Annotated in this window: 49 protein-coding genes (1 of these 49 running past the window's edge); 15 read left to right on the plus strand and 34 right to left on the minus strand. The window is 63.9% G+C overall.

All coding sequences use genetic code 11. The features are described 5' to 3' along the window. Nucleotides 1-666, plus strand: a 666-nt coding sequence (locus PO78_RS23385; RefSeq protein ID WP_231570681.1) for a hypothetical protein, incomplete at its 5' end; no start/stop codon positions are given. A 243-nt stretch (nucleotides 667-909) separates the two neighbouring features. On the opposite strand, the gene PO78_RS10460 is transcribed toward PO78_RS23385, so the two are convergent. Genes PO78_RS10460 through PO78_RS10470 form a run of 3 tightly spaced genes read right to left on the minus strand, consistent with a single transcriptional unit; the run spans nucleotide 910 to nucleotide 5108 of the window. Next, the gene (locus PO78_RS10460; RefSeq protein ID WP_043743597.1) at nucleotides 910-2106 is read right to left on the minus strand and encodes an RtcB family protein; all 1197 of its coding nucleotides are present in this window, start codon (nucleotides 2104-2106) and stop codon (nucleotides 910-912) included. A gap of 48 nt (nucleotides 2107-2154) precedes the next feature. Beyond that, nucleotides 2155-4635: a VIT and vWA domain-containing protein gene (locus tag PO78_RS10465; RefSeq protein WP_043743601.1), complete on the minus strand. Its 2481-nt coding sequence runs from the start codon at nucleotides 4633-4635 to the stop codon at nucleotides 2155-2157. Continuing rightward, nucleotides 4632-5108 (minus strand): helix-turn-helix domain-containing protein, encoded by a 477-nt coding sequence (locus tag PO78_RS10470; protein ID WP_043743603.1) that lies wholly within the window; start codon nucleotides 5106-5108, stop codon nucleotides 4632-4634. The genes PO78_RS10465 and PO78_RS10470 overlap by 4 nt, the downstream gene beginning before the upstream one ends. Before the next feature lie 193 nt (nucleotides 5109-5301). On the opposite strand from PO78_RS10470, the gene PO78_RS10475 reads away from it, so the two are divergent. The 3 genes from PO78_RS10475 to PO78_RS23630 all read left to right on the plus strand — a co-directional run bounded on the left by PO78_RS10475 (nucleotide 5302) and on the right by PO78_RS23630 (nucleotide 6775). Further along, nucleotides 5302-5820: a retropepsin-like aspartic protease family protein gene (locus PO78_RS10475; protein WP_043743607.1), complete on the plus strand. Its 519-nt coding sequence runs from the start codon at nucleotides 5302-5304 to the stop codon at nucleotides 5818-5820. 405 nt (nucleotides 5821-6225) lie between these two features. Further along, the gene (locus PO78_RS23175) at nucleotides 6226-6393 is read left to right on the plus strand and encodes a hypothetical protein (RefSeq protein ID WP_197068762.1); all 168 of its coding nucleotides are present in this window, start codon (nucleotides 6226-6228) and stop codon (nucleotides 6391-6393) included. 169 nt (nucleotides 6394-6562) lie between these two features. After that, on the plus strand, nucleotides 6563-6775 hold the full coding sequence (locus tag PO78_RS23630; protein WP_197068763.1) for a tyrosine-type recombinase/integrase: 213 nt from the start codon (nucleotides 6563-6565) through the stop codon (nucleotides 6773-6775). Between the two features lie 83 nt (nucleotides 6776-6858). Here PO78_RS23630 and PO78_RS22265 read toward each other — a convergent pair whose 3' ends face one another. After that, nucleotides 6859-7113: a helix-turn-helix domain-containing protein gene (locus PO78_RS22265; RefSeq protein ID WP_082047735.1), complete on the minus strand. Its 255-nt coding sequence runs from the start codon at nucleotides 7111-7113 to the stop codon at nucleotides 6859-6861. Nucleotides 7114-7245: 132 nt separating this feature from the next. Between PO78_RS22265 and PO78_RS21890 the strand changes: the two genes are divergently transcribed. Beyond that, complete coding sequence (locus PO78_RS21890) at nucleotides 7246-8172, plus strand: DUF2726 domain-containing protein (protein WP_052484399.1); 927 nt, start codon at nucleotides 7246-7248, stop codon at nucleotides 8170-8172. A 16-nt stretch (nucleotides 8173-8188) separates the two neighbouring features. Here PO78_RS21890 and PO78_RS10490 read toward each other — a convergent pair whose 3' ends face one another. Beyond that, nucleotides 8189-9145 carry an IS110 family transposase gene (locus PO78_RS10490; RefSeq protein WP_043743612.1) on the minus strand — a complete coding sequence of 319 codons (957 nt, stop codon included), beginning with the start codon at nucleotides 9143-9145 and terminating at the stop codon, nucleotides 8189-8191. A gap of 337 nt (nucleotides 9146-9482) precedes the next feature. After that, complete coding sequence (locus PO78_RS10495; RefSeq protein WP_156147800.1) at nucleotides 9483-9893, minus strand: plasmid pRiA4b ORF-3 family protein; 411 nt, start codon at nucleotides 9891-9893, stop codon at nucleotides 9483-9485. Nucleotides 9894-9965: 72 nt separating this feature from the next. On the opposite strand from PO78_RS10495, the gene tnpA (PO78_RS10500) reads away from it, so the two are divergent. The 3 genes from tnpA (PO78_RS10500) to tnpC (PO78_RS10510) are packed head-to-tail and all read left to right on the plus strand — an operon-like array spanning nucleotide 9966 to nucleotide 12258. Further along, on the plus strand, nucleotides 9966-10274 hold the full coding sequence (gene tnpA / locus PO78_RS10500) for an IS66 family insertion sequence element accessory protein TnpA (protein ID WP_043743304.1): 309 nt from the start codon (nucleotides 9966-9968) through the stop codon (nucleotides 10272-10274). Continuing rightward, a complete protein-coding gene (tnpB, locus tag PO78_RS10505; RefSeq protein ID WP_043743307.1) occupies nucleotides 10274-10633 on the plus strand; it encodes an IS66 family insertion sequence element accessory protein TnpB in 360 nt (119 codons plus the stop codon). The genes tnpA (PO78_RS10500) and tnpB (PO78_RS10505) overlap by 1 nt, the downstream gene beginning before the upstream one ends. Nucleotides 10634-10662: 29 nt before the next feature. After that, nucleotides 10663-12258, plus strand: a complete 1596-nt coding sequence (gene tnpC, locus PO78_RS10510) for an IS66 family transposase (RefSeq protein WP_043743615.1) — start codon at nucleotides 10663-10665, stop codon at nucleotides 12256-12258. A gap of 23 nt (nucleotides 12259-12281) precedes the next feature. Here the strand turns inward: tnpC (PO78_RS10510) and PO78_RS10515 are convergent, their stop codons facing one another. The 20 genes from PO78_RS10515 to PO78_RS10605 form a co-directional block, all read right to left on the minus strand. Further along, nucleotides 12282-12461, minus strand: a complete 180-nt coding sequence (locus PO78_RS10515; RefSeq protein WP_231570683.1) for a plasmid pRiA4b ORF-3 family protein — start codon at nucleotides 12459-12461, stop codon at nucleotides 12282-12284. Between the two features lie 83 nt (nucleotides 12462-12544). Continuing rightward, the gene (locus PO78_RS10520; protein WP_052484401.1) at nucleotides 12545-13984 is read right to left on the minus strand and encodes a DUF6880 family protein; all 1440 of its coding nucleotides are present in this window, start codon (nucleotides 13982-13984) and stop codon (nucleotides 12545-12547) included. Continuing rightward, on the minus strand, nucleotides 13984-16029 hold the full coding sequence (brxL, locus tag PO78_RS10525) for a protease Lon-related BREX system protein BrxL (protein WP_043743618.1): 2046 nt from the start codon (nucleotides 16027-16029) through the stop codon (nucleotides 13984-13986). The genes PO78_RS10520 and brxL overlap by 1 nt, the downstream gene beginning before the upstream one ends. Before the next feature lie 41 nt (nucleotides 16030-16070). Further along, nucleotides 16071-18380, minus strand: a complete 2310-nt coding sequence (gene pglZ, locus PO78_RS10530; RefSeq protein WP_043743621.1) for a BREX-1 system phosphatase PglZ type B — start codon at nucleotides 18378-18380, stop codon at nucleotides 16071-16073. A gap of 69 nt (nucleotides 18381-18449) precedes the next feature. Further along, nucleotides 18450-20138 carry an AIPR family protein gene (locus tag PO78_RS10535; protein WP_043743624.1) on the minus strand — a complete coding sequence of 563 codons (1689 nt, stop codon included), beginning with the start codon at nucleotides 20136-20138 and terminating at the stop codon, nucleotides 18450-18452. Next, a complete protein-coding gene (locus tag PO78_RS10540) occupies nucleotides 20138-23398 on the minus strand; it encodes an Eco57I restriction-modification methylase domain-containing protein (protein WP_052484402.1) in 3261 nt (1086 codons plus the stop codon). The genes PO78_RS10535 and PO78_RS10540 overlap by 1 nt, the downstream gene beginning before the upstream one ends. 35 nt (nucleotides 23399-23433) lie before the next feature. After that, nucleotides 23434-25266, minus strand: coding sequence for an Hsp70 family protein (locus PO78_RS10545; RefSeq protein WP_043743628.1), 1833 nt, complete (start codon nucleotides 25264-25266; stop codon nucleotides 23434-23436). Nucleotides 25267-25269: 3 nt separating this feature from the next. Then, complete coding sequence (locus PO78_RS10550) at nucleotides 25270-26541, minus strand: hypothetical protein (RefSeq protein ID WP_043743630.1); 1272 nt, start codon at nucleotides 26539-26541, stop codon at nucleotides 25270-25272. Further along, entirely contained in the window at nucleotides 26534-27664 is a 1131-nt protein-coding gene (locus PO78_RS10555; RefSeq protein ID WP_043743632.1) for a hypothetical protein, read from the minus strand. The genes PO78_RS10550 and PO78_RS10555 overlap by 8 nt, the downstream gene beginning before the upstream one ends. A gap of 2 nt (nucleotides 27665-27666) precedes the next feature. Further along, nucleotides 27667-31089 carry a BREX-1 system adenine-specific DNA-methyltransferase PglX gene (locus PO78_RS10560; RefSeq protein ID WP_231570684.1) on the minus strand — a complete coding sequence of 1141 codons (3423 nt, stop codon included), beginning with the start codon at nucleotides 31087-31089 and terminating at the stop codon, nucleotides 27667-27669. Next, the gene (locus PO78_RS22855; protein ID WP_156147801.1) at nucleotides 31041-31736 is read right to left on the minus strand and encodes a hypothetical protein; all 696 of its coding nucleotides are present in this window, start codon (nucleotides 31734-31736) and stop codon (nucleotides 31041-31043) included. Before PO78_RS22855 ends, PO78_RS10560 begins: the two co-directional genes overlap by 49 nt. Next, the gene (brxC, locus tag PO78_RS10565) at nucleotides 31733-35194 is read right to left on the minus strand and encodes a BREX system P-loop protein BrxC (protein ID WP_043743640.1); all 3462 of its coding nucleotides are present in this window, start codon (nucleotides 35192-35194) and stop codon (nucleotides 31733-31735) included. Before brxC ends, PO78_RS22855 begins: the two co-directional genes overlap by 4 nt. Before the next feature lie 43 nt (nucleotides 35195-35237). Next, complete coding sequence (locus PO78_RS10570; protein WP_043743643.1) at nucleotides 35238-35804, minus strand: BREX protein BrxB domain-containing protein; 567 nt, start codon at nucleotides 35802-35804, stop codon at nucleotides 35238-35240. Further along, a complete protein-coding gene (locus tag PO78_RS10575) occupies nucleotides 35797-36576 on the minus strand; it encodes a hypothetical protein (protein WP_043743646.1) in 780 nt (259 codons plus the stop codon). The genes PO78_RS10570 and PO78_RS10575 overlap by 8 nt, the downstream gene beginning before the upstream one ends. Then, nucleotides 36573-36785: a ribbon-helix-helix domain-containing protein gene (locus PO78_RS10580; protein ID WP_043743649.1), complete on the minus strand. Its 213-nt coding sequence runs from the start codon at nucleotides 36783-36785 to the stop codon at nucleotides 36573-36575. Before PO78_RS10580 ends, PO78_RS10575 begins: the two co-directional genes overlap by 4 nt. A 232-nt stretch (nucleotides 36786-37017) precedes the next feature. After that, nucleotides 37018-37698 (minus strand): SOS response-associated peptidase, encoded by a 681-nt coding sequence (locus PO78_RS10585; protein ID WP_043743652.1) that lies wholly within the window; start codon nucleotides 37696-37698, stop codon nucleotides 37018-37020. A gap of 22 nt (nucleotides 37699-37720) precedes the next feature. Further along, nucleotides 37721-38251 (minus strand): hypothetical protein, encoded by a 531-nt coding sequence (locus tag PO78_RS10590; RefSeq protein WP_043743654.1) that lies wholly within the window; start codon nucleotides 38249-38251, stop codon nucleotides 37721-37723. Nucleotides 38252-38270: 19 nt separating this feature from the next. Further along, nucleotides 38271-39350, minus strand: coding sequence for a tetratricopeptide repeat protein (locus PO78_RS10595; protein WP_043743658.1), 1080 nt, complete (start codon nucleotides 39348-39350; stop codon nucleotides 38271-38273). Nucleotides 39351-40338: 988 nt separating this feature from the next. Further along, nucleotides 40339-40971: a response regulator gene (locus tag PO78_RS10600; protein ID WP_043743660.1), complete on the minus strand. Its 633-nt coding sequence runs from the start codon at nucleotides 40969-40971 to the stop codon at nucleotides 40339-40341. Next, a complete protein-coding gene (locus tag PO78_RS10605) occupies nucleotides 40968-42398 on the minus strand; it encodes a HAMP domain-containing sensor histidine kinase (protein ID WP_052484403.1) in 1431 nt (476 codons plus the stop codon). The genes PO78_RS10600 and PO78_RS10605 overlap by 4 nt, the downstream gene beginning before the upstream one ends. A gap of 198 nt (nucleotides 42399-42596) precedes the next feature. On the opposite strand from PO78_RS10605, the gene PO78_RS10610 reads away from it, so the two are divergent. Then, nucleotides 42597-44894: a TonB-dependent receptor gene (locus PO78_RS10610; RefSeq protein ID WP_043743663.1), complete on the plus strand. Its 2298-nt coding sequence runs from the start codon at nucleotides 42597-42599 to the stop codon at nucleotides 44892-44894. Between the two features lie 151 nt (nucleotides 44895-45045). Here PO78_RS10610 and PO78_RS10615 read toward each other — a convergent pair whose 3' ends face one another. The 6 genes from PO78_RS10615 to cadR all read right to left on the minus strand — a co-directional run bounded on the left by PO78_RS10615 (nucleotide 45046) and on the right by cadR (nucleotide 48636). Next, nucleotides 45046-45258: a GDCCVxC domain-containing (seleno)protein gene (locus PO78_RS10615; RefSeq protein ID WP_034928676.1), complete on the minus strand. Its 213-nt coding sequence runs from the start codon at nucleotides 45256-45258 to the stop codon at nucleotides 45046-45048. Continuing rightward, entirely contained in the window at nucleotides 45255-45653 is a 399-nt protein-coding gene (locus tag PO78_RS10620; RefSeq protein WP_043743672.1) for a hypothetical protein, read from the minus strand. The genes PO78_RS10615 and PO78_RS10620 overlap by 4 nt, the downstream gene beginning before the upstream one ends. Before the next feature lie 71 nt (nucleotides 45654-45724). Further along, entirely contained in the window at nucleotides 45725-47344 is a 1620-nt protein-coding gene (gene tnpC / locus PO78_RS10625; RefSeq protein WP_043742004.1) for an IS66 family transposase, read from the minus strand. Nucleotides 47345-47373: 29 nt separating this feature from the next. Continuing rightward, nucleotides 47374-47733, minus strand: a complete 360-nt coding sequence (gene tnpB, locus PO78_RS10630) for an IS66 family insertion sequence element accessory protein TnpB (protein ID WP_043742005.1) — start codon at nucleotides 47731-47733, stop codon at nucleotides 47374-47376. Continuing rightward, nucleotides 47733-48041: an IS66 family insertion sequence element accessory protein TnpA gene (gene tnpA, locus PO78_RS10635; protein WP_043742008.1), complete on the minus strand. Its 309-nt coding sequence runs from the start codon at nucleotides 48039-48041 to the stop codon at nucleotides 47733-47735. The genes tnpB (PO78_RS10630) and tnpA (PO78_RS10635) overlap by 1 nt, the downstream gene beginning before the upstream one ends. Nucleotides 48042-48165: 124 nt before the next feature. Further along, nucleotides 48166-48636 carry a Cd(II)/Pb(II)-responsive transcriptional regulator gene (cadR, locus tag PO78_RS10640; protein ID WP_043743675.1) on the minus strand — a complete coding sequence of 157 codons (471 nt, stop codon included), beginning with the start codon at nucleotides 48634-48636 and terminating at the stop codon, nucleotides 48166-48168. Between the two features lie 118 nt (nucleotides 48637-48754). Here cadR and PO78_RS10645 point away from each other — a divergent pair, with 118 nt between their 5' ends. After that, nucleotides 48755-49267: a hypothetical protein gene (locus PO78_RS10645; RefSeq protein ID WP_034928684.1), complete on the plus strand. Its 513-nt coding sequence runs from the start codon at nucleotides 48755-48757 to the stop codon at nucleotides 49265-49267. 192 nt (nucleotides 49268-49459) lie between these two features. Beyond that, entirely contained in the window at nucleotides 49460-51694 is a 2235-nt protein-coding gene (locus tag PO78_RS10650) for a heavy metal translocating P-type ATPase (RefSeq protein WP_197068765.1), read from the plus strand. Nucleotides 51695-51765: 71 nt separating this feature from the next. On the opposite strand, the gene PO78_RS10655 is transcribed toward PO78_RS10650, so the two are convergent. Together PO78_RS10655 and PO78_RS10660 are read right to left on the minus strand one after the other, a co-directional pair. Continuing rightward, nucleotides 51766-53109 (minus strand): heavy metal sensor histidine kinase, encoded by a 1344-nt coding sequence (locus PO78_RS10655; protein WP_043743678.1) that lies wholly within the window; start codon nucleotides 53107-53109, stop codon nucleotides 51766-51768. Next, the gene (locus tag PO78_RS10660; RefSeq protein WP_034928687.1) at nucleotides 53106-53795 is read right to left on the minus strand and encodes a heavy metal response regulator transcription factor; all 690 of its coding nucleotides are present in this window, start codon (nucleotides 53793-53795) and stop codon (nucleotides 53106-53108) included. Before PO78_RS10660 ends, PO78_RS10655 begins: the two co-directional genes overlap by 4 nt. Nucleotides 53796-53963: 168 nt before the next feature. Between PO78_RS10660 and PO78_RS10665 the strand changes: the two genes are divergently transcribed. The 4 genes from PO78_RS10665 to PO78_RS10680 all read left to right on the plus strand — a co-directional run. Further along, entirely contained in the window at nucleotides 53964-54296 is a 333-nt protein-coding gene (locus PO78_RS10665) for a DUF4148 domain-containing protein (protein ID WP_043743683.1), read from the plus strand. A gap of 69 nt (nucleotides 54297-54365) precedes the next feature. Next, nucleotides 54366-54725, plus strand: a complete 360-nt coding sequence (locus tag PO78_RS10670) for a hypothetical protein (RefSeq protein WP_034928692.1) — start codon at nucleotides 54366-54368, stop codon at nucleotides 54723-54725. Nucleotides 54726-54865: 140 nt separating this feature from the next. Next, nucleotides 54866-56212, plus strand: a complete 1347-nt coding sequence (locus tag PO78_RS10675; protein ID WP_231570685.1) for a TolC family protein — start codon at nucleotides 54866-54868, stop codon at nucleotides 56210-56212. A gap of 1 nt (nucleotide 56213) precedes the next feature. Then, on the plus strand, nucleotides 56214-57671 hold the 5' portion of the coding sequence (locus PO78_RS10680; protein WP_043743686.1) for an efflux RND transporter periplasmic adaptor subunit. 132 nt of this gene lie beyond the right edge of the window; the window shows 1458 of its 1590 coding nt (coding positions 1-1458); the start codon lies at nucleotides 56214-56216; its stop codon lies beyond the right edge, outside the window.

A 57671-nucleotide genomic window follows, 5' to 3' on the forward strand; every position in this document is an offset into this window, starting at 1 on the left:
AGTATGCCCGTGAGACAAGCCAGCGGCATAATTGCGGCCCGTGCGAAACAGCAAGGGCTGCGGAGGGCGTTAACAGGAAAACGGAAGATTCTTTCTGACTTGGTACTCGAGACAGCGCCGAGGGACTGGATCGCTCGCCTTCTCCCGTCCTTTCTCAGCCAGAAAACAAGGCCAGGAGTCTTTGCCGCGTCCCTGGACGGCGTGATGAAGCCTGCGACCATCTGCCGACCCGAGGCCTACGCCGTCGCACTGGCGGCTCTTTACAGTGACGCGGACGAGGCGCTCTCGGACTTGACCAACGCGCAGGAGGCACCAGAGTCGCTGAAAGTTCGCGCAAAGCGCTCGCGTCCCAGTGGGAGCAAACCGGCCGGGGCTCACACGGCCACTGAAGTCGCCGAGGCCTATTTCCGTTCGAATTTCAGTAACGCGGCGATGGCAAAGCTACTGGGGGGCTCGTGCACCTGGATAAGATCACTCTTGGTGCGGCTGAATCTTCCACCGGCGAGCCTCATTGGAAAGGCACGCAACCGAGCGGCTTTAATGTCTTTCAAAGCTGGCGCGAACATCGACTCGGCTTGCACTTCGGCTGGCGCGTCGGTCACAGACCTCGTAGATCTGCTCCGGTTTGACCTTGACCTCCTCGTGCCCTTGATTCGCCGGGGCTAAGCTAACCGTTCGCATATCGCTGCCACTCGAACTTCTGTGGAGTTCTACACCGGACCGCAGGTCGTTCAACAGCATGCAGGCGGCGCTCATCGACCCCTGGCGCCCACGAACCTGCAGGTCACACATCGCCCATGCAGCCATCCAGACGCTGCATTTGATGAGCATTCAGCACGCCGTCTGCCTGCTCAATCAGGGTTGCGCACCTCGCAAAGCGCCGAGCCCACCCGTCCTTGGTCACCACGTCTACCCCTTCACGCACACCACCTGCTTCAAGGTATGCAGGATCTCGGTCAGGTCGCGCTGGTTGGCCATCACTTCATCGATGTCCTTGTACGCCCCGGGAATCTCGTCGACCACGCCCTTGTCCTTGCGGCAGATCACCCCTTTGGTCTGGCGTGCGAGATCGGCTTCGGTGAAGCGCTTGGTCGCGGCCGTGCGGCTCATGCGCCGGCCGGCACCGTGCGCGCTGGAACAGAAACTCTCCGGGTTGCCCTTCCCGCGCACGATGTAGCTGCGCGCGCCCATGCTGCCAGGGACGATGCCGAACTCGCCCTGCCCCGCACGGATCGCGCCCTTGCGCGTCACCCACACGTCGGCGCCGTAGTGGTGCTCGCGGGCGACGTAGTTGTGGTGGCAGTTCACCGCCTCGGTAGTGACCGTAAACGGCGGCAGGTGGCGCGCCAGCCCCAAGAGCACGAGATCGAGCATCGCCTGGCGGTTGGCCATCGCGTATTCCTGCGCCCAATGCACCGCCTCGACGTAATCGGCGAAGTGTGCGCTGCCCTCGGCGAAGTAGGCCAGGTCACGGTCGGGCAGGTGGATCATGTGGCGCGCCATGTCCTTTCTCGCAAGCTCGATGAAGTACGTCGCGATCGCGTTGCCGATGCCCCGGCTGCCCGAGTGCAGCATCACCCAGACGCGCTCGTGCTCGTCCAGGCAGACCTCGATGAAGTGGTTGCCGCCCCCGAGCGTGCCCATCTGGTTCGCCCACTTGGAGAACTTGCCGAAGGCCTTGAGTAGTTGCGGGTGGCGCTCGGTCAGGGCCTTGAGGCCTGGCTCGAAGGGGCGCACTGCGTCGACCAGTACCCGGCCGTCCGCATGCTGGTCGCGGCCGACCGGCACATCGCGGCTGATCTGATCGAACACCTTTTTCAGCCGCCTCTCGTCGATGTCGTTGGCGGTGAGCGACAGCCGCGCGGCGACCATGCCACAGCCGATATCGACACCCACCGCCGCCGGGATGATGGCCTGGTGGGTTGCGATGACCGAGCCGATGGTCGCGCCGATGCCCAGATGCACGTCGGGCATCGCGGCGACATGGTGGTGGATGAACGGCAGGCTCGCGATGTTGGCGAGTTGCGCCTTCGAGCCTTCGTCGATGTCGTCGGTCCAGATCCTGACCGGTACGGCGCTGCCGTCGAGGACGGTCTTCACAGGCATGGGGGCGTTCCTCGCAATTCCTTTTCTACGCGTGACACCTGCAATCGGCTAACCAAGCGCCGTCACCTCGTCCCGAAGGTCAAACACGCAGTTGGGCCAGCGCTCTGCCCGGAGCGTGCATACAAACACCTGCAGGCGAGCGACGATCGGCTCGGCTGCAGGATCGTCCTGCATGACCTTCAGCGTCGCGCCCGGTGCCACGCGTTTCGCCAAGGCCTTGAGCTGACCCAGCGTACCGGTGTCCGACAGCAGCGCTTCGTGCAGATCGCGCTGCGCCATCGCCTGGATGAAGCTCGCGACCACCAAGGCCTCGCCCTCCCCTTCAGCGAGCACGAACTTGAGCCAGTCGAGCACCGCCGGACCGACACCGATTCGGCTCAGCTCAGCATAACTTTGCGGCCATTCGGCCTGCGGGTGACTGTGCAGCCACTGTGTCAGGCCCAGCGGGGTAAGACCTGTGTAATGCGGTTCGGCACGCCAGTAACGCGGATCGTCCCGGGGTGGCTGCCTAGCGTCCTGGTTCGAGCCTCGGCGCAGGAACGCCGGGATGTCATAGTTCCCTGCTTTCTTGAGCGTATCGCGGCGATCCGACCGTCGTCCCGAGCGCAGCACCACGGGCGCATCGAAGGCATCTTCGAAGTCGAAATACGCACCGCTTACCGCAGCCGGTGAGCCATAGTGCTCCGGCGCCTCATTCACGGTGAGCGGCGCCATGCAGGGGTCGACGCAGAAATCGAGGCTGCCGAGCCCGCCAAAGCCGGCAGGCAGCATCGAGGGCACCTTTACGAGATCGGGCATGTCCGCCGGCTTGTCGGCTTCGGCACGCGTCTCGACGAGCAGGAAATGCGTCAGCGGGCTGACCAGCTGATAGGCGACGGCCAGTTCCAGCGCCTGACGCGAGTGGGCGACCTCGGCGGCGAGTAGGGTTTCGATCTGCGCGGCCACGGCCATACGGCTGAGCGCCGAATCATGCTCGGCAGCAGTCAGGCTGGCCTCGCCCAGCGACTCGGGCGCCTCGGCATGCGCGCGCGTGCCGACCAAACGCACCGTCCCATCCGGCACCTGCGCAAAGCGTGCCCATACGGTCACCGCGTCGCCGTCGAACACCGAGCCCGGTAGCGCGCTCATCCAAACGGGCTTCGCACCTGCGGGCCACACCAAGTCCAGGGACGCCATGCGCTGCGAGCGCAGGCGCGCAAACATGCGCAGGACGGCCGGTTCCACGGCCTCTCCCGGTGCGACGAAGTCACAGGCCCCGCCGGTCTCGTCGGCCAGGCGGCGCAGCACACCCTCGGCAGGGGCGCTGCCAATACCGACGACGAAGACCCGGTGACCCAGCGCGCGCGCTTTCGCTACCGTGCGCTCGATCGCGTGGATCTGTCCGTCCGTGATCAGCAGCAAATCGACCGGCGCGGCACCTTCCCCAGCGCCGGGGCTTACCGATGCGTCTCCGGCCAGGGCCAGGGTGGAGTCCAGCGCCTTCTCCATCTCGGTCCCACCCAGATCCGCCTGCAACTGCGCCGCCCAGCGCTGCCCCGCCAGCCGGGTCGCGGGGCTCGTGCGCCACAGCGCGCGCGAGCGATGCTCGACGGTGCTGCCGAAGCGTGACAGCGAGAACCGCTCACCCTCGCGCAGGCCGGCGACGATGGCCTGCAGCGCACGTCGCGCGGCGGCGATGCTGTCGCCCTGCATCGAGCCCGAGCAGTCCACCAGGATCTTTACCGCGAGCGGATGAGCCGACGCCGGCACACGCGGGCAGAAGCTCGCCAGCACGCTGACCGCGCCCGGCTGCACCGTGTCCTGCGCGCACAGGGCGAGCGAATCCTGCACGACCTCATCGAGCACGAGGATGAAGTCGCGATCGAGGCGGCCACCGCGCGCAAGCGACACGACCATCGCCGTCGTCTCGCCCTCGCCTTCGAGCCGCATCGACAGCGGATGGCTCGGCGAGCCGATCCGGGCGCGTGCGAGGGCGCCTTCGACGCGCAGGCTAAGCTCGAACGGATACGACACCATCAGGTCATGCTCGACCACCTGGTGCGGCTTTAAGCCGGCATCGGCCACCGGATCGCCATAACGCGGGGCGATCACGGTGGGCACCACCAGGCGCAGGCCATGCTGCTCGAACTGGACCACCTGGGCGTAGCGTAGCCGCACCACACAGGTCTCCCCAGGTGCGAGGTTGCCCAGGTTCAGGGTGTAGCTGTCATCGAAATTCTGCTCGAGCAGGATGGCGGTGTTGCCTTCGGCAATTGCGTCCTCATAGCCCTGCTCAGCCTGCTTCTTCTCGACCACCGCACCGGACAGGCGGCGATCGCCAATCTGGACCTCGACCCCGAGCAGCACGGCCGCCCAGGGCAGCGGGAAGGTGTAGACGAGCTCGACATGGCGATCGAAGGGGTTCGCAAAGCGCTGCTCGAGGTTCGCCTCGAACAGCGTGCCGCGCAAGCTGCCTTCAAAGCGCACGCCCTTGAGCGTCAGTGCCTCACCCGCGCGCGACTCGAGTCGTGCCGATTGCTGCTGCATCATGGTTCTCTCGCCTGTCGTTCGTTCTTGTTCGTGTTCGCCGGATCCGTCGGCGAAGCACCGTCTTCTTCGCCCTGCGCCGCCTTGAAGGCGGCCATCACGCCCTGGATGAACTGCCGTACCGCCTCGGGACTCAGCCCCGCCCGCTGCGGATCGATCACCACCTCGACGCCCTCGGCCACCGCCAGATGGCTGCACACCGACACGCTGCCTATGGCGCGTTCGCGAGCGGGAACCGGCGGCGGGCCACCGTGCAGCAACTCGCGGATGCGCTCGAGGGACACCCCTGCCGCCGTCCACTTCTTGATCAGCAGCAGTTGCTCGAGGTGCTTGCTCCCGTAGCGGGCCGCCCGGGTCTCGCCCTGCGGGCGGTCGACCAGGCCGATCTGCACGTAGTAGCGGACCGTGCGAGGCGGCAAGTCGACCAGGACGCAGAGATCGGCGAGCGGGTAGCTGGGCGAGGGGTTGTCGGGCATCACTGTGCGAGCCGTATTCATGCAGTCATTTTATACATCTTTGGTGTTTCTATACAACTGCGAGAATGGACCGTGCGAGGACGGACCGACGGTCGCTTGATATCCTGTCGTCCGATTCAAGACGCGGAACATTCCGAGCGTCCCGACGAACGAAGGTGAGTGAACGGCACTCGAGCATCCCTGACGAAAAACGATGAGCAACCCTGATCAAGCCACCCGCAGACTCGGACGGCGCATGGGCTTCCTGGCGACCCTGGCTTTCCTCGGATTCGGCTGGGTGACGTTCGATGGCGCGATCACGAAGCGCGAGGACCCCAACCACGCGCTGACCGTCGCGCCCGGCGTGGACGAATGGGTGCTCCGCCGCAATCGCAGCGGGCATTACTTCTCCCCCGGGCTCATCAATGGTCAGCCTGTGCGCTTCCTGCTCGATACGGGCGCGACGCACACCTCCGTGCCGGCGCACCTGGCCCAACGCCTCGGCCTGCGCCCAGGCGCCCCGTCGACGGTCTCGACGGCCAACGGAGCGGTGACGGTTCGCGCAACCAGAATTGACGCCCTGGATATCGGGCCATTTCGCTTCGCGGGTGCGCCGGCGCATTTGAACCCCGGGATGCGCGATGATGATGTGCTGCTCGGCATGAGCGTCCTCAAGCACCTCGAGTTCACCCAGCGCGGCGATGTGCTCGTGCTCAGAAAACCCGCTGGATAGTCATTCCAGGTGTGTCGATGCCGCCCCTGCTATGTTCATCGGCCCGGGGGCGTGGTTGTACGTTGATGGCCCACAGCACGAAGACGAAGCACTGGATCCCGCCGATCCACCCCTGGGTTGACAGCCCACGCCCGCCTCCGTTTTAATCAATCCATCGCGCCGATTTGAGAACACAGCTTGCGGGCGCCTAATAAATGCAGCTAAAGCGGCCACACAAGACCCGCTGAGCCTGCATGGCCATCGGGTCTTTTGCTTTTTGCAGCACCTCACGGGCGCCCAGCGCCCAACCGCCGGCATTAACGACAACTTGCCGGGGCGGATGAAAAATACCGGCTAAAGCGTCACCGCCTCTTCGCCCCCGCGAGGCCGGTCACGCCGGCTCAACAGGGGGCGAGGAGCATCACCATGATCAGCACGCAATCCACGGGCGACCGGCGCCTGACCCCCAGCCAGCGCGAGGCACTGGGCAAGTTCGTCCCCCATCCCTTTCCGCTCGCGCATGCGAGCACGCCGGTGCGCCAGCCGTCGAGCGAGCCCCTGCCGATCCGCCCAAGTTGGCTGGGCTGGCGTTGAGCCGGGGAACACGAGAGCCTTCATGTACTTGACGAACTGATCGTGGAGTCGGAGCCCTACCGTCGGGAGTGTGGATTGACACCCTAACCTATCTGGCCAGGCGACTCGCTTCCTCCCTCCAGTAGGCGGGTAGCGTCGAGCCTTGACGCGCAGGGCGGTGCATAAAATCGTGCAAGAGGTCTTCGAGCGTGTTGCGAAGCGAGGGGAGGCTCTTGATGACGAACTCAGATCGCGCACAAACATCCTTAGCACTGCCTCCGCGCACTGGCTTCGTCACACGGCCGGTTCGAACATGCCCGGCGCCGAGGTCGATCCTCGGTTCGTCAGCGACAACTTGGGGCACGAGTCCATCTTGGCCACGAGCTTGTACTTGCAAAGTTGATGATGACGAGCGACACAAGGCCACAGAACGCGGCCCCCCGTACCGACTGGTCTTGACTCGGAGCGCGGTGAGTTGACCGACTTCTAGCTCGCGACCGACTCAGCAGCCACGGCGTTCCGATCGTCGAACTCGAGCAATTTTGAAGGAGGGAGTCCCAGCGCCTGCGCCAGCCGAACGATGTTCAGAAGCGCGACGTTTCTTTGCCCGCGCTCGACGCCCCCGAGGTAACTTCGCGCGAGACCGCTCTCAAGCGCGAGGTATTCCTGCGACCAACCGCGGCTTCGGCGAAGCTCGGCAAGGCGCTTACCGAAGAGAACCCTGGGGTCTGAGGTAGCCACACGCAGTCGGAAATGAATTTTCGACTGATGCTAGGGGTGAGGCCACTATGAGGCGACGCTCTATGAGTGACAATGGGCGCGCCGACACGTACCATTGCCACTCGATTCTGACGACTTAGACGACGAGACTTCGTGCAGTTAAGGGATAAGGCAAGCGTCATTCGGACGTTGCGTGGGCATCTGCATCGGCGCGAGCACGCCGCCTTTGTCACTGTGTTTCTCGACGGTGAGGTTCAGGCTTTCCGGGAGAACGACGACTACTTGAAGGCCCTTGCCGGCGAGGCCTTGTGTCTCCTCCTGGAAGCACCGCAAGCCGCCGAAGAGCTGCTGAGGGAGTACGAACGGCTCCTTCTCGGGACAGAGATATCCGCTCCTTACTCGACGGTCCTCAGCCTGGCAGAGCGTTTGAGTTCAAACTCGCTGCACGCTATCGCGAGGACACTTCGCGATGAGGATCGACGTTGGCCCGCACGACGCCAACATCGCAATCGAAAGCAGCAGGAACCAGCCAAGGCCCTTTCCGAGCCCGTTATCGAGGTGCGACGCGTCGTCAGTAGCACGCTCATGCGCTTCGGTGATCCGAACGCGTCCGACGCAATGGGAATCCGACGATCGGTTTTCAGGAGTAGCCAGGAGAGGTCGTTTCTCAAGGCCTTGTCATTGAGATTTCCCGCGCTACTTGCGCTGCCGAATTATCCACTTGACCAGATGATCGAGTTCAGTCGTCTGCGCGAACTCGTCGGCAAGTCGACCTGGGCCTACGCTAAGAACTGCAGAGTCGATGCAGTGCTGGTCGTGCCGGATGAAGGAGACCCCGTTGCCGCGTTCGAACTCGATAGTTCATATCACGATCGGCCCGAGATCAAGTCCCGTGATGAGATGAAGAACGCGATTTTCGGCCTCGTTGGGCTCCCCTTTTTTCGTCTGCGTGCGGATTCCCCAGAGACGATGACAACGGATGACTGGTACGCATTCCTGACTGATGAAGTGGCTCCAAACATCGATGTCGGACGGCGCTTGCGAACGCGGTCCAGCGCAACCAAGTTTGTCCCTGTCTGAGCAACTGTCTTGCGAGTCAAGCGAGATGAATCGAATCGTTCCAAGAGGCGCCGGATCGGACCATCGCGTTGAGGATGGTCAGCAGCTTGCGCATGCAGGCAACGATGGCAACCTTCTTGGGTTTGCCAGCGGCGACGAGGCGGTCGTAGAACTGCCGGATGACGCGATTGAACCGGATTGCGGCGAGCGTGGCCATGTAGAGCGCGCGCCGGACGTCGGCGCGCCCGCCGAAGATGGTTCGTTTGCCGCGCATCTGACCAGAATCGCGATTGAAGGGGGCGAGGCCGATCAAGGCAGCGATCTCGCGGCGAGACAGGGCGCCCAGTTCGGGCACGTCCGCGATCAGCGTGGCAATAGTGGCCGGCCCGATGCCGCGCACGCTCGCGAGCTGGTGGGCGAGCGCGGCATGATGGGCGTCGATGTGGCTGGCCAGTTGGGCCTCGACGGTATCGAGTTGCTGGCGGATGGCCTTCATGAGCGCCTCGATGCTGGCTCGGGCGGCCTTGTGGCTGGTGGCCAGGCGCTGGCGCTCGGCCACCAGCATCGTCACCAGTTGTCGACGCCGAGCCACCAAGGCCTGCAACGCCTGCTGCTCGGCTGTGGGCAGGGCCTTGACGAACTTGTCGCGCTCGGGGTGGCGTGCCAGCACTTGGGCCAGCACCGCCAAGGCGTGCGCGTCGATGCGGTCGGTTTTGGCCAGATAACCCATGGCGCGGGCGAAGTCGCGCGCTTGGCGCGGATTGACCACCGCGACGGCGAATCCGGCCGCCTGCAGGGCACAGGCCAGATCCCGCTCGAGGCCACCGGTGGCCTCCATCACGATCAATTCGACCGTCTGCCCGGCCAGGGCCGTGATCAGCGCTTCGTGACCGGCGTCGTCGTTGGGAAACGTCCGCACATCCGTCGTCACCCCCAAAGCGGCATCGAAACTGAGCTTGGCGATGTCGATGCCCACCACGATCGATTCGGGCATGTTCCTACCCTCCCATCCTTGCAAATGCGATGTTCAGTCCAGCAACTGTTCGGGCTTCGGCGGAACGGTCGCGACGGCGCGCCATCTGCTCAGACGCGGGCTTGGAAGCCCCGAGGCGCAACAGGCTGCGCCGCCGTGCCCGAAACGACCCGCGCTGTGGATTTGTGGACGATGGCCTGTCGGCCACCGGGCCGCTTGCCGTGGAAAAGTCTGACGACTTTCCCACCGCGCAGCCCTTCGCCCACAAGCTCCACAGCGCACCAATCATTTGTATAGAGATCATTCTGGAAGATACAAGGCGTAACCGCTGCCCTTCACAGTCATCACCTGACCAGCCTCACCCCCACCGATTCCAGGCCATCCGCAGCAAGGCCGCATTGGCAGCATGCCGGTCAAAGCGCGCCGGGTCGAAATCCTCACCAGCCCATCGAAGCAGCCGACGACCTTCATCATCCACCGGCCGCTGTGAAATCTGCTCCATGAAGTCCATGTAAGCCGCTACACCGCCCACATCCTCAGGCGGACAGGCTCTCTCGCCCGCCGACACATAGGCGTAGCCCCGCTGCTCGCCGTCAAGCGACTCAACACGCTCGACCACAACGCGATGCTGCCAGCTATCGCCAAAATCGTAGAGATAGGAGAAATGGTCTCCGACTGTCACTACGCGGTCCAGTCTGACTCGGCGCTCATCGAGGATTTCCCGCTCCGGGTCGTCTTCGGGATGCGGAGTTGCATAGTAACCGGTCACTGAGCGGCGTCCTTCTCCAGCCTCCGTCCGCGCGGAACAATCCCTCCCACATTCATCAGGGAGGAGCCGGCAGTGACCAGGGCGACAGCGACCAACAACAAGTGGCGGCGGCGTAGCCGTCAGGAATGGCAAGCAGTCATCGCGCGGTTTGCCGAGAGTGGGCTGGGGGTCGAACCGTTCTGCGCCCGTGAGGGGCTCAGCGAGTCGACCTTCCGGCGCTGGCGTAGCCTGCTGGGCGAGCCGAGTACGCAGTCCGCCGCGCCGGCGATGGAGCGCATCGGCTTCGTCGACGCCGGCACGCTCAAACTCGGCGGCACGGGTCGCCTCGAGCTTCGACTCGATCTGGGCGAGGGCGTGATCCTTCACCTGTCGCGCGGCTGATGTTCTTCCCCGAAGGCGCGGTCCGGGTCCATGTTTATGGCCGCCCGGTCGACATGCGCAAATCCTTCGATGGCCTGTACGCGCTCACCCGCCAGGCGCTCGGCTGCGATCCGCTGTCGGGCGAGCTGTTCGTATTCATCAACCGGCGCGGCACGCAGATGAAGGTGCTGTACTGGGATCGCACCGGATTCTGTGTGTGGGCCAAGCGCCTCGAACAGGGACGCTTCGTGTCGAACTGGGCGCAGGTTCGCACGCGCCAGATGGACTGGACCGGGCTCAAGCTGCTGCTCGAAGGCATCGAACCGGCACGCACCAAGCGCCGTTTCCGACTGCCCGCAAACGCCGTGCAACCCGCATGAATGCTGGGTTATACGGTAAAATATGCGCCATGCCCGCGCCGCACTCCGCCCCCGTTCCGACCCTTGCCGAGGCCGCCCAGTGGGCGCCCGAGCGCGTCGTCGAACTGGCCCAGGCGCATGAGGATCTGCAGCGCCAAGTGCAGACCATCCAACATCAGCTCGAGTGGTTCCGCCGCCAGCTCTTCGGCCAGAAGAGCGAGAAGCGCCTGGTCCCACCGGACCCGGCGCAGATGCATCTGGGCGAGCTACCGATCCCCGAATCGCAGCCCGACACCCCCGGCAAGACCGTGGCGGGACACACCCGCCGTGCGTCGCGCACCGACTACGCACAGGACAAGGACGAATCGGCGCTGTTCTTCGACGAGACGCGCGTCCCGGTCGAGACCATCACGCTCGCCAACCCCGAGACCGAGGGACTCACCGCTGACCAGTTCGAGGTGATCGGCGAGAAGGTCAGCCATCGCCTGGCGCAGCGCCCGGGCAGCTACGTGATCCTCAAGTACGTGCGCCCGGTCATCAAGCGCCGCGACACGCAGACGATCCACTGCCCGGCGGCGCCCGTCGGGGTGATCGAGGGCAGCCGCGCCGACGTGAGTTTCCTGGTCGGGCTGCTGCTCGACAAGTTCGCCTGGCACCTGCCGCTGTACCGCCAGCATCAGCGCCTGGCCGATGCGGGGATCACGGTCAGCCGCGCCTGGCTCACGCAACTGGCCGCACAGGCCGCCGCGCTGCTCGTGCCGATCTACGAGGCGCAGCTCGCATCGATCCGCGCCAGCCGCGTCAAGGCCATGGACGAGACCCCGATCAAGGCCGGCCGTGCCGGCCCGGGCAAGATGAAGGGCTGCTACTTCTGGCCGGTGTATGGCGAGCTGCACGAGATCTGCTTCCCGTTCTTCGATAGCCGCGCACACAGCAATGTCGAGAAGGTGCTCGGGCTCGAGCCGGCCGAAGGCAGTGTCCTGCTCTCGGACGGCTATGGCGCCTACGAGACCTACGCGAGCAAGACCGGGCTCACGCACGCGCAGTGCTGGACGCACTGCCGGCGCGAATTCATCAACGCCGAAGCGGCCGAGCCCGAGCTGGCGGCCAAGGCGATCGCGTTCATCGGCGCGCTCTACGCGGTCGAAGCGAAGATCCGCGACGACAAGCTCAAGGGCGAGGCCAAGCGCGAGTACCGGCTCGATCACGCCCGCCCGATCGTGGCGGCCTTCTTCACCTGGGTAAAGGAGCGCCTGGACGCGCAGGGGCTGCTGCCGACCAACCCGCTGACCAAGGCGCTGATCTACGCGCACAAGCGACGGGCGGCACTGGAAGTGTTCCTGGCCGACCCGGATGTGCCGATCGATACCAACCACCTCGAACGAGCGCTTCGACCGATTCCGATAGGTCGGAAAAACTGGATGTTCAGCTGGACCGAGCTCGGCGCCCAGCATGTGGGCGTCGTCCAGAACCTGATTACGACCTGTCGGCTGCACGAGGTCGATCCTTACGACTATCTCGTCGATGTGCTCCAGCGCGTCGGCCAGCACCCGGCCGCCGACGTCGCACAGCTCACGCCCAGGCTGTGGAAGGAGCACTTCGGGAAAGCTCCGTTGCGCTCGGATATCTCAAGCCCCGCTGCGTAGCAACGACGCCGCTGGGTGAGCGCTTACGTTGCATAGGTCTTGCCGCCAATCTCGAACTCATGCAGATGCGCGTCCGTCCAGCCCATTGCGGCTTGAACGTAGTGATGAAGCTTGCCCAGCGTCGTATCGCCATCGACAAGCAGTCGCCGCCAGATAAGCGGTTCAACCTCCTGGAGCTCGATGCGAAGGGTGTAGGCCTTCACGACGGATTTTCGCGACATCCAACCTCCCTGTTTCCTCACTACCAGCAATTACAACGGCAGGCGCAACTCGAGCAGTTCGGGGGTCACAGCGCGTCCAGCAGCTTCATGAAGTTCCGCTTGCGCTTCCACTCCAGCCGGATTTCCGCCAGTTCGTCGCCGAACATGCCCAACTGCTGGTGCGCCACCCGCAGTGCGCGGATCTTCTTGACGATTGCAAAGGCCTCCCCGTAGTGGGAACCGCGCGAGCCGCCTTCAACCCGATGCGGCAGCAGGCGCTTGTAGAGCGCGATTGCCTCCTCGTGGTGCGTCGTGCCCCGCGCTTCGGCCACCGACTCCCACAGGCCAACATCGACCTTGCCCCCGCTGAATGCATCCCACATGGTCTCGGCCTCACCCTCGCGCAGAAAGATGGACACGATGTCGCCCCGGCAGGGTTTGTCCCATGGACTGCGGCGAACGCGGCTATCGGCGGCTTCTTCCTCCGCGACCTTCTGCCACAGGAAATCGAGCGCCCGCTTGCGCAGCGCGGCCTCGCAGCCAATCAGACCGGCGACTTCCATCAACTTGAAGAATGAACCGCAGCCAGGGGCCTGCTCGAAGCGCTGCCAGGCGAGTCGCTCTACCTCCGCATGCCGCCCAAGCGCCAGCTGCAGCTCGATGGCAAGGCTCAGCAGGTCGTCATTGCGCTCATTCGGAAACGCCGCAATCCCCTGCTCCACCCAGCACAGCGCCTCCTCCTTACGGCCTCGGTCACGAAACAATCCGACCAGCGTCAGGAAGCACGACGGGGACGACAGATTCTTCGCCTGGATGGCGACCAGCAACTCGAAGTCATCCGTGCAGCGAGCAATATCCTTCATCGCCGACTCCACCTGGAAGCGTCGCGTGCTCCAGTCGCTACGATAGTGCTCGGGACCCAGGGTCGGCAGGGCCAGCCAGTCGCGCTCGACCCGCTGCCGATATGCGGCCAGCCCTTCCTCGCCCAGCGCCTCGGCGTAGTCGGGGAGCACCTCATGAAAGGTGTCCCATTGACCATTCATCTGGAAACCGTACAGGCGCTCGGCCAGCGCAACGGGGTCGGGATGCAGGGCGTTACAGGCCGCCAGATGCACTCTTCGCAGTTCAACAACCGCCGGCATCACCTCGCCGCCGGAATCGTCGATGTGCTGCAAGGCCTCTTCCGCGAGCGCGATGGCTTCCTCGATGACCTCGATGAGTTCCTCCTGGCCGTCCGCAATGCGCTGTGACAGCAGTTCCCCGAGGTCTTCCAATCGGATTGCGTAAGCTCCAGCTTCCCGATACTCAATGAAGCCGTTCGTGCGGGTGGCCTGCTTGACCACCTTACGCAAGTCGGAAAGACCGGTGCTATCCGCCACGGTCGCTGCCATCAACAACTTTTGGCGCAGGGCGTCATCACGCCAGGATGCTTCGACGATGAGCTTGCGCAGTGCTGCAACATCCAACCCCTGCAGGTAGGCCTCTATGCGCCCTTCGTCGGACTGCCAGTCATTTTTCGCTGCCATCAATCCACCAGTGCCTTCAACAGCGCATCCCGCGCATCCTGGTAGAACTCGATGTCCAGCTTGGTCGCCATATCATCCGACAGGTCGAACAACTGCCGCCGGCAGCTAACTGGCATGAGCAGCGATTTGGCGCCCTTCTCGACCGCCATCTCGGCGATGGTCACAGCGTTGTGAACGGGCTCGATGGTGCCCCCGATGGTCACCTCACCAACCACAATCAATCCACCGCGGACCGACTTCCTCAGCAAGGCGCTCGACAAGGCAATCAGGCAGGCGACTCCGGTCTTGGCCCCACTCTTGGCTGCGTCGAACCCCCGAAGCTGCACCGAGAACTCGTGCGAGCGCGGGTCACGGTCGCCGACCAACTGCGCTGCGCGGGTGTAGAGGTTCTGCTCCGCGCAGCGCACGGACTCCTGAAACGCTGGCGGCACGGGCTTATTCAGCACGCGAACACCGCTTCCAGGGCCCTCGGTCACCTCCAGCCGGAACAGGCCCGGGTGCTCGTCCGCACCACCGGGACTGAGCGTCCAGATTTGGCCCGACTCCAGCGGTTCATCGCCGATGCCCTCCTGGCTGCGCAGCTCCGGTGTGGTCACGAACTTCTCCACCCCTTCTGCGCCCAGGGTGTAGCTAAAGTGGGTGTTGCGGAATTCGGCCGCGCCGATGCGCTTTTGCTGCTCCTTCACCCGTCGACGTACCTCGAGCGCCAGTCGCACCGCCCACTCGAGGTCCTCATCGCTGACCGCTTCCTCTGCGTCCGGATGCAGCAGCTTCAGCAAGCCGCTCACAGTCTTGTTTACCGCATTGATGTCCCGGCCGGACAAGGCGCCACCGAGGAACACCCTGCCCTGCATCGTCGACACCCGGCTCTGGTTGCGCAGTTGCGTGAAGCACTCGGACAGAAAGTCGCTCACCAAGCCAAAGTGCTGGGTAAACAACGCCGGGTTCATCTTCGGCACGTCCCACCCAGGCAGGAAGCCGTGAATCCGGTCCATGAAGGCGGTGTCGTCACGCATCTCGGGAGGCAGCGGGCCGAGCAGATGACCGATGCGCTGTTGATGCTCGACGTCTACGTCGAAGTTGCCGACCAGCACGATGGAGCCATCGGCGCGGATGCTCTCCTTGCCACGCGAGAACTCGCCCGACTCCATGTAGCCCTTCATGATGTTGACGCCGTCCTTCTGGTCGAAGGACACGCCTGACACCTCGTCGAAGCAGACCACGTCGTACTGACACACCAAGCCGCGCTGACCGTTCGAGTTATTCACGAACATGCGGGCCACGGTCGCCTTGCCACCGGAAATCAGATGCGCGTAGGGCGAGACCTGCTGGAATAGGTGCGACTTGCCAGTCCCGCGCGGTCCGAGCTCCACCAGGTTGTAGTTGCGCTCGACGAACGGCACCATGCGCAGCAGCAGCGCATCCTTCGCGCGGTCGTTCAGCCCATCGGGCTCGAAGCCGACGCTGCGCAGCAGGAAATCGCGCCACTCGGCCGTGGTCAGCTGCTTGCGCCCCTCGGCAAGAGACGTCAGCACATCCCGCTTGGAGAGCTGAATCGCACGCAGAGCGTCGATGCCGAACGGTCGCCCACCCTTCTCCTGAGCAATTGCGGCGTCGTAGCCGAGCGTGATTTCGGCGTAGAAGCCGCCCGTCAGCATGCGCTCGTGCTCCTTGATGAGCTCGGGCGAGATACGCACGTCGTTCAGCCTCAGGCTGGGCAAGGACGCCACATAGGAGTCGCTCTTCGCATCCAGGCGCGCCGTGATGATGTCGATGATTTTCACCGACCCGGTCTCACGCGCCCTCGCCTTGAAAAGCTCCTCCTCCCCGGCCTTCACGGTGCGCGACTGCAGCTGTCGCTGGACGATTTCCAGGCCCTCCTGAATCTCGGCCTCGTCGGTCGTCGCGCAGTACCGCCCCAGCAGAAACTCGACCACGTAGGTCGGCACCGGGAACTGCCTGCTGAAGGTTCGCACAAGGTCCTTGCGGACGATAAAGCCGTCGAAGGCAGAGGCCGCCTTGCGGTCGAGGTCATCGAGATTCATCGTGTTCTGCACGCTCTGTACTTGTTCGTCTCGCGGGCAACTTACTCGCCGACAGTCGTATTCATCTTGGCCAGCAGCTTACCCTGGCTGTCGAGCACCACCAGGACCGCCGCGGCCCCCTCATTCGAGTCGTCCGCCACCGCCAGCGAAGCCTTCCCCTCAACCAGGTCCTTGACCGCCGCGGCGATGGAGGAGTCTTCCGCTGCAGCCTTGGTGCGGATATCGACCTTCAATCCGGGTAACGGCGGTAACACCTCGACGTTGCAGCGCAGTCCGCGCCAGGCGAGCTTGGAGATAGAGACGTTGGTCTCCGGCGCCCCGCCCTCCAGTTCGAGCGTCAACTCGGGCACCAGGCATTCCTGCAAGCTCAGTCCGCCATGGGCGTACTCGGCGCCGGCTACAAAGCTCGCAATGCCGGGCGCAAAGGCAATCTGCACCTGCGGGCACCAATCCCAGCCAAAGGTCAGCGGCGTCGCCGTCGCACTGTCCTTCAACACCGCACAGCGCCCCCAGCGGGTCTCGGCCTGTGACTTGGCCAGCTCCGCCTTGGGCATGCTGCCGGGCACCAGCAACCAGCCGTGGTCGGTCACGATGCGAAACCGCCGCCAGCCCGCATCGGCCAGCGCCTGCAGGCGCTCGACAATCTCGGCCAGTTGGCCGTCGATGTCGCGAGCCAGCCGCAGGCCATGCTCATGCCCGAAGTGGTCCAGGTCGCCGCACTCCACCCAGGCCTTACCCGCCGGGTCGCCGGTTTCGCTACCAGTCAGAGGCTCGTACCCCGCGTCCGCCAGCAGCTTGCGGAAGTTGTAGGTGTTCAGCGGCTTCATGGTCGCGGCCACATTGGGCTCGAAATCCACATCGTCCGCCTTGCCTGCAATCAGATTCGCAACCGGAGACACCCAGGCCTTGCCCGATGCAGTGACCGAGGGCAGCGAGGTCCAGCCCGAATTCAGCGCGACCTGCCCCAGACCCCCCAAACGACCTGCCAGCATCTGTGCGACGTCGAAGCGCAAACCGTCAACAAACACCACGCAGGTGCCCGCGGGGTCACTCACTTTCGAGACGCCGCCTGGATTGAGCCCACCAGACTCGACCACTGCCTTCTGGAACGCGACACTCGAGGCTTCCAACCAAGGCAGATATACCGCGCGCAGTGCGGCCGTTACAGCATCCTGGTCCGCCTTGGTATGCGCTTGAGCCAAAGCCTGCAGCGCTTCAGCATCGACGCGCCAGGCCTCTTTTCGATATCCCTCCGCCTGGGCCTCCAACGAGTTTCCAAACGCTGTCGCCTCGGTGTGTTGCGCTACGAGCGCGAGATGCCCGAGCGCGCGAGCGAGCGGCGCCTTCCCCATCTGAGCCCAAAGCCATGAACGGCGCTCGCCGTGCTGCTTCTCGGCATCCAGAATCGCAGCGCGCGCCTGAACCGCCGTCATCGCGCTCAATGCATTGAGCCGGTAGCGCAGGTCAGACTCACCTTCGTCATTCGCCTTGGGGTAGGCCGAGGTGTCGGCGAACAGGTCGCCCATTCGGTACTGCACTCTGGAGAGCAGCTCGACAACCGCTGGGAAGCTCGAAAAGGCGTCCTTGTACAACTCCCAGACCGCCCCCCACGAGCCGGCCCTGGCTGCCAGCTTCTCTGCCGCGGTCAGCTCGCCATCCTTGGCCGGGTCGAAGCCGAAGTCCTTGCGGCAACGGCTGACGAACACCTCCCAGCGTCCCCCCTGCCAGGCACACTCGGTGGCCTTGGCGTCGTTCATCCACACAAGGATGTCCCGCGTCGGATTCGGTGCCAACAAGCTGTCCAACCAGGCCGCATCAATCAAGCGACCTCGCAGCTCATCGACCGCCTTGCCCATAAGCTCGCCCGACGACAGGGCGCGTAGCAAAGCCTTCTGTGTCGCTTGGTCTTGAGCGACATCCAATCCCAGACCACCATTCTTCGACGTCAGGAAAGCGTTGAGCGTCCAGTCCTTGGCATTGACCTGAGTCCAGAACACACCGCGATACTGCAACTCAGCGAGAGGTTGGAGGTGGCGTGGGCAGGACTCAATGGCACGGAGGTCGGCACGCGAGACGCCCGGTAGGTACACCACCGGCACGCCATCCAGCGCCACACCATCGAGCTTTCCGGCCAAAGCACATTTCAGCCAGATGGCCGGACCTTGAAGCGCCTCGGGCGCATACTCACCAAGCATCAAAATGGGCCGACCCGAGGCTCGCAAGGCCTTTACGACGGGAACCCACTGGCGCTCTGCGTCCGTCCAGAGTATCGCCTCTGGCTGTGCTTGCACCGATTTATTGAACCTGCCTGCCTCTTTCAGGGCCTGGGCAAGGGCTTTGAGAATATTCATTCAGCCTTCCTGCAGAAACCCATCACCAGTCTGCGAACTCACCAGAAACGGCGTGCGTGTCATCGACAATTATCCCAACAGTGGCATCTCCAGAATCTTCTGGATTAGGTCGCCACGGCGGAAGGTGGCCGACAACTGGAGCGTGGACACCGCCTTACTGCCGTACAAATCGTCAAGCGCGTGCTGGATGTCCTCGGCCGAACGCGCGAAATCATCCTCCCCGTGCGTCTCGATGTACCGCTTGGCCTCATCGAAGACACGATGGGTCAATCCCGACAGCGGCAGCTTTAGCGCCTTCAGAATACGCTGCCCCATTCGCATCGCGATGAAACACGAGGCGTAGCGCACCAACAGTGCGTCATCTGAGCTAGGCCTACGTCGATGGTTTTCGGCAATGCGATAGAGCAACACCGCCACAATGACCTGCGCCCCATTCACGTCGGCCGGAAACACATTGTCGTAGAGCTTCCCGAAGTGCTCCCGAGTCAAGAATTTGGCTTGATGCGGTGCCGCGCGCCATACCGCAAGCAGCGCCTCGGCGGCCGCACCCGCTGTGATATCGGTGGACTTCGGCGCGCCATCCGTCCGCTTGCGCCGATAATTGAAACCCAGCGAGGCAATACTGGCTTCGAGCTGACGCTGAATTTCATCATTGGCACGCAAGTCCTTCAGATCGACTGGGTTCTGGCTGTTGGTCGCGTGCGTGATCTGGTGAACGATGTCTTCCTTCTCTTTCGGCAGTTCATACACCCGCACCAGCACGCTGGCCTGCGCCGGCAAGAATTCGCCACGCTCTGCCATCTCGTCCAGCGTCTTGTAGATCGTCATGCAGGTCTGCGCACCGTTGACGATCTGAAGGTTCTCCGCCTGCACCTGATAATCCCCGCCCTGCAGCCCGTTGTACTTGAAGTGGTCGCAGATGATGGTGAGGCCGTTGTTGAAGAAGTAGAAATTTTCCGGCGCGCTCGAGCGCAGGGTGGCACGGATGCCCTCGTTCACCCGGTTACCGTGCAAGCCGAGATAGCGCCGCACATTGCGCTCCAGCAGGCGTTCGCCGTGCGCCTTCATCAAGGCCCCCACTTCGGTCACAGGCATGCGACCCACGCACACCCGGCTGAAGTTCATGTCCTCAACATTGGCCTTCCCGACCAGGCGTAAGGTCGCGTCCACCTGCTTGGGCCGCTGCAAAATGCCGACAAGCACATCGTGATTGACGTGCTCCCAAGTCACCTGCTCGCCGAACCCCGCCAGCTCGATCAGGCGTTGAGCCTGATCGTTCCAGCGCAGGCCGTTGTTGCAGGCAATCGCACGCACCCGTGGGATGAAACCGTCGCGCACCATCGCGCGCGCCTGCTCAACCCGCACCCGCAACCTGTCGTTAATGGTGCCCAGTTCAGCTTGAGGATCGAAAATGTGGCGGATCGCATTGATGAGCGCCTTGATGCCGCCCTCATCGAAATTGCCATCGGCCTCGAGCCTCGTTGCGTACTTGGACTGAAAAACGGTGACGACGAACTCGCCGTCCACCTCCTCCGTCACCTGCATCGCATCCACGCCAAAGTCGCCACTGCCATCGGTCACACAATCGAATGCTTCGCGTGCATCCAGGTCGAGCATGGTCTTCACGCACAGATACACAAATGCTAACGACCGCAACCGGCCTTCATCGGTCAGCTTCAGCTCATCCCTGGCCCATTCACGGATTTCATCCTGCACGCCCTTAAGACGCTGATCGATGATAGATGCATTGAGATTCATTATTCCTTCTCCTTGCTTGCCGCCGCCCGCTTTTCCGTCAGCGTTAGATGATAGTCATTGATGCGGTCGCCGTTGAACTTGTGGAACCACGGTGCGCTCTCCACATCCTTGCCGCGGTCCTTGTCCCACTTGATGTTGAGCTTCGGGCCCTTGTTGTGACGCAACACACCGGCGGTCATCCAGGGCCGGATGTTGAGGCGCACGCCGTCGTTGAGGTCGGGGTTCCAGCCGATGGCTTGCTCGGCGAGCGGTTTCCAGCGCACGAAGATGTCGAAGGGCGCTTCGCCTTCGAGGATGGCTTCGAGCTTTTTCTTCAGCGCCTGCGCGGCGGCCAGCCGCTGCGGGGCCCCGTCGAGGCCGCTGGCCACACCCGCCTCCTGGATGCGAATCCAGTCGCCCAGGTAGGTATGGATGAGGCGCTCCAGGTTGCGGGCGTCGAGCTTGTGGTAATTGACCAGCGCGCCGAAGCCGTCCTTGAGGCCGTCCCACACATGCCAGATGAAGGGGCGGTGTTGGAAGCGCTTGGCGTGCTGTTCGAAGAACTTCTCGCGCAACCACACCTCCAGACTCTTGCCGGCGCAGTCAGCCTCGGCCAGCAGGCGGTCGAGGGTGGAGGCTTTCCAACTGCCGGGGGTGACGGTTTCCCAGGCGTCGATGAGGAGTGCCAGCAGGCGCTCGTGGGCGGGCTTTTCACCGCGCACAGCGGGCAGGCAGACAAGGCCGTCGTCGTCGGCGTGACCCACAAGGTGCCTGCACCTCTCCGTCCAGTTCCGCGTGGCATCGCTCAGCTCAAGACTGTCATCGCGTTCAGTAGGCCACCGATAGCCGAGGAGGCGTGCCACTGCGACCTGAAGCGGGTCTGACGAGGCGGCCGGGTGACCATGGAACAGCCACTGCGTCGGGTCTTCGGTATAAGTGGCTGGCAAACCGTTCGGGAATTGACGTTCGGCCTCTGCCTGCCAGCGCGGCAGGTCAAAGCCCACCCGTCCCAAGGCTGCGTTGGCCACGCAGATTCGCCGGTCAATATCGTGCACCGCCTCGGTGTATTCGTCCGAAGAGCAAAACGCCATCACCGCGGGCAGCAGCGATTCGTCGCGGGGAATGATCGCAGCGGTGGTCTGGTTGTAGAAGTTACCGAGATACTGGCCGGCTTCCAACTGCCGCATCCGGCTCACCGCCACACCCTTCTTACCCCACGCTGCCTGGCCACGGATGTAGGCGAGGCCGCTGCTCATCAGGTCTCCGCTGCCCTGCTGCCAGTAGAACAGCGAACTCAAACCCGTAAGCTTGCCGGTCTCTTCCGGAGACTCCTGCATGTACTCCCAATCCGGCGTTCGCAACGGAAGTTCCCAGAAGAAGCGGCAGTAACGAGGGTAGTCGCTCGTCTGCAAGCCCACATAGGGCGTGGCGAACTCGGAGAGCGGCGGCAGGCTTCCACCCTGGGTCAGGGCAACCAGATAGTCGGGGCTTCCGCTGACCTGCGCGAAAGGAAGCGCATCGGGCGCGGCTGACCGAAGGGCCGCGGCCTTCTCCTCCGCTGTGCGATGTATCGCGGCATCGACAACGGCGATGTGGCTATCCACTTCCGGTACGAGACGCTCGAACACCAGCAGGGACGGGAACGCCCCTGCCGCGTCCGCGCTACGGAATGCCCCCTCGCCTAGATTGGCGACACTCTGCAGAGCCGCCTGCTGAAGGATGGCGCGACGGTGCGCCCCATAGCTGCCAGCGAACAGCCAGGACTGCTGTAGCACACAACCGACTCGGCCTTCTGGTTTGGCGAGTTTGAGGCAATACTCCAGAAACACCGCTCCCAGGTCGTGCCGCGCGTCGTAGAACTGCGCCTCGACAAACTCACGCAGCGCGTCACACATCCGCCCGCGGCCCAAGAAGGGCGGATTAGTCACCACTACGTCGTAACGTTCCCGGAGCAAGGCGACGGCACGCGCAAACCCCTGCGCGGCGATGAACTGCTCCTCGCCCTCTGCATCCCCTGCGCCCCTCGAGTCCTCTTTCGCCAGGGCCTCTTCCCATTGCGCAGAGTCGAACTGCACTGGCAGCAGACTGCCAAGCAAGGGCGCCGACGAGGACGCCAAACCCGAACGACCTCGGCTCGGCGCACGTCCGGCACAGGCCAGGTTCAGTTCAGGGAGAGGGCGAAACCCTAGGGGGCACCCCTCTTCATCGGGATACGACCACGCCGCGAGCGCCAACGTAAAGGCGGCAATCTCGACACAGCGCGCGTCCAGTTCCACGCCGAAAAGGTTCTGAGCCAACACCGCGTCGACGGCATTACGAACACTCAGCCCCTCTGCCAGCACCCGCATGGGCACCAACAAATGCAGCGCAGCCACCAGGAAATGCCCCGACCCGCAGCACGGATCCATCAGCTTCAGGCTCCCGAACCGCCCAATCGTCGACTTCGAAGGCTGCGCGCTACCGCCCGCATTCGGGGTAACGAGGTAGCGCAGCGCCAAACGCTTGGTCAGCTCAGGATGACTCGCGCGCCACAAAGCGCCGACGGTGTTGTGAAGCAGGTATTCCACCATGTAGGGCTCGGTGAAGAGCTGGGTCACTGCCGGCAATTCGTCAGCACCCACCTTCACCTGTGAGGCATTCACCTCTTCCTTGCGCTTGCCCTGCCAGAATTGGTAGGCCCAGCCAAGGCTGTCGGATGCCAGGAACACGGTTCGCGGAAGACCTGCCAGCAAGCGTTCGAGAGCCTGCTGGTATTCCGGTGCAAACCGCAGAGCAAGCACTGGCGAATCGGCGCGGAAGAGCTGCGGCAGCATTCGCTCAGCCAAGCGACCTGCGAGTTCCCACCCACTTCCGACCCCGAGTGCCGAGCCAGACGAGGCAGATGAGCCAGCCAGCTCGTGGCACTCGTCCAAGGTCACCGAAACCTCGCCTTCCCAAATCAGCAGGTGCCGCTCGGCGAGAAAACGGGCAAACAGCATCCGGTGCCAATGCTCGTAAGCCGTCTCCCAAACCAGCCGTTGCACTCCCTGGATGCCATCCGCCCCCAAGGCGTCACCCAGCACCCTCGCATGCGCACGTAACCTACGGCGAAGCGCTCGCTGCGGCTCGTCCAAATGCGCGGGCGCCTCATCCTCCGCAACGCCCAGTTGGAACAGGGCGGATTGCGCCCCCGCTTCTGCCGCCTCCCTGGCAGCGCGCACAGCCGCCTCTAGCTGGCCACGCAAATCGCTCGGCAACGTATGGCCGATGGTGCCGCGCAGGCCGGGAGACGGGTCAGTCATATTCTTCCTCGATACTCAATTGCTAAGCGAAAACGCTACCGCTCCGCACCATGACGCGCGTACCCACCGCTGGCGCACCGACAAAGGGGGTCGTTCGAGCGGCGACCGCACAAAGCGCACGGCTGGTAATAAAGCTTCTCGGCTACCTGCACCGGCGGAGGGTTATGGCGAACGTCGAAGTAATAGGGGTTCAACTTAGCCATTACTTCGCCAGGCACAAGCATTTCGTCCTTTCGGGAGGACACGTTTGATCTGAGCACGATATCTCCGGGACCACGCAAACTGGCCACACGGATGTTCTCCGCGACATCACGCTCCGCCCCCTCGACGCCTCGCTCAGCGCTCACCCGCCATGCGGAGTCTTTTTTTTTAGGCACTTCGAGGGCGAACTCAAGATGGTGGACCTCGCAGCGCGCGGCATCACGCTGATTCAGCGACTGAACCACGCCGGTAAGGATGAGGTTCTCATCCACTTCCACCTTCAGGCTGAGTCGCTCCATGAACGGCTGAGCTTTCGAGTCAACCTTGACTTGCATCGTACTCAAGACGGTCCGCGGGTCGTCCCGGTGGACATCTCGCCCAACACGCAGAGGCGTAACAATCTGGAAGCGCGCATGCCCATCGCTCGGGTCAACGCAATACAGGCTGAACTCGTCAGTTCGGCGCTCACCCTCGACAGGCATCTCAACGCCGGCATCAAGCAGCCCCATGTAGGAGTTGCGTGCCAATGAGAGCTCTACGTTCTTGGAGAGTCGAAGTCGTGCCTGGTCGTGTGCAACCCACGCAGCACCTTCGGAGATGAGCGACGCGCTGCGCTCGGAGAGAAAGACCCGTGCCGGCCCAAAAATCTCATGCAAGCGCGACTTGATGAGTGGCATGTTCGCCATGCCGCCCGTCGCGAGGCATAGCGAAATCGCTGCGGGAGAAACCTCGTACTTTTCGAGGAGCTCCGTGATTCTGGCAACACCCTTCTTGACCAGGCTCCCGACGATGGCCTCAAGGTCATCTCGGGTAAGACGAAGGTCAAGCGCCGCATCGTCGACACCGCTGAAGAAATGCTCAACGTATATCGTCCAACTACTGACCGCGGGGTCGCTTAGGGCAATTTTGGCTTCCTCACATTCATGAAGCAGACGTACGTCCGCCCCTGGCAGTCGCTCGACCTCGCTTCCTAGTCCCCGTGATTCGCGAACACGCCGTTCGACCTCATGACGAACCGACTGGTCGAAGTGGTCACCCCCCACATCGTCCGTACCGTAGTTTTCGAGCTGGACGAAGACCCCATCGACGAGCCTGCACAGCGTCAAGTCCAGCGTTCCACCGCCCCAATCGAAGACCAGCATGAGCTGCCGGTCATAACGGCGCAGCTCGTTCTCCAGCGTATCCAGTGCGCGAAAGTGTCCGTACAGCGCAGCCAGCGGCTCATGTACAAACTGCACAATACTGATGCCCGCCATCCTGAAGGCATCGCGCAGCAAAGCTCGCCTGCGCCCCTCCATATTGACCGGGATGGTGACAACCGCCCTGTCGAAGTTCAGATTTCGGACGATGTCCGATTCGATTGCCTCATTTCTGAGATATGCGACGACATCGCGAACGATATCAACAGGGCTGCGGGCCACCCCCTCGACATCAACACTCTCTCGACCCAGCATCGTCTTGGGGGAGCGAACGACGCTCCCATGCACCCCCAGACCTGCTACGCCGAGCCGCTTGCGAGCCTCACGACCCACAATCGTCTGCCCGCCCTCGTATGAGACCACCGAGGGAATAGGCTGCCCTTCATCCTCAAAGCGAATCACCCGGTCGCCGACCACCACCGATACCAAGCTGTTGGTCGTACCGAAATCGAAACCGACTACCGTCATCGCTTACTCCTCCCTCAGCTTCGCTATCTCGGCACGCAGTGCGTCGACCACTCTCTCGGCACGCTGAATCATCACTTCGACCCGTGGATTCGGGTTGCGCAATGCGCTCAAGCCAATCTCGAGTTGCTCAACATCAGAGACCAGGCGCTTCACCAAGCGATGGCGCACCTGCTGGTTGTCGTCACGAAGGTGGGTGACCTTCACATCCTGGCTGCTCTCCAGCTTTGCCAGCCGCTCCTGAGTCTCGCTCCTTTCCTTCTCACGCAGCGCCTTCAGCGCACTGAGTTCGGCACTCAGGCTCTCCTTCTCGGCTAGCAAACCGTCGCGTTCCTGACGCAACTGATGAGTTTCAGCAGCACTTTGATGTGCTCGCTTTGTCTGCTCTTCGGCCTGTTGCTGAAATACAGCGCATGCAATCGCAACCGGTGCGAGCTCCGAGACATCGGTTATGGCGCGCAGCTTGTCGGTATCGTCCTCGATTGAAGCTGCCGCCTTCTTCCACACCCCCTGGAACAGCATCTCCGCAACGTCATGCAGGCTGCGCCCACGCATCTCCCTCAACCACACCGCAACCAGATAAGAGGCATTCCGGTGCAGCACCTCGAGGTCGGCGCGACTCAGCTCGAGCTCTTGACTCTCCTTCGTCGTACCGAGCTCGTGTATCAATCGCATGGCCTCAAGCGCAGATGGACTGAAATCCCCTTGGTTGATGAACAACGCCAAGGCAGGCTGCTCACGGAAGAGCGGGTGCTGCAATATTGCCTTCTTCACAAACCCCAGCAGTTCGTTCCGAAGTGACGGATAGCCCTGAAACTCCCGACTGACAAACACGAGTTGCCTCGGTACGGCCAACGTCACATCTTTCTCAGCAACTCCAAGGAGCTCAGGTTCCCGCTCACCAAGCCTGAAGTTAGTCGCCAGATTCCGAATGAAACCAGCCTTCTCCTTTAAGTCCGCCAGCTTCTGCCCTTTCCTTCCATAGGCATACTCGATGTAATCGGCGAGTGATTCGGGCTTGTCTTGCTTCGTCCCCGTCTTTTCACCTCGCTTGGCCTTCGCTGGCCCGGAAGCATTCTCGTCAGCGCCCTGTTCGCGGGCGCTACTCTGCTCACCGGTCAGTTCCGCAAGTGTCGATGTCGAAGTTGGCTCCGCGTTGCTTGCCCCGTCAGGCTTCGCAGAGTCTTGCCGCCACGACTTGCGGCCCGGGACGGGCTCGGAGAGTCGAACCTCCCCCGTCGCCTTGCTGGTAATCGGGATTCGTTTTTGCTTAGTCATTGTTCACGTCCTTCGCCTGCAGCCTGCCGAGCAGTCCTTCTGCCCAGGTCTCGGTTTCCGGCAACCCAATCAGCTCGCGCGCAATCTGCCGCGCACGCTGGTCATCGCCTCTGACGAGACAGCTCTCAGCCAGCATCAGCCTGATTTTCAGCTTGTCGTACTCGGCCCATGGATGTTCGAGGGCCGCTTCCAGGTTACCCAAAGCCCCAGCCATTCCGTCGAGCCCACTCGCCAGCCAAGCCAGTATTGATTCCGAATGGATGTCAGTCAGGAGCGCTTCGATGGCACTGTCAGTCTTGCTTGAAAACGGCGCGCCAAAAGCCCCTGAGCCCCCCTGCTTTGCCGCCAGCAGACTCTCGAATGCACCCGCCGCCGTCCGTAGGCGTTTGGTCGGCGCGAGACGGCGTGCATCAGCGAAGCGGTTGAAGTGAAACGCCACCAACGCGCGAATCAAGCGAGCAACCGGGCGGTCGAAACCCGCCAGCGTCTGTTCGGCTTCGTTGAAATATCTGAGGTACTCGTCAAAGTGAAGACTCGAGCTTGGCGCCCGCTCCTTGGCCAGTACGCCGTATAGGTAGCGCGTCAGACCTTGGACGAAGTCCTTCGCGCTCTCGAACGCCTCGCAGTCCCGAATCAGGATTTGGATAGTCTCGACAGTCAAGCGGCGCAAACCGGCAATTCGAAGAAGGGCCGCCTCAACGCCTTTCAAGTCTTCATCACGGGCAATGCGTATATCCACCCTGTGGGAAACCGTGACCCCCGTCCCAATCAAGTCGAGATTGACGAATTCGTCACGGAGCAACGCGAGGTGGGGTGCGACACGGCTGACGGGCATGGCGCGCCCGTTGACACGCACCTCTTCAGCCAACGCGAACTCGAAGTCACCTGATGCAAACGGCGACCGAATCCTGACGGTTTGCGCGCCAAGCTCAAATCCTTGGAAGAATGCCCGTGGCTGCCGAAGCGGATGAGCCTCGAATCGATGCTTCCGAAGCGCCTCAAGGCTGTTGAAGCTTGCACTGCAGCGTTCGCAATCGAACCGCATCGTCAGGTCTGGCCCAGCCCAGTCACCAAACCCCGTCGGTTCGTGGAACTCGCTGTAACCGGTATGCCAAAAACCCATTTTTAGCTCCCTCTCCCGGCATCCCGCGCCGCGCGCTTCTCCGCCAACGCCAAATGATGGTCATTGATGCGGTCGCCCTTGAACACCGCGAACCACGGCGCGCTCTCCACGTCCTTACCGCGGTCCTTGTCCCACTTGATGTTGAGCTTCGGGCCTTTGTTGTGGCGCAGCACGCCGGCGGTCATCCAGGGGCGGATGTTGAGGCGTACGCCGTCGTTTACGTCGGGGTTCCAGCCGATGGGTTGTTCGGCGAGCGGTTTCCAGCGCACGAAGACGTCGAAGGGCGCTTCACCTTCGAGGATGGCTTCGAGCTTTTTCTTCAGCGCCTGCGCGGCGGCCAGCCGCTGCGGGGCGCCGTCGATGCCGCTGGCCACACCCGCTTCCTGGATGCGAATCCAATCGCCCAGGTAGGTGTGGATGAGGCGCTCCAGGTTGCGGGCGTCGAGCTTGTGGTAATTGACCAGCGCGCCAAAGCCGTCCTTGAGGCCGTCCCACACATGCCAGATGAAGGGGCGGTGGTGGAAGCGCCTGGCGTGCTGTTCGAAGAACTTTTCGCGCAGCCACACTTCCAGGCTCTTGCCGGCGCAGTCGGCCTCGGCCAGCAGGCGGTCGAGGGTGGAGGCTTTCCAGCTGCCGGGGGTGACGGTTTCCCAGGCGTCGATGAGCAGTGCGAGCAGGCGCTCGTGGGCGGGCTTTTCGCCGCGCACGGCGGGCAGGCAGACGATGCCGTCGTCGTCGGCGTGGGCGGCGAGCTTGTCGGTCTGCGCAATCCACTCGCGGGCTTCATCGGCGAGTTCCATGTCGGCGTCGGTCTCGGCCGGCCAGCGGTAGCCGAGTAGGCGGGCGACGGCGACCTGCAGCGGGTCGGTGGCGGGCTGAGGGTAGCCGTGGAACAGCCACTGGGTGGGGTCGTCGGAATAGGGCTTGGGCAGGCCGTTGGGGTAGCGTTCGGCGGCGACTTGCTGCCAGTGGGCGAGGTCGAAATCCGCCATTTCATAATACCCAGGGTCCACGCAAAGCGACTGATTAACAAGGCGCACTGCAGATGAGAACTCGCTGGAACTGCAGAATGCCCATATCGCTGGGAGGTCTGCAACATCCTTAGGAATCAAGACAAAAGCCACGTTCTCAAATACTTCTCCAAGATACCTAGTGACGGAAAGAGAGCGTGTTTTACCGATTGCTATACCTGACTTACCCCAGCAGTCGCGCCCCGCAATGGTTGCACCACCACCGTTTGCTTTACGAGCCAACTGCCCTGTACCCGACTCCCACAAAAGAGCAAACTCACGCCCCATGAAATCCGCAATCTCAGATACAGGGCCCTGCTGTAAGGCCCACATATCAGGGCCGATATGCTCAACCTCCCAGAAGTTTCTGCGGAAGAGCGGTGCATCGCCAGTTGTGGTTCCTCCACGCACAACTGCATAGTCTCCCAAGCGTTTAGCGCTTCCCGTTTCCGTCAATTTGATGACGGCATCCGGATTCCCCAGCTGCCCCTTCTGCCCCACGGACACGACCGCCCCCTCCCGCAGCAGCGCCGCCTTCTCCGCCGCCCCCTTCGGTCCGCTGGCATCCACGCCGCGCAAGGCAAACGCCTCGTCCGCCGGCGCATGGGTCTGGGTGAGCAGGACGATGAACGCCCCCGCCGCCTGTGGGCTGTCGAAGCCGCCCTCCCCCAGCCGCGCCAGCAGGTTCCACTGCACTCGCTTCAGCAGGCTTTCGCGCTGCTTTTTGTAGCTGGTGAGGAACAGCCAGTTCTGCGGCATCACAATCTGCACCACACCGGCCGCGCCACGCTGCGACAGCTCCAGGCAGCGCTCCAGGAAGACGTTGGCGAGGTCGTTCTTGGCGTCTGCGTAATGGATTTCGCAGAAGGCCTTCAGCGCCTCGGACTGCTTGCCACGCGCCAGATAGGGCACGTTGGTCACCACCAGGTGGTAACGCGCATCCAGCAGCCGCGCCGCATCGAGCAGGCCGCGGGCGGTCAGGGCGTGGTCCCAGGCCTCATCCTGCACCTCGTTGCCCTCGCCCCACAGCGTGGCCGGGCGCTCGGTGGACAGCGCACGCTCCAGCAGCTCGCGCAAGGTGTCGAAGCTGGGGGTGGCGAGGTCGTTCTTCAGGCTTCGCGCCGGGTCGAGCAGGCTGCCCAGCAGCGGCGCCTGAGAGAAGCTGTCGTGCAGCAGGCGCAGTTCCTGGCGCAGGTAGGCGGCGTTCGGCACCTCGTCGGGAACGAGCGCCATCCAGTCCGCCGCCCGCGCCGCGACCTTCAACCCGCAGCAGGCAACGTTGGGCGCGGGCATGTCCGCGCGCACGCCCAGCGGCTGGCCGGCCTCGTCCGGGAAGCGCCAGGCGGCGAGCGCCAGCGCGAACACCGCGATTTCCACGCAGCGCGGGTCCAGCTCCAGGCCGTGCAGGTTGTCGCGCAGCACCGCATCCACCGCCTCGCGGGCGGAGAGGTGTTCCGCCGTCATGCGCATCGGCACCAGCATCAGGAAGGCCGCCACCAGAAAGTGTCCCGACCCGCAGCAGGGGTCGAGCAGCTTGAAGTCGGCCAGGGTGTCGGGCCAGCCCTCAAACTTGCCAGCGGCCGGCGTGCCATCCTCCAGCGTGCGCAAATAGGTGAGCGGCACCGGGCAGGGCGTGTCCGGGTGGCGGGTGAGCCACCAGGCGCCGAGCGCGTTGTGCAGCAGGAAGTCCACCATGTAGGGCTCGGTGAACAACTGGGTGACGGCGGGCAGTTCGTCCGCGCCAATCTTCACCTCGGAGGCGTTGACCTCGTCCTTGCGCCGCGCCTGCCAGAACTGATACACCCAGCCCAGGCTGTCGCTGGCCTGGAAGACCTCGGGCGGCAGGCCGCCAAGCAGTCGTTCCAGCTCGCGCTGATGCTCTGGCGCGAACACCAGCTCGAACACCGGATGCTGCGGCTTGAACACCTGCGGCAACATGCGCGCGGCGAGCTTGCCGGCCAGTTCCCACTCGCTGCGCGCGCCCATCGCCATCTCGGGGTGGTGGTCGACCATCTCGCGGCAGTCCTGCAGCGACACCGCCGCACCCGGCTCCCACAACAGCAGGCCGTTTTCGGCGAGGAAGCGGGCGAACAGCATGCGGTGCCAGTGCTCGTAGGCCACCTCCCACACCAGCCGGCGCAGCTCCTGGGTGTCGTCGCCGTGCTTGGCATCGCCCAGGCTGCGGCCGTGGGCGCGCAGGCGGCGGCGCAAGGCGCGCTGGGCGTCGTTCAGGTAGTCCGGCAGCCTGCCCTCGCCCACCGCGAGCTGCTGGAGAGCGGCACGGGCGGCGGTCTCGGCGATGTCGCGGGCGGACTTGACGGTGTTTTCGAGTTGGGTACGCAGCGATTTGGCGAGAGCTGACATGGTTATCCCAGAAAAGCGACCGCAAAGGCCTTGCGGTGAAACTGCTGACACAGGTCCCAAAAATCACGGAACTGGTTATGCGTCATCGCTTCCAGGAGGCCGGACGAGGCTCCTTCGCGTGAAATGACGTAAACGAGCTTCTCCCCATTGATGACATCAACGTCTACCGGGTCCGAATGAAAAGTGGCGACCCCTGGTTTGCTTGAATCCAAGGGAGCGACTCCCGGCGAAACCTTGACGTAATGATTTCCGTCTTGCCGCAGACTCCCTCTGGCAGTGGTTGGAGCTCCCAGTGACGGAATGTCTGCGACATCGCACAACCAAGTATTGGCCAAAACACTCGTGTGCTTGGACAGCTCGGCCGGTGTGCCAATGACGGGGAATGCATAATAGATGCAGCCCTTTGGTATTACCCCTCCGCCTTTGACTGTAAGCTTGCGAAGGTTCTCTAGCTGCTCATGCGGAGCCTTGAACTGGCGCTCACCTGATTTCAGCACATGCGTCGAAGCCTTCATCTGTACGATGAAAAGCCCCTTTCCAATACGAGTGGCGATGTCAAAGCCCTGCTCTGCCTCTTGCATTTGAGTGAGGCCGAACCACAGAAGCCTGCCACCACAAGCGTGATTGAGTTGGCTGGCGAAATTGAGCTCAAGGGTCTTTTCGGAGAGTTTCGCTTTATCCCACGGCATCGCCGTCATAGTGCGACAGGCCCCTTCTCAATCGCCTTGAGTAGCAGTCGCTCTACCTCCATCAACCACGCCGTCACCTCGCCCGCGTCATTCAGGGTCCGCTGCGGTAGCTTCACCTGAACCACATTCGGCTTGAGCAGCTTGGCCGCATCCATACGGACGGCCCCGAAGCGGGTCGTGAGTGCCTGTGCGCGTTCAATCCAGCGCTGCAGGTCGCAGCCATCCAGCGCGTCGGCAAGCTTGTCGGCATTGGAGAGGTCGAGGCTTGCGGGTGCGTCGATGTGATGTGTGCGAATCAGCTCGGAACGCTGAGCGTCGTCAAGCTTTTGCCAATTGCTGTCGGCGTCCAGTTGGGCCATCTGCTGCTCATACTCGGCGCGATAGGCATCGAGCTTGGCGTTGAGTGCTTGGCGCAGAAGGTCGGTGGTGCGTTCCAGCAGCGGACGGACCGGGTCAGGCTCGGCGAGCAGGCTACGCTGCGCGGTGATGGCCGCAACCTCGGCCTTGAGTTCGACGTAGGGTCCGAGCGCGCGGGCATGCTCGAGCAGCGCGTCGAGTTGGTGCCACAGCGGCAGGCGCTGTTTGATGAGCTTGGCGGTCTGTTCCCACTGTTTGGCGAGCGCGATCAGCGCCTCTGCCCGTGAGAACAGCTCCAGGAGCAAACCATTACCCAAAGCCTGTTCCAGCGCCACGATGGCATCGGACCTGGGGGGCTCGGGTTGAGGTGCAGGACCACCAGCACCAAGCGCCAGCTCCTTGAGCTTGGCAATCAGGATTGGCGCCTTGAGCAGCTCTTCGTTGGGCTGGCAGCCGACGCCCAGGCTCTGGAACAGACCTCGAATCCTGATCTTCTGGACCGGCGAGATGTTGACCGATTCAGGCTCGAAGAATGCTTGGGTGAGCTTGCTGCGTTCGAGCGACTTGGCATCGACCGGGCGATGGGCCATGTCGCGCGCCTTGAGCTCGCCCGTGGTGAGCAGGATGTAGAGCGCGCCGTCGATGGTGTCGCGCGGCCAACCGTAGGGCGGCGACTCGAAGTTGTCGCGAATCTCTGCGCCCTTCTTGCCCGCACCGAGAAAGCTCACAACCTTCTGGCACACCGCGTGTGATTTTGGCTCCTGGAGGTGCCCGATTGCCCGCATGGCCTCGGCGTTGCCCTTGCGCGCCTCGTCCAGCACTTTGTCCCAGCCCTTCTGGTCGGCGACATCGAACTCGCGATACAGCCGAATGACCGAGGACTTGACGGCGGTGTTGAGGCGATCGGCCAAGTCGTTGCCCTGGGTGACTTCCTGCCCGCCAGCCTGAAACACGCGGACACCCGCGAACAGGGTGTTGAGCAGCGTCTCGATTTCCTTCTCGGCATTGCGCTGACGGCTTTCCATCGAGCGCTGCGCGTTACGCCCCTCCTCCGTGTTCGGCGTGCCCTTGCGGCTTAGCGTGGCTTTTGCTGCCTCGAGGGTGACGATCGCGTTGGCGAGGTCCGTTTTGCTCTGGGCCGGCATGAAGGCAAAAAGCGTCGGGTTCTCGGCACTCTTCGCGCGGGCTTCGGCAATTACCGATTTCTCATCTGTCTGCCAGCCGTCCTGAATCCACAGGTAAAGCGCCTTGTCGTTGTCCTTCGGCAGCGACTCGTCGAAGCACGCAGTCAGCGTTCGTACCTCGGGGGCTAAGCCCTGGACGGCACGGACCTTGGTCAACACCGAGCGGAAACGCGCTTTGAAGAAGTCTGCCCGCTTGACCTCGATGTTCTGGGGGGAGGCCTTGAGCTGGGACTCCTGCGCACGAAACTCCTCGTACCATGCGCTCGATTCGCGGGTCTGCAGGTGGTACTCGGCGCCATTGGGGCCGTCGAGCGCCATCACCAGGTGGTCTTTCTCCTGGAGCGCGTCAAGCAAGGTTGGGATGGTCTTACGAAGCTCGGACGATCCGCTCTTTAGGTCGGTGACCAGCAAGTCGGCCAGGACGTCCTCGGTGGGCTTAAGGCCAATGGCAATCGCCTTTTCGGGCGGCAGCTTGTTGATGAGGTAGATGAGCTTGAGCAGTCGGGCCTTGAGCTGAGACGGGCCATCGCCGGCAGCGAAGCGCTGCACGCTATCGAAGATCTCGCGAGAGAGCTGGGCGGTGGAGACCAGGTTGGCGGCAATCTGGTCGTAGAGAAAGTCGCCGGAGACGACATGGCCAAGCGGCAGCTCGGCGGTTTCGAGCGCAGCCTCATGGACGACCCGGAGTTGGCTGCGCAACTGGGCAACGGTGCCGGTGGCGTCGATGGTGCGAAGGACGTTTTCCCAGAAGCGGCGGCGCACGGGCAGGATGGGGTAGTCCGCAGTGATGAACGCCTCGTCGTCGGTGACGTGCTCGAGCTTGGTGCCACGCAGGTGGCGGGAAATTTCACCCAGGTTGTCGCGCCAGACACGGTCAACCTCCGGTACTGCAGTCGACTTCTTGGCGAGGATGATTTTGCGGGTGACGTTCTCGACGTCCCAATCCCCCAGGGTGACCTGCACGGGGAAGCGTCCCATCAGACGCTGCAGGTTGGGCATGCCGGACAACGCGGATTGGCCGGTGCCCACGAACAGAAGCTGACCGTTGAAATGCTTGGAGAGAGACTCGGTGACTTCCTGAACCTTGTAGGCTTTCTCGGCATCCGAACCGATGTATTGCTGGACCTCGTCTAGCACGACCAAAGTGAGGGGGAACTTGCCGCCTTCCGAAAGGGCGCTCTGGATGGCGGCGACCATCTCGTCGTTAGTGACGTCGCCCACCTGCGGGAATTGCGCCTTGATGAGCTGGCGGACTGCTGCCTCACTGTCTGCAAGGCCGCGATTGGCCTGCAACAGTGCGTTTGACAGGTGATTCGATACATACAGATGGGGCAACTCTTGCGCGAGACGGCGGCCCGCGGCTTTCAAGTTGGACTGAACCGCTTCGAGCAGCCCCTCATGCTTGAGCCACATCACGAAGCGCGCCTGTGCGAACTGCTCCGGCAGCCCCTTGGACTTGAAGATGATGCCGAGCAATGCCAGGCGAACGTTGTCCCCTGCCCCGGCGCCCAACTTTCCGGCCGCGGCGTGCAGACCACCATTGCGCTTGCCCTCGGTGCTCAACTCCTTGAACTGGTCGGCAACTCCATCCGGCAGATCGGCAAGCCCGCGCGCAGAGGCGCCGCCCGGAAGCTGCTGATCGGTCCACAGCGCACGCAGCATTTTCGCCAGGTGCGACTTACCTGAACCGTAGAAGCCGGAAATCCACACGCCAGGCTGCTCGGACTTTGCGCCGAGGTTGCGCAGGAACGTCTCGAGAATGGTCTCCGTGCCCTTCGCATACTGGCCGTCGCACACGAAGGACTCCAGTTCGTAGCGCAGCACTTCGAGCGCGGCATCAGAGTGGTCCTCGGAGACTTCAGCGACACCATTGTTGGCCAGCCGGTTTTGTTCGGGGGATTTGACGTAAATGTCGCGGTTCAGCACTGCGTGTTTCCTTGTTCTTGTTGGTTCTGCAGCTGCGTTCTGCTCAGGCTTCCTTGGCCAGCAGCGGCACTGCGAGGTAGTTCCAGCCGTCTCGGGCGTCGAGCAAGCGGTACGCGTGGTTCTCGGGGTGGTATTCGCCGGGGAAGAACACGACCAGGCGCCCACCCACCGTGTCCTTGATACCTTCCACAATCGAGGAGACGCGGGCCAGGCCGAAAAGGCTACCCACGCCCATCAGGGCCACCACCGTGTTGGGCGTGGCCTCGGTAACAATCGTCGTCTTGATGCGTTCGACCAGGCCATGGACGAACTCGACGATCTCTCCGGCCTGATAGCCGGTGAGGTCCTCTGGGCACTCGAAGTAGGCGTCGCGATACTCCTGAGCAGCCATCCATTCGGGAAAGGCGTTGGTGACGTCCACAAGCAGCCACTGATGACCTGCCTCCAGCGTGGCCAGGCGAAACTCGTCGATGTGCGCCCGCAGACGCAGTTCGTCGGTCTTGTCGTACACCGCGAAGATGACGCGTTGAATGGCCGCCAGGCCTCCTGCCCACGGCACCGAGATGTGCTCCCGGTAGGCACCGACCAGCTTCGCGACTTTGCTACTCATGCAACCATTGCTCCTCATCCGGAGTTAGAAAGCCCGGGAAACGGACTTCTTTGACGCCGCCGGCATTCAGAAAAACGATTTGGCCCCGATGCGAGGCAGAGTTTGCCAAGACTTCTAGCTCGTCAGGCGAGCTACATAACAGCGTCATCCAGTGGGATGAGAACAGCCGTTGCCCTGAGAGCCCCTCAAGATGCCCCAAGAATAATGCATAGGTGATGTTGCTCGGCGTGACTTTTGGCGCGGCGCGAACCTTTCGCCTACGCCCCACCATGAACCCCGCCTGGGTCCAGCTTCCGTTGATGTTTTGGGCGATGGATTTGAGCGACGCCGGACTGAAGCGGTCCGGTTCGTTTGCGGCAATGAGTTCCTCGACCTCTTCGCGCTGCACGGCGTCGCCTTCGCCCTTGGCGAGCACAAAGGCCTCCGAGAGCCGAAGAACCGGGTCGCGCACCATTGCAAGCGTCAGGGCGAGCAACGGCCTGGCAGCCTCATCAAGCGCCCAGAGCTTGCGAAAGATGCGGAAAACCGGAATGACAGGGTCCAAGCCGTAGAGTTCGACGAGGTGGCCGAACGTGAGCAGACGCGATTTCTGTGTCGGCTTGCCTAGAACGTTGAGACCCACCACCTCGTCACGGTAGCCGTCTCGCGTCGTTTCCGACGTGGTGTGTTCAAAAAGGAGCATCAGCTCGTCGAACATCATGGTGCGGGCGGCATGCGTGCCGCTGCGACCAAGTCGGTAGCCCAGCTTGATGAGGGATTCGTTTGAAGTCACGGGGTCTTGACGGGCTTGCGACGGCTGGAGGCCGGCTTCTCTTCGGTTTGAGCGGGGGGCGAGATGGCATGACGCTCGCAGTAGTCGATGAGCAGATACTCAATCATGTTGCTGAGCGTGCGATGCTCGCGGTCTGCAGCGAGGCGTAGCAACTCCTTAATCTCGGCAGACATCCTGAGATTGATTGCCTCGGTCTTGCGTCGAGCCATCGGTTTGCGCCCCACACGCCTTGTCTTTACATTGTGTAGACTTTATAGGCCTTGCTCTTGGATGTAAAACCAACAAGCCGACCGGATCAGCCAGTGAGCTGAGCGTCACGCAATCCAGCCGAGTTCTCCAGGAAAACCGTTCTTGGAGGGCTTGCGTCTGAGCAAACGGCTCGCGCATCGTCGGACGAAGAATGGCTACGATCGTGTCGTGCGCAGAGGCGAGCGACAAGACTCAGAGCGGCTGGATCAGGTTCGCCCCCTCGTTGCGAACGTTGCCGACCGCTTTCCCCACGGGATGCACCGCGAGCGCCGCTTCGGGACACGGCCTCACCAGCGCCTGCACCTGGTCGGCCGCAGTCGCCCCGTTCAGCCACGCCCACCAATCCCCCGGCGCCAGGATCATCGGCATGCGATCGTGCAACGGCCGCATCGCCGCGTTGGCCTCGGTGGTGACGATCGTGAACGTGTCGAGCTCCGCGCCGTCGGCCGGCCTCGCCCAGCGCTCCCAAAGCCCGGCGAGCGCGAAGAACTCGCCCCCGACCGGGTGGATGTAGAACGGCTGCTTGCCGCCGCCCTGCCGGTCACTGAGGTGCTGCCACTCGTAGAACCCGTTGGCCGGCACGATGCAGCGCCGGCGGCGGAACGCCGCCCGGAACGAAGGTTTCTCGGCGACCGACTCGCCGCGCGCGTTGATCGACCTGGTGGCGATCGTCTCGTCCTTCGCCCACCACGGCACGAGGCCCCAGCGCAGCCGGTGGATCACCCGCTCGCCGTTCGACCGCTGGCGCACCACGGGCAGCCACTGCATCGGCGCTGCATTCCAGCGGGGCTCGAACTCGAATCCCTCCGGTGTCGCGTCGAACGCCTCGCGCAGGCGGGACACCGGACCGTAGAGGGCGTAACGACCGCACATGCGCGCGCCCTCCCCGGCTGCCTCAGTGCAGCGTACCGGAAGGCCCGCCCTCGCCTTCCTTCACCGGCAGCAGATCCGTGAACCGCCCCCGCACGTCGGTGTAATGCCGGAACTCCAGCACCCCGATCGTGCGCTTCTTCTTGCTGATGCCCTTCGGCTTGATCTGCACCTGGGCGACCCACACGCCGTGGCGGGTCTCGAGCGACAGGCTCACCACGTCGATCCGCCAGCTCGCCGGACAGTCGGCCAGCGAGCCGTACTCGTCGAGGATCTCCTCGTAGCGGGCGACCTTGTCGGCACGCAGGCTGTAGGCCTCCATCAGCACGAGAACGAAGTCGGCGTCGAGCTGCTCGGCGAGCATCTTCACCGCGCGCGCCGCTGCGTCCTTGTCGGCCGGCGAGCGCATGACCAGCGCCGTGGGGATCGTGGCCCCAGTGGTGAAGTTACCGACGAAGGCCATCGGCACGAGCTCTTCGCCCTGCTCGAGGAGTTCGCGCGCCTTGTCGATCAGCGGCGCGATCGCCGCTCGGTAGCGTTCGGGGAGCTGGCTCATGTCGGGGTCCTCGCCGGGCTCAGCGCTCGCGGCGCATCTTCACCGCCGCCTCGTATTCGCGATCGAGCCCGGTCCCGGCGTCGCCCTTGGCGTCGAACATCCGAAAACCCACGTGCATGTACGCCAGCAGCGCCAGGCCGGAGAACTCGCCCTCGAGGTTCTCGAGCGTGTAGCGCACCGCCGGCTTGTTGATCTCGAGCCCGTTGCGGCCGAGCAACGCGATCTCCATCACGATCTGCCCGACCTTCGCCTGGTCGAGCTTGGCGAAGCGATCGAACGCCGCCTGCATGTACATCACCGCGTCCATGCGCAGCCCGCCGTCGACCGCCGCGCGCAGCTCGTCCTGCCCGATGCGCGTGAGCGCCTCCTCGGCCATCTCGCCGGCCTGGTGCTCCGGGAAGCGCTTGACCACCGCCTTGTACTGCTCGGCCGCCTCCTTCACGTGCGACGGCCCGAGCGCCTCCAGGCACTGCGCGAGCCCGAGCTGCGCCCCCGGATCGGCCGGCGCCAGGCTGGCCGCCTGGCGGAAGAACGGCAGCGCCTCGGCCGCCCGGCCGGACCGCATCAGCACCGCCGCCAGGTTGCGCTTGGCGAAGGCGTTCTCGGGTTCGAGCTTGACCGCGTCGCGCAGCGCGTTGGCCGCCTCATCGGCGCGTCCGGTGCGCGCGAACGCTACCCCGAGCGCGATGAATGCGTTCGCGTGCGTGGGGTCGAGTTCGACCGCCCGCTGCAGCGGGGCGACCGCCTCTGCCGGTCGCCCCAGTTCGGACAAACACAGCCCGTGGCTGTAGGCGAGCTCGGCGTCGTCCAGCATGCCGTCGAGCGCCTCGAGCACCGGCAGCGCATCCTCCAGGAAGCCGTTTTGCAGCAGCCCGAGCACGTAGGCCTTCGGCTCGACCCCGCGCTCGGGGACCGCGACCACGCGCACGAACGCGTCATCGACCGCCACCACGGCCTGCCAGCCGCGCGCCGCGTAGTCGAGCGCGTAGCGCCCGATCACCGCCTGCTCGAACTCGGGCGTACCGCGCGGCGGCAGGCCCGCCGGGTCGAGGTCGGCGAGCTGGATCTGGAAGATTTCGGGGGCTTGGCGGGTGGTCATGACGATTCAATCAGGAGACGTGAGGAATTTCGTGGCGGATTGTCGCACAGGAGGGCCAAGCCTTCCGGCCCGACCGGCCTTCTGCAATCCCTCCCCTCCATCTACAGGGTAACTGCCTCAGGAATAGGCGAACTTGTAGATCTGGCTTGCCACTTGGGCTGCCATCGCTTATCCACAGGATCTCCCACATCCCTTTCCCCAGCGACTGGGGACAAGCTGGCTATCAATAAGTCGGTGCCCGCCGCTTGGCGCGGTCAGATGACTCGAGAACAGGGACGGTCGTGCGGGACGGGCGTATGGCTGCAGTTGATGTCGATCTTGCACCCGGGACCAGCACGGGCTGGGTGCAGGTTTATGAACCGAGGTCACCTACCCATGGGAGGGGTGCCTGTGACCACCCCCTGATCGCCAACTGCAAGGCGTCCGTGTCGAGGCCCTTAGCATAGGCGCGATGGATCGTCAGGCTCCCAGATCAGCTCCTCCGTTCGGCAGCAGTGTCAAACCCCAGATTTGGACGGATGGTGGCTCCTCGTCGGCCTCAGCTGCCGGTGGCTTGATGGCACAGTCAGGCAGCAATGTGTTGGTCACCTGCCGTTCGCGCGTCGGGCGACGGTGAACGGCGGCTTCTCCGTCCGGCGAACTGGAAGTATCGACCCACAGCCGTCTTTGAACCACGGGTAGGCTCAACGGCAGGTTGCCGGGACTACCGGACCTTGAGCCTCCCCTCGAACAGCGGACAGTCGCCACACGCCTGGCCAGCGTCGACCTCGGCCGTACGTACTCGACCGAATTGACGATGCGAGAACGCACCTTTCACGTCCTGCGCCGTTGCTATTGGCGTTCTGGGTCACGCGCCGTGGTGGGAGATTGTCCGACGTGCTCTCGTCGGTGGGTCGGTTGGCCACAGTCCCGTGACCCTATGAAGGAGGAGCAGACCTGAAGCACGCTGGAGCACTGAGTAGTGGGCCGAAGGCAGCGGCCTTTCGGTTCACTCGAGCAGTGCGTGGGTCCGCGCGTAGCGAAACATCTCCAGCGCATTGCTCAGCCCGGTCTTCTGCCGGATGGCTGTCTGGTAGTTGGCGACGGTCTTGGCGCTGACGCAAAGCCGCGCGGCAATCTCGTCGACCGCGAGTCCCTGCGCGAGCATCGTGAAGACTTGGAATTCCCGCAGCGACAGCACCTGATGGGGCGCCTGGCTGTCGTTCCCGGCTTCGCCCAGGGCGCGCGCGGCTTCCTCCGACAACGGCTGCCCGCCTGCGCCGAGGTCGAGCACCGCTGCGATCAGCGCTTCCGGGGCGCTGCTCTTGGTCAGATAGCCGTCGGCACCCGCCTGCATGGCTTGACTGACCATCGCCGGCGCGCCATGCATGCTGAAGACGAGAACCTTCAGTGTCGGCACTCGGGCTTTGAGCCGCCGCAGTGTTTCGAGACCGCCGCGCCCGGGCATGGAAAGATCGAGAATGAGAATGTCGGCATGATTGGCGCTCAGCCAGGTGTATGCCGTTTCGCAGTCGGCGAATTCGGCCACCACGCTGACATTCGGCTCCAGTTCCAACAGCCGTCGATATCCGGTGCGCACCACGGCGTGATCGTCGGCGATTGCCACGCGCAAGCCGGTCATTCGACTGTCCTCGCGTACGTCATTGCCGATGCGCGGTCGGCTGGCTCGCGTGCCGCTTCCGGCCAGGGAAAGCGTGCCTGAAGGCACAGCCCCCGCGGCCCGCCCGCCGGGCCGCGATCGAGCATTTCCAGTTCGCCTCCGTGGGCCCAGACCCGCTCACGGATGCCGGCCAGGCCATTGCCCTGCTGCAGGGCCTCGGAGTAGGAGGCAATGCCGATGCCGTCGTCGCACACCGACCACTGCACACCCTCCCCGGGGCGAGCGGCGAGGGCCACTGCCACCGTTTTCGCGCCGGCGTGGCGGGCGACGTTGGTGAGCGCCTCCTGGGTCATGCGGTACAGGTTCAACGCCAGACCTTGGGGGATATCGCTGCCGTCAAGGTCCACGGCCAGCTGGTAGTGGATGGTTTGTCCAGGGCGCTGGCGCCAGCTCTGGACCAGGGTTTCGATCAGGTCGCAGATTGGAATCGATGCGCGGCTCCCTTCGTCGCACGGGTTGCCGAGCCAGCCAAGCAGATTGCGTATGTCCTGCTGGACGCGGGCGCATTGCTGCTCCAACTCTGCCGCCACGGTGTGCAGCTCCGGCTGCTGCTCGGTCCGCCGCAGCAGATAGGTCGCATCCGCGCGCATCGCGGTGAGCGATTGGCCGAATTCGTCGTGCAACTCGCGGGCGATGTGGGCGCGCTCGTCTTCCTGCAGGGTCAGCACCTTGAGGCTGAGCAGGCGTCGCTCCTCCTGCGTCTGCCCCAGCGCCGCCGCCAAGTGGTTGAGGGCACGCGCGATCACATCGAGTTCGCGGATGCGCAGGGCGGGCAAGCGTGCCCCATAGTCCTGGCGCTCGAAGGCGGCAATGGTGTCGAGGATCTGGCGCAATGGCGCAAAGGCGTGCCGCACCGCCCAGTACAGGGCAGCCAGCAGGCTGAGGCTATAGAGCAGCAGGACCCCGGTGACGCCGAGGATTTCGTCGAACGCCTCTCGTTGCTCGCTGAACGGATGCGTGGTCAGGGTGATGCGAAACGTGCGGCCATCGGCACGCTCCAGCAGCCAGGCCGATTCCTCCGCCGCGTGCGGGCGCGCAAAGAGTCCCAGCAGCCACAGGAAGGGTCGCATTGCCGGCGGGGACAGTTCCTCTGCCACGGATTGCGCCAGCACTTCACCGCTTCTCCCATCCTCGAGCCGGAACTGGAGGTGACGCAAGCGGCCCAAGCGGCCCGCTTCGCGCAAAGCCTCGATCCGCTCCCCGAGCGCATTGTCCGGCGCGTTCTGCAAAGCGGCGAGCTGGCTGCTCAAGAGCGCGAGCTGCCCGGCGCCCTGGCCTTCGCGGCGGACATCGGATTGAGCCCGCCACGCCGCGAGGAGCAGGACGCAGAGCAGACAGGCGAGCGAAATCGCCGCCGCGCGGCGCAACAGTACGTAGGTCAGTTCCATGTGGGCAGTATCACATCAGCCGGGCGGTTCGCGCACCGGATAAAAGTCGGGAATTATTCCTATGGAAGACGACGCGGGGCGTACGTACTCTGCTCCGTGCAATGTATCCGGCGGGATTTCGGCACAGGCCAATTGCAAGCGAATCGAAGGCCGCGAGAACGACCACCTGACCCATACCAGAGCACCACAAGGAGCATCATGCAGCACGATAGCCGGGCACCAATCCGCAAAGCGCTGGCCCTCTTCATCGCCTCTGTGGGGCCCGCCGCGACGGCTGTCGCCGCCGAGACCGTCGAACTCGCGCCGGTGGAGGTCGTCGGGACCACGCCGCTGCCCGGTATCGGCCTACCCAAGGACCAGGTCCCCGCCAACGTCCAGACCCTAAGCAGCCAGCGTCTGCGCGAGGCGGGCGGCCAATCGCTCGCCGAAGACCTGCAGCGCAGCCTGCCCAGCGTCAATGTCAACGAGATCCAGGGCAACCCCTACCAGGCCGACGTGAATTACCGCGGCTTCTCCGCCTCGCCCCTGCTCGGCACGCCGCAGGGCCTCTCCGTGTTCCTCGACGGCGTGCGCGTGAATGAGCCCTTCGGCGACGTCGTGAACTGGGACCTGATCCCCCAGGCGGCGATCGCCACGCTGGCCTTGGTGCCGGGCTCCAATCCGCTCTACGGTCTGAACACCCTGGGCGGCGCGCTGGCGATCCAGACCAAGCGCGGCGACACCCACCCGGGCGGGGAGATCGAGCTGTACGGCGGCTCCTTTGGTCGCCGCGGCGGCTCCGTCGAACACGGCGGCAAGCGCGACGAACTCTCCTGGTTTGTCGCTGCCGAGGGGATGAAGGAGGACGGCTGGCGCGACCGTTCTCCCTCGGAGGTCGGCCAGCTGTTCGGCAAGCTCGCCTGGAGCACTGCGACGACCGATCTCGCCCTCACGCTGGCCCACGCCAACACCGATCTCATCGGCAACGGCCTGGTGCCCGAAAGCATGGAACGCCAACGGCGCGAAGCGATCTTCACCCATCCCGACCAGACGAAGAACCGCAGCACCCTGCTGGCGCTCTCCGGCAGTCAGTGGCTGAGCGACAACGACCAGATCTCCGGCACCGTCTATGTCCGGCGCACCCGCACGCGCACGCTCAACGGCGACGGCAACGACGAGTACGAGGACGAGTTCGAGGAATGGGCCGATGCCGGCTTTCCCGCCGGGGAGGGGCCGGAAAACGGTGTGCTCAACCGCACCCGTACCGACCAGAACGCCGCGGGCCTGGCCCTGCAGTGGAGCCGTATCGCCGGTGCCCACCAGTTTGCCGTCGGGGTGTCCCACGACCGCAGCCGTGCCAGCTTCCGTCAGAGCGAGCAGGGTGGCGAACTCACCGGCAATCGTGGCATCGAGGCCGACGAAGACGAGGAGCAGGTGAACAGCCTACTCGGCCGTACCCGAACCACCAGCGTCTATGCCACCGACACCGTCGCGCTGGCCTCCACCGTGCATCTGACCGGCTCGCTGCGCTTCAATCGCACCCGGGTGATAAACCGCGACCGCATGGGTGACGCCCTCAACGGCGACTTCACCTACCGCAAGCTCAACCCCGCGCTGGGCCTCACTTGGCAAGCCGCACCGACCCTTACCGTGTACGGCGGCTTCTCCCAAGGCAGCCGCGCGCCGACGCCGATCGAGCTGGGGTGCGCCGATCCCGAGAATGCCTGCAGCCTGCCCAATGCGATGGCCGCCGACCCCTTCCTCGACCAGGTCGTCACGCGGACTTTCGAGCTGGGTGTGCGCGGCAGAATCGCCGGCAACATGCTGTGGAATGCAACCGCCTTCCGCAGCACCAACCGCGACGACATCCTCTTCGTCGGCACCGGTGGCAGCCTCGGCTACTTCACCAACTTCGGCCGCACGCGCCGCGAAGGCGTCGAACTGGGCCTTTCCGGGGAGACCGGTGTCCTCGACTGGCGCGTGAACTACAGCTACCTCAACGCGACGTTCCAGTCCTCCGCCTGCATGCTCGCCGAGAACAACAGCACCGAAGGCGAAGGCGGCTGTCCCGACGACGAGATCCGCGTCGAGCGCGGCGATCGCCTGCCCGGGCTGCCGACGCACAGCCTGAAGCTGGGCCTCGGCTGGCGTGCCGCGGACGCGCTACGCATCGGCGCCGACCTGCTCGCGTACTCTAGCCAGTATGTGCGGGGCAACGAGAACAACCGCCACGAGCCGGACGAAGATTTGGGCGGCCGCGGCAAGCTCGGCGGTTACGCGATCGTCAACCTGAACGCGGACTACAAGCTCGCGCGCGACTGGACGCTGTTCGCGCGCGTCGACAATGTCTTCGACCGCCGCTATGCGACGGCCGGCGCGCTGGCCGAAAACCCATTCGTCGGTACTGGCAACACCTTTGAAGCGGATCCAGAAGGATGGCGCCGCGAGCAGTTCATCGCCCCCGGCACGCCGCGCAGTGCGTGGATCGGCTTACGCTACGCGTGGAAGGGGCTTTGATCACGCCTGTCCCCCTCGCCCTGACCGCCCCGACAAATGACGGGTCGTCTCAGAAAACGGAAAAAATCGTACGCTAAGCCGTTCCTCAGCCCCACGATGCAAACAGCCCGCGCGAAGGCGGGCTGTCGATGATGCCGGTGAAAGCTGGGCGCTACCCGCAACACCCGCGCTGCGCCTGAATCGGCGGGCATTTCACCGAGCCGAAGGAACAGAACACGCAGCAGTCGCCGGGGTTGGGGCGCAGCAACGCCTTGCAGTTGCAGCACTCGTAGAAGAACTGGCAGGCGTCGGTCGGCATGGTTTCCTGCTGGGCATATCCACAGCGTGGGCACGTCAACACGGACTCCAGGACAATGGGACTCACGGCGCACCTTGCCCGGTGGCGCGGACGCTCAGACTTACCTTGCCCTTGCTGGCAAGGTGCGCAACAACATGAATTGCGCTTGCCTCGCTGATCTTGAGCTTGGTCGCCAGGGCCGTTGCATCTGCCGCGCCCTGGTCGTCCAGTGCCGCGAGCGCCTCACGTTCCAGGCTTTCCATCCACTCGCCGAACAGGGTGTGAAGTTCGGGCTTAGCAAAGGCGGCCATCGACGTGGTCTTGTGGATGGCCGCCAGGATTTCCGAGCACATTCCTATCATCTGCTGCATGGGGTTGCCGGCCTCGCCGCCGGGCTGACTTCCCATCTGCCCCATCATCTTCTGCATCATGTCCATGGGGCCTTCGCCGCCCGAGCCCATCTGAGCCATCATCTTTTTCATCTTAGGGTCGTCTCAGAAAACGGGAAAAAATCGTACGTTAAGAGTAAGCGGTAACCGAGCGGCGTTCTTGCCTACTTCGAGCGCGGGTGGAGATCGGATCGAAGCGGATTGGCCGCGAAGTGTTGCTTCCACAGCCTTGGGGTGAGTTGCGCGACATCGGCGGCAGGGTGCTGGCCGACGCGCTGGAGCACATCGACCAGATAGGCATAGGGGTCGATGTCGTGCAGGCGACAGGTGGCGATCAGGCTCTGCGCGATCCCCACGTATTTCGCGCCGACCTCGGTCCAGCAGAAGAGCCAGTTGCGGCGGCCCATCGGCACTACGCGTAGCGCCCGCTCGAGGTGGTTGGTGTCGATCGGCACCTCGGGGTCGGCGAGGTAGACCTCGAGGGCGGCCCGGCGCTCACGCACGTAGGCCAGGGCAGTGGTCAGCGGTGAGCTCGGCAGTAGCCCCTGGGATTCGAATTGGGCGCCGACCCAGTCGAAGAACCGGTCGACCATCGGCTTGGCCTGGGCGAGCCGGTATGCGCGGCGTGCCTCGCCGATGAGTTGTGCCTCACGGATGTGCTGCTCTACCGCGTAGAGCTGGCCGATCATCTCCAATGCCTGCGTCGCCCGTTCGGGCTCGATCGACTGGGCCTCGAAGAATTTTCTTCTCGAGTGCGCCCAGCATTGCGCGCGCGTGAGCCCGCATTTTTGTGCGTAACGTTCGTAGGCCGCGTAGCCGTCGGTGAGCAGCACCGCCCCCTCGGGCGGTGGGTCGGTCCCCAGGGTCTGCGCAATGTGTTTGCCACTACGCCCCTCGTGATAGGCGAAGCAGATTTCGTCGCGCTCGCCATACACCGGCCAGAAGTAGCCGCCCTTCATCTTCCCCGGGCCGGCGCGCCCGGCCTTGATCGGGGTCTCGTCCATCGCCTTGATGCGACTTGCGCGGATCGAGTCGAACTGGGCCGTAAAGACCGGCTCGAGCAGCGCGAGCGCCGCGTGGGTGAGCTGCGTGAGCCACGGGCGCGAGACCCGGATGCCGTTGTCCCCGAGCCGCTGATGCTGGCGGTACAGCGGCTGGTGGTAGCAGAACTTGTCGGTGATGAGCCCGGCGATGAAGCTCACGTCGGCGCGGCTACCGTCGATCACCCCGGCGGGGGCCGCCGGGCAGTGGATCGTCTGCGTGTCGCGGCGCTTGATGACCGGGCGCACGTACTTGAGGATCACGTAGCTGCCCGGGCGCTGCGCCAGGCGGTGGCTGACCTTCTCGCCGATCACCTCGAACTGCTCGGCGGTGAGGCCCTCGATCTCGGGGTTGGCGAGCGTGATGGTCTCGACCGGGACGCGCGTCTCGTCGAAGAACAGCGCCGATTCGTCCTTGCTCTGGGCGAAGTCGGTGTGCGAGGCACGACGGGTGTGTCCGGCTACGCTCTTGCCTGGGGAGACGGGCTGCGTGTCGGGGATCGGCAACTCACCCAGATGCATCTGCGTCGGGTCGGGTGAAACCACGCGCTTCTCGCTCTTCTGGCCGAAGAGCTGGCGGCGGAACCACTCGAGCTGATGCTTGAGCGCCGCAAACTCGAGGCGCATCGCATCCATGTCGCGCTGCAAGGCGACGTTCGCCTGCGCCAGTCCGACGATCTGCTCGGGCGCCCACTGGGCGGCCTCGGCAAGGGTCGGAACGGGGGTGCAGTGCGGTGCGGACATGGCACAGATTTTACCGCAGAGCCCAGCATTCATGCGGGCTGCACGGCGTTTGTAGGTAATCTGAAACGGCGCTTGTAGCGGACCGGCTCGATGCCTTCGAGCAAGAGCTTGAGCCCGGTCCAGTCCATCTGACGCGTGCTGACGTGCGCCCAGTTCGACACGAAACGACCCTGCTCGAGGCGCTTGGCCCACACGCAGAATCCGGTGCGGTCCCAGTACAGCACCTTCATCTGCGTGCCGCGCCGGTTGATGAACACGAACAGCTCGCCCGACAGCGGATCGCAGCCGAGCGCCTGGCGTGTGAGCGCGTACAGGCCGTCGAAGGATTTGCGCATGTCGACCGGGCGGCCATAGACATGGACCCGGACTGCGCCTTCGGGGAAGAACATCAGCCGCGCGACAGGTGAAGGATCACGCCGTCGCCCAGATCGAGCCGCAGTTCGAGGCGACCGGTGCCTCCGAGTTTGAGCGTGCCGGCGTCGACGAAGCCGGTGGGCTCCATCACCGGCGCGGCGGGCTGCGTACTCGGTTCGCCCAGCAGGCGACGCCAGCGCCGGAAAGTCGACTCGCTGAGTCCCTCACGGGCGCAGAACGGCTCGATCCCCAGGCCGCTCGCGGCAAACCGCGCAAAGACGGTTTCCCACTCCTGGCGGCTACGCCGCCGCCACTTGTTGTTGGTCGCTGTCGCCCTGGTCACTGCCGGCTCCTCCCTGATGAATGTGGGAGGGATTGTTCCGCGTGGGCGCGGGCGGGCAAAGAACGCCGCTCAGTGACCGGTTACCGTTAAGACTCGTTGACCAGCCGCCGCAACGCAGCGCCGATCAACGTTCCTTCGCTTTTTGCGTCGTCACTGCTGGATGTTTTCTCCCCGCCGGATGGCATACGCACGCCTCGCCATGGGCGGCGGCCTCCAGTTCGTGCAGGATGCCGCAGTCCGCAGCCACGTGCCCGGCCCCGCAGCTCGCCCGCAACGCCACCAACTGATTCTCCAGGGCGTTCAGGGACTTCAACCGCGCCCGCACCCGTCCGAGATGCTCGTCGATCAGCCGGTTGATCTCACCGCAATCGGCCTCCGGGTGGGCGACGAAATCGAGCAGGTGCCTGATCTCCGCAAGCGACATGTCAAGCGCCCGACAGTGGCGGACGAAGCTCAGGCGTTCCAGGTGTGCCGCGCCGTAGGCGCGGTAGCCATTCGCTGCCCGGGCGGGCGGCGGCAGCAACCTCGCCTTCTCGTAGTAGCGAATCGTTTCGACATCGACGCCGGTCGCCTGGCCAAGTTCTCCGATCCGCATGACACCTCCTCGCACGATTGCTCATGCTAAGCCGTTGACCCCGGAGCGACTACAGGGTTTTCAATGTTGACACTGCCGCAGCGGGCAGGACTCAGGGAACCCTCGAAAGGAGCGCAAGATGAAACCATTGATCACGTTGGGATTGGCCGCGGCCCTCGCGATGCCGGCGCCGTCCCTCTTTGCCGCCGACCCGCCAGCCGGCGCGGGCGGGCAGACGAAACAGGAGGCCCCCGGCACGACGGACTTTGACAAGCAGATGGCGCAGGTGCAGGAGAACATGAGAGCGATGCAGGAGCAGATGGACAGGATCCGCCAGACGGAGGATCCCCAGGCGCGGCAGAAACTGCTCCAGGACCACTGGACCACGATGCAGAACAACATGCAGATGATGCACGGCATGTGGGCACCGGGGATGATGGGGTGTTGCGGCGGGGCGCCGATGATGGGCCAGGGCCGTATGGGCGGCCGCATGATGGGCGGGCCCATGTGGGGGGACTACCGGCGTCTGACGCCCGAGCAACTCAAGCAGCGCCAATTCATGATGGAGCAATACATGCCGATGCAGCAGATGATGATGGATCAAATGATGCAGCATCAGCAGTGGATGTCGCAGCAGCCGCAGCCGAAGTGAGCCGTCCCGGGGCGGTCACTTCGGTGTCATGCCCCGCGAGCGACCGTTGCATTCCTCGTGCAGGACCACCATGAAGCAATCCGTTTTCGTCATCACCCACATGGACTGCCCGACCGGGGAGGCGCTGATTAGGGTAAGTGGTTGACTCTGTGGTCACTACAGGGTTTTCAATGGCGTCAAGGACGCGTGATCATGAACAAAGTGACTGAAGATGCCGATCTCTGCAAGGTCGGGTATGCATGCGCGCATGACGCGACGCCGTCGCAGCAGCCTTTGCCCGGTGCGGCGGCCGAGAGTACGGCTTACCGCATCCCGGCAATGGATTGCGCTGCCGAAGAGTTGGAGATCCGACAGGCGCTGTCGTCGGTCGTCGGGGTTCGCCGGCTTGGCTTCGCGCTGGGTACGCGTACGCTTACGATCACGGCCGGAGCCGCCGTGCAGCAACAGGCACAAGATGCAATACGTGCGGCGGGCTTCGAGATCCATCTCGTCGATGCGGGGCAGTCCGGCCAGACGTTGCAAGCCGAGTCCGCTGACGACGATCGGCGAATCGGAGCTGGGCTCGCACGGCTGATCGGTGCCCTGATCTTGGCGGTGGGCGCTGAAGCATTGGCCTACTTTGCACCGGCAACCCTCCTGGTCAAGGTCGTGGGTATGGCCCTCGCTGCTGCGGCAATCGGCTTGTCGGGTTTGAGCGTTTATAAGAAGGGGCTCGTCGCGCTCAGTCGTGCTCGCCTGAACATCAATGCCCTGATGTCCGTCGCCGTCACCGGCGCATTCGTGATTGGCCAGTGGCCCGAGGCGGCCATGGTCATGGCGCTCTATGCCATCGCCGAGTTGATCGAGGCGCGCGCGGTCGACCAGGCACGCAATGCGATCACGAGCCTGATGGCCCTGGCCCCTGACGAAGCCGAGGTGAGGCAGGTGGACGGAAGTTGGGTGCGCGTCGCGGCCGCCTCGGTGCCTCTGGAGGCCATCATTCGCGTCAAACCCGGCGAGCGTGTGCCACTCGATGGTGTCGTGACCGTCGGAAACAGTGCGATCAACCAGGCACCGGTCACCGGCGAAAGTATTCCCGTCGACAAGCAACCCGGCGATCTCGTCTTTGCCGGGACGATCAATGAGACCGGGTTGCTCGAATGCCGCGTGACGGCCGTGGCGAGCAATACGACGCTGGCACGCATCATTCATGCCGTGGAACAAGCACAGAGCACGCGGGCGCCCACGCAGCGATTCGTCGACCGTTTCGCGGCGATCTATACGCCCGCCATCTTCGTGATCGCGCTGGCGGTGGCGATCGTCGGACCGTTGGGATTCGGCTGGCCCTGGCTCGATGCGCTCTACAAGGCGCTGGTCCTGCTCGTCATCGCTTGTCCCTGCGCGCTGGTCATCTCCACACCGGTGACCGTAGTGAGCGGGCTCACCGCGGCTGCACGACGGGGCATTCTGATCAAGGGTGGAACGTACCTCGAGGATGCGCGCAAGATCAAGGCGATCGCGCTTGACAAGACCGGCACTGTGACCGAAGGCAAGCCACGCCTCGTGGCCTTCGACGCCATCTCCGCCGACCATACCGAGCAGCGAACCGGGAGCCTTGCCGCAAGCCTTGCCGCCCACTCGGACCATCCGGTCTCGAAAGCCATTGCGGCCGGGCTCGACCACCCGCTGGAGGCCGTCGACGAATTCAATGCCCTCGCGGGGCGCGGTGTTCAAGGGCGCGTTGGCGACGACGTCCATGTTCTGGGTAACCACCGTTTGATCGAAGATCGCGGCCAGTGCAGTACTGAACTCGAGGCACGGCTGGCGGAGCACGAATCGCAAGGACGCACTGTCACGCTGCTGGCCTCGTCGAAGAAGGTGCTGGGCCTGTTCGCGGTCGCGGACACGATCAAGGCATCGTCCCGGACTGCCATTGCCGAATTGCGTGCGCTGGGTGTCACCCCGGTGATGCTGACCGGCGATAATGAAGCGACCGCACGGTCGATTGCCGCGCAGGCCGGTATCGAGGATGCCCGCGGCAATCTATTGCCTGAAGACAAACTCGCTGCGATTCGCGACCTGCAGCGCCGATATGGTCCTACGGCAATGACAGGGGATGGCATCAACGATGCGCCGGCACTTGCTCAGGCCGACATGGGGATCGCCATGGGCGCGGCGGGTACCGATACGGCCATGGAGGCGGCCGACATCGTGATCATGAACGACGATCTGCGCCGTATACCCGAGACGATCCGTTTGTCGCGGCGCACGCATTCGGTGTTGTGGCAGAACATTACCCTGGCGCTCGGCATCAAGAGCGTTTTTCTGGTGCTCGCTCTTCTGGGGTCGGCCACGATGTGGATGGCCGTGTTTGCCGACATGGGCGCGAGCCTGCTCGTCGTGTTCAACGGCATGCGCCTCTTGCGCGCGACCGAACGCGCAGGATGAGGGACCGAACAGCGGTGGAGGAGAAGTATCGCGCATGCGAGCAGCCGCTGCGGAGCTGGGGCTGACGAGCGCTACCGGTCGCTGTACGGAACCGAGAATCCGATCGTCGTCATTCCGTGAGAGGAACGAGCAAACGTCCGCCCGCCATGCATGCGCGCGATCGCGGCAACAACCGCAAGGCCCAAGCCATAGTTGTTATCCTCGCCATGCTTGCGCGCAGCATCGACCCGGTAGAAACGGTCAAAGAGGCGAGAAAGGTGCTCTTCGGCAATCTCGGGACCCGTATTGGTAACGGATAACGCGACTTCTCCCGGCGCCGCTTCGTGGATATCGACCTCGATCGTCGTGCCAGGTTGCGCGTATCGGGTGGCATTCGACAAAAGGTTCGACAGTGCCTGCCGAACGAGACGACTATCGACGCACGCTACGGCATCGCCAATGATCCCGATCGTGAGCCGCGCCTCGAGCAGCGGGGCCTCATGGTACTCGGCGACTTCACGCGCAAGCGCGGCAAGACTGCTGATCGTGCGGGTGCGTGCCTTGACGCCCCGGTCTGCATTGGACAGGAACAGCATGTCGTGCACGAGACTCGAAAGACGGTGTAGCTCTTCGAGGTTTGAACCCATGATGTCGCGAAGCTCAGCCGCGTCACCTTTGCCCTTCAGCGCCAGTTCCGTCTGCCCTATCAGCGTCGTCAAGGGGGTTCGCAGTTCGTGTGCGACGTCTGCGTTGAAACCTTCCAATTGGATGTACGCTCCCTGCAAGCGTTCGAGCACGGCGTTGAACTGCTGAACCAGCGGCTGCACTTCCTCTGCCTGCGCGGCGCCGTCGAGCCGTTCTGCGAGCCGTTCGGGGACGAGACGCATCGCCTGTTGCGCCAGTTCGTTGACCGGCTCGAGCGCTCGACGCACCAGCCACGCTCCTCCCAATGAAATCGCGATCGTGCCCGTCAAGGCGCAGGCGGCCAGTGTCCATGCAAGTCCGCGCAGCAACTGATCGTCGGATGCAACGTCCAAGGCCAGTTCTGCCTGCATCGGGGCAAAGGGATGTGTTGGAGAAGCAATATCGAAGACCACCCGCTTCTCGTTTGCGAGCATGAGGAGGCCTCGATCATCGGCGCCGTAGACCCACTGGCCCGATGCCGAGCGCAGGCGCAAGCGCAGATCGGATCGACCGGCAAAAAAGTCGTCGAGCTTGTGACGCAAGATGGCCAGGTCGTCCGGGGTCGTAATCTCTTCAACGAGATGTTCAATCACCTGACGATGTTGCTCGAGCGAAACCGCCTGCCGGGACGCCAGACTCAAGTGTGTGGCCACATACACGGCTGCGCAGACCAGACCCAAGCCGACGAGGGTCAGGAGGGCAAGCCCTCGCGAGAGCCACCGGCGCAGCGAACGAGGGGCCGCCGGTTTCATTCTTCCCGGCTTTCGAGCACGTAGCCCATCCCCCGGACCGTGTGCAGAAGCTTCCGGTCGAAGGGATCGTCCAGTTTCCCGCGCAGGCGGCGAACGGCGACTTCGACGACATTGGTATTGCTGTCGAAATTCATGTCCCAGACCTGCTCGGCCAGGACGGTGCGGGAGAGGACCTCCCCCTGCCGGCGCAGCAGCAACGTCAGTAGCGTGAACTCCTTGGCGGTCAGCTCCAGCCGCAGCCCGCCGCGGGTCGCCCTGCGGCGCATCAGGTCGAGTTCGAGGTCTTCGAGGCGAAGCATGTTGAGTTCCGCCGCGGGTGACGCGGAAAGGGCACCCCGGCGCATCAAGGCCTGCACCCGCGCGAGCAGTTCGGACAGCGCAAACGGTTTGCCGAGGTAATCGTCGGCGCCGTCCTGTAGCCCCCGTACCCGGTCTTCGATCCTGTCGCGCGCCGTCAGCATGAGGACCGGAACCTGATTACTCTTGCGCAGTTCGTTCAGGACACCGAAGCCGTCGACGACCGGCAGCATGACATCCAGCAGGATCAGATCGTATTGCCCTTCGCGGGCGAAGTGCAGTCCGGTGGCCCCGTCATTGGCGACATCGACAACGTAGCTGCTCTCAGACAAGGCCTTGCGAAGATAGTCGGCAAGCTTGGGCTCGTCTTCAATCACCAGGACTTTCATGATCGAATTATGTCAAGAACCGGCTGAGCCGGACATTACAAAAACGTAATGCGGCAGTTCGCAAACTGACGAAGCGGCCTCCGTATAGTCGATTCACGCCTTGACCCTCAAGGCATCGGCAGGCCCAAACCGGTCTGGCGCCACGGATGATTCGACAGGAGTTCCATCATGGTCGCTCGCATACTCACTTCCACTGCGCTCGTCGCCAGCCTTCTGGTCGCACCGACCGTCTCGTACGCGGACGTCTGGCATCGCACGACGACCGAGGTGGGCTGGACGTTTCATCCCGACCATGGTGAAAGCACCAAGACCCGCGCTGACGTGATGCGCGAGCTTGAGCAGGCCAAGGCAGACGGAAGTTATGAATACTTCCGGCGTGGTCTGCCGATGCCGGACACGAACGCGGGCCCCGGCAAAACGCGAGAGCAGGTCCTGCAGGAACTCAAGAACGTGACGCCTGCCGAGCGCGCTTACATGGAGGAACTCTATGGCGCGAACTGAGCCTCCAGTTCGCGCCACGGATTGATGCCACCCCATTTCCAACCCTGAGACCTCCTGTAGAATCGGTGCGTGCGCAAGCTTCTGATCGTCCTCCTCGTGTTTTTTCTGCCGCTGCAGTGGAGCACCGCGGCCGTGGCGGCATTTTGCTCGCACGAAGGCGGTTCCCTGAAGCGCGCTCATCTGGGTCATCACACGCACGATCATGCGGACCGTGACGGCACCGAGCGCTCGGATCACGGGACGAGCAAGGCGTGTGACGCCAGTTGCAGCGCCGATCACGACCACAGCCATAGCCCGCACGCCCTGTTTGCCGCCACGCACAGTCTCGAGGTCTTCCCGGACCGCTCGGGCGACAGTCCCTATCGCTCCCCGCTGTCCGAGCCGCCGCCGGACAACCTCCTTCGCCCGCCCGCATCCCTCCTCGTCTGATTCCGCCGACGAGTTCGGGTTTCATGGATCCACGCATCGGTTGAGCACCGGTCGCGTGGCCGCCCTCGTCGGTTTCCTTTTGATCCGTCTCGCCGGGCGCATCGCCCGAGCGAGCCTGACGCCGTCCAGACGAGGACTCAATGACGAAGATCGACCCTTCGCGCGGCATCGGCCTGTGCGTCGCACTGTGCTTTCCCCTCATGACGTGGGCGCAGAACCCGCCCACTTCCGCGCCAGCCGCGCCAGCGCCAGCATGGCGTTCGCAGCCGGCTGCCGGCGATGCGGCAGTGAATGGCGCCCTGTCGCTAGGCCAGGCGCATGCGCTGGCCTACGCACAGAACCCGGAGCTGGCCGCATCGCGGCTCGAGGTGGAGGTGATGGCCGGCGCGAGCCAGCAAGCGCAGAGCCGCCCGAACCCCGAAATCGCCTACCTGCTCGAAGACACCCAGCGTCAGACGCGGACGACGACGCTCCAGCTCAATCAGCCGATCGAGATGGGCGGAAAACGCGCGGCGCGCATGCTGGCGGCCGAGCGCGGCCACGACATCGCCACCGAGGAACTCGCGGCAAAGCGACTTGCGATACGCGCGTCCGTCACCTCCGCGTATTACGACGCGCTGACCGCGCAGGAGCGCGTGCGCCTGGCCGAGCAGGCCATGGAACTCGCCCAGCGGGCAAGCCGGGCCGCCGGCCAGCGCGTCAAGGCCGGCAAGGTGGCGCCCATCGAAGAGACCAAGGCCCACGTTGCGCAAGCGGGCGTACAGGTCGAGCTGAGTCAGGCGCGCAGTGAATGGGTCGGTGCGCAGGCGCGGCTGGCGGCCTTGCTTGGCGAGCCCAGAGGCCTGTCCTGGAGGCTGGACGCCCAGCTCGATGCGTTGCCCGCGGTGCCGTCGATGGCCGATCTCGAGCGCTCGCTCGACAACGCGCCGGCCCTGCGCCGCGCCCGACTGGAGATCGACCGACGGCAGGCGCTGACGGAACTCGAGAAGGCGCGCCGAATCCCGGACATCACCGTCAGCCTGGGCGCGAAGCGGTCTGAAGAGTTGGGGCGCAACCAGGCCATCCTCGGCCTGTCCGTCCCGTTGCCGATCTTCGATACGAATCGGGGCAACCTGCTCGAGGCGCTCAAGCGCGAGGAGAAGGCTCGGGAAGAACTCTCCGCCAGCCAGTTGCAGGTGTCGGCCGAAGCGCGGGAGACCCGTGCGCGCCTGGCGTCGCTACGCCAGGAAGCCCAGCTCTTCGCCGAGCAGGTGCTGCCCGGCGCCCAAAGTGCCTACGACGCGGCGGCGAAGGGCTTCGAGCTGGGGAAATTCAGCTTCCTCGAAGCGCTCGATGCGCAGCGCACGCTGCTGCAGGCCCGCAGCCAGTACCTGCGCACACTGGCCGATACCCACCGCGCCCGCGCGGACCTCGACCGGCTGCTCGGCCTTGACGAATCAACCGAAACCCCGCTCGCGTCGGCAACGGTCCGGCGCACTGGAGAGTGAAATGGCAGAAACCAAACCGAAGAACACACCCTGGGCGATCGTCGCGGTGCTTGTCGTCGGGCTCGCGTTGGGTGCAGCGATTCTTGCGACCGATGGCAACAAGTCCGTCACTGACGAACATGGGCATGCCGCCCATCCGGAGGCGCCCGGGCACGCCGAGGAGGAGCATCACGGTCAGGCCAAGTCGACCGACCACGCCGACGATGCCTCGCATGCCGATGAAGAGCACCACGAGGCCGCCGCCGAACCGGCCAAAGGTCCACACGGCGGCAAGCTGCTCACCGATGGCCGCTACGGCATCGAGGTGACGATCTTCGAAACCGGGGCGGAACCTCAATTCCGGCTCTACACGTACTGGGATGGCAAGCCGCTCGATGTCGCGCAGAGCCAGATCCAGCTTGTCCTCGAGCGGTTGGGGCAGTCGCCGCAACGTTTCAGCTTCATCAAGGAAGGTGACTACCTCAAGGGCGATGCGGTCGTGGCCGAGCCGCACTCCTTTGCGGTCAAGGTACAGGCGGACTACGAAGGAAAACGCTACCAGCTCGGCTACGAACAGGTCGAGGCCCGCGTCACCATGACCGATGCACAGCTCCAGGGCGCCGGAATCGAGCTCGCCGAAGCGGGGCCGGCCACGATCGGAACAGCGCTCGAGTTACTGGGAGAGGTGCGCTACAACAGTGATCGTACCGTGCAGGTCGTCCCGCGGCTGGCCGGCCTGGTGGAGTCGGTGGCGGTCAGCGCAGGCGAACGTGTGCGCAAGGGACAGGTGCTCGCCGTGCTGAGCAGTCAATTGCTCGCCGACCAGCGTACCGAATTGTTGGCCGCGCAGCGTCGTCTCGCACTCGCGCGGACCACCTACGAGCGTGAAAGGACGTTGTGGCAGGAGAAGATCTCGCCCGAGCAGGACATGCTGCAGGCGCGCACCGTCATGCAGGAAGGCGAGATTGCCGTACAGAGCGCACAACAGAAGCTCGCCACACTGGGCAGCGTTGCTTCGGGCGGCGGCGCACTCACGCGCTATGAGCTTCGCTCCCCGATCGACGGGGTCGTGACCGACAAACGCCTGTCGGTCGGCGAAGCGGTCAAGGAGGACGCCGCGGTCTTCACCGTCTCGGACCTGTCGTCGGTATGGGTGGAGGCGCCGGTGTCCGCGCAGGATCTGGGTGCGCTCGCCGCAGGCCAGACGGTAACGATCCGCGCCAGCGCCTTCGACGCGTCGGCGCCGGGCAGGGTCACCTTCATCAGCCCGCTGATCGGCGAGCAGTCCCGTACCGGCATCGCCCGCATCGTGGTGCAGAACCCCTCCGGTGTCTGGCGACCGGGATTGCCGGTGTCCGTCACCGTCGTCGCCGCGGAAACGAAGGTGCCGGTCGCGGTCGCGGTGGACGCCGTCCAGGATCTGCGCGACTGGAAGGTGGTGTTCGGCCGCTACGGCGACGCCTTCGAAGCGCGCCCGCTC

Source organism: Thauera sp. SWB20 (assembly GCF_000831325.1).
In the GTDB taxonomy this organism is placed as follows: Bacteria; Pseudomonadota; Gammaproteobacteria; order Burkholderiales; family Rhodocyclaceae; genus Thauera; species Thauera aminoaromatica.

Excerpts from the sequence above, each read along its gene's own strand:
- PO78_RS10535 (WP_043743624.1), bottom strand. The coding sequence starts at position 20,138 with ATGAATCTCAATGCATCTATCATCGATCAGCGTCTTAAGGGCGTGCAG.
- PO78_RS10650 (WP_197068765.1), top strand. The coding sequence starts at position 49,460 with ATGAACAAAGTGACTGAAGATGCCGATCTCTGCAAGGTCGGGTATGCA.
- PO78_RS10675 (WP_231570685.1), top strand. The coding sequence starts at position 54,866 with ATGACGAAGATCGACCCTTCGCGCGGCATCGGCCTGTGCGTCGCACTG.
- tnpC (WP_043743615.1), top strand. The coding sequence starts at position 10,663 with ATGCCCGCGCCGCACTCCGCCCCCGTTCCGACCCTTGCCGAGGCCGCC.
- PO78_RS10665 (WP_043743683.1), top strand. The coding sequence starts at position 53,964 with ATGGTCGCTCGCATACTCACTTCCACTGCGCTCGTCGCCAGCCTTCTG.
- PO78_RS10570 (WP_043743643.1), bottom strand. The coding sequence starts at position 35,804 with ATGAGTAGCAAAGTCGCGAAGCTGGTCGGTGCCTACCGGGAGCACATC.
- PO78_RS10465 (WP_043743601.1), bottom strand. The coding sequence starts at position 4,635 with ATGATGCAGCAGCAATCGGCACGACTCGAGTCGCGCGCGGGTGAGGCA.
- PO78_RS23175 (WP_197068762.1), top strand. The coding sequence starts at position 6,226 with ATGATCAGCACGCAATCCACGGGCGACCGGCGCCTGACCCCCAGCCAG.
- PO78_RS10655 (WP_043743678.1), bottom strand. The coding sequence starts at position 53,109 with ATGAAACCGGCGGCCCCTCGTTCGCTGCGCCGGTGGCTCTCGCGAGGG.
- tnpB (WP_043743307.1), top strand. The coding sequence starts at position 10,274 with ATGTTCTTCCCCGAAGGCGCGGTCCGGGTCCATGTTTATGGCCGCCCG.
- PO78_RS10585 (WP_043743652.1), bottom strand. The coding sequence starts at position 37,698 with ATGTGCGGTCGTTACGCCCTCTACGGTCCGGTGTCCCGCCTGCGCGAG.
- PO78_RS10620 (WP_043743672.1), bottom strand. The coding sequence starts at position 45,653 with ATGAAAAAGATGATGGCTCAGATGGGCTCGGGCGGCGAAGGCCCCATG.
- PO78_RS10470 (WP_043743603.1), bottom strand. The coding sequence starts at position 5,108 with ATGCCCGACAACCCCTCGCCCAGCTACCCGCTCGCCGATCTCTGCGTC.
- PO78_RS10590 (WP_043743654.1), bottom strand. The coding sequence starts at position 38,251 with ATGAGCCAGCTCCCCGAACGCTACCGAGCGGCGATCGCGCCGCTGATC.
- brxL (WP_043743618.1), bottom strand. The coding sequence starts at position 16,029 with ATGAATCTCGATGACCTCGACCGCAAGGCGGCCTCTGCCTTCGACGGC.
- PO78_RS10520 (WP_052484401.1), bottom strand. The coding sequence starts at position 13,984 with ATGGCAGCGAAAAATGACTGGCAGTCCGACGAAGGGCGCATAGAGGCC.
- PO78_RS22855 (WP_156147801.1), bottom strand. The coding sequence starts at position 31,736 with ATGACGGCGATGCCGTGGGATAAAGCGAAACTCTCCGAAAAGACCCTT.
- PO78_RS10490 (WP_043743612.1), bottom strand. The coding sequence starts at position 9,145 with ATGCCCGAATCGATCGTGGTGGGCATCGACATCGCCAAGCTCAGTTTC.
- PO78_RS10475 (WP_043743607.1), top strand. The coding sequence starts at position 5,302 with ATGAGCAACCCTGATCAAGCCACCCGCAGACTCGGACGGCGCATGGGC.
- pglZ (WP_043743621.1), bottom strand. The coding sequence starts at position 18,380 with ATGAATATTCTCAAAGCCCTTGCCCAGGCCCTGAAAGAGGCAGGCAGG.
- PO78_RS10555 (WP_043743632.1), bottom strand. The coding sequence starts at position 27,664 with ATGGGTTTTTGGCATACCGGTTACAGCGAGTTCCACGAACCGACGGGG.
- cadR (WP_043743675.1), bottom strand. The coding sequence starts at position 48,636 with ATGCGGATCGGAGAACTTGGCCAGGCGACCGGCGTCGATGTCGAAACG.
- PO78_RS10540 (WP_052484402.1), bottom strand. The coding sequence starts at position 23,398 with ATGACTGACCCGTCTCCCGGCCTGCGCGGCACCATCGGCCATACGTTG.
- PO78_RS10460 (WP_043743597.1), bottom strand. The coding sequence starts at position 2,106 with ATGCCTGTGAAGACCGTCCTCGACGGCAGCGCCGTACCGGTCAGGATC.
- tnpC (WP_043742004.1), bottom strand. The coding sequence starts at position 47,344 with ATGTCCGCACCGCACTGCACCCCCGTTCCGACCCTTGCCGAGGCCGCC.
- PO78_RS10600 (WP_043743660.1), bottom strand. The coding sequence starts at position 40,971 with ATGACCGGCTTGCGCGTGGCAATCGCCGACGATCACGCCGTGGTGCGC.
- PO78_RS10550 (WP_043743630.1), bottom strand. The coding sequence starts at position 26,541 with ATGACTAAGCAAAAACGAATCCCGATTACCAGCAAGGCGACGGGGGAG.
- PO78_RS10580 (WP_043743649.1), bottom strand. The coding sequence starts at position 36,785 with ATGGCTCGACGCAAGACCGAGGCAATCAATCTCAGGATGTCTGCCGAG.
- PO78_RS10610 (WP_043743663.1), top strand. The coding sequence starts at position 42,597 with ATGCAGCACGATAGCCGGGCACCAATCCGCAAAGCGCTGGCCCTCTTC.
- PO78_RS10660 (WP_034928687.1), bottom strand. The coding sequence starts at position 53,795 with ATGAAAGTCCTGGTGATTGAAGACGAGCCCAAGCTTGCCGACTATCTT.
- tnpB (WP_043742005.1), bottom strand. The coding sequence starts at position 47,733 with ATGTTCTTCCCCGAAGGCGCAGTCCGGGTCCATGTCTATGGCCGCCCG.
- PO78_RS10605 (WP_052484403.1), bottom strand. The coding sequence starts at position 42,398 with ATGGAACTGACCTACGTACTGTTGCGCCGCGCGGCGGCGATTTCGCTC.
- PO78_RS10595 (WP_043743658.1), bottom strand. The coding sequence starts at position 39,350 with ATGACCACCCGCCAAGCCCCCGAAATCTTCCAGATCCAGCTCGCCGAC.
- PO78_RS10545 (WP_043743628.1), bottom strand. The coding sequence starts at position 25,266 with ATGACGGTAGTCGGTTTCGATTTCGGTACGACCAACAGCTTGGTATCG.
- PO78_RS10645 (WP_034928684.1), top strand. The coding sequence starts at position 48,755 with ATGAAACCATTGATCACGTTGGGATTGGCCGCGGCCCTCGCGATGCCG.